Origin of the sequence: Bradyrhizobium sp. CCGE-LA001 (genome assembly GCF_000296215.2) — a bacterium.
In the GTDB taxonomy this organism is placed as follows: Bacteria; Pseudomonadota; Alphaproteobacteria; order Rhizobiales; family Xanthobacteraceae; genus Bradyrhizobium.
Genome location: NZ_CP013949.1, coordinates 1,936,137 through 1,993,807, shown reverse-complemented (window position 1 = coordinate 1,993,807; position 57,671 = coordinate 1,936,137). Strand labels below are relative to the sequence as shown.

Genomic DNA, 57,671 nt, shown 5'->3' with positions numbered 1-57,671 from the left:
ACCGGACGTTGTAAGATCTCGACCTCATCGGCGGCACGGAGCTTCCATGCGCCTCCTCATTCTCGGCGGCAGCCAGTTTCTCGGCCGGGCGATCGCAAGCCATGCCTGCGCTGCCGGTCACGACGTGACCTGTGCAGCCCGCGGGCTTGCCGGGCCAATTGCGGCAGGCGCGCGCTTCGTGCGAATCGATCGCGACGTCGCGGACGGTCTCACGCCACTGACCGGCGAGACGTTCGATGCCGTGGTCGACGTCTCGCGTCACCCCGGCCAGGTCCGCCGCGCGGTCGCAGCGCTGAAGCGGCCGGGTGTGCATTGGACTTTCGTGTCAACCGTCAGCGTCTATGCCGACAATCGCATACCGGGACAACGCGCCGACACGGCGCCGCTGCGCGAGCCCGCTTCGGCGGACATCGCGCACAGCACCGATGCCATCTATGGCGCGGCCAAGGTCGCCTGCGAACAGGCCGTCGGCGGCGATGCCTTCATATGCCGTGCCGGCCTGATCGCCGGGCCGGAGGACCCGACCGGGCGCTTTGCTTACTGGCCAGCGCGGCTCGCGCGCGGCGGCGAGGTGCTGGCGCCGGGATCACCGGAGGACGCCGTCCAGCTCATCGATGTGCGTGACCTCGCGCAATGGATCGTGCATGCCGCAGAGGTTCGTCTCACCGGCATCTTTGACGGGATCGGACCGGTGCGCAGGCGCGGTGAGTTCCTGGCCGAGTGCGCCTCGGCGCTGGACGCATCCTGCACGTTCACCTGGGTCGATCGCACTTTCCTGGAAGCGCATGACGTGCGGCGATGGGCGGGTCCGCGATCACTGCCGCTCTGGCTGCCGCTGCCCGACTTCGCCGGCTTTATGACACGAGATACCTCGCCGGCGCGCGAGGCCGGATTGACTGCTCGGCCGTTCGCAGCCACGGCGCGGGATACGCTTCATTGGCTCCGCGCCAGCAACGGGCCGGTGGTCGGTCTCAGCGCCGATGAGGAAGGCGCGGTGCTTTCCGCGTGGCACGCGCGCGGCGTGACTGCCACCGCAATCTAGCCGGCCCGTAAGCTACTCCGTCCGGATCGGAGAATCCTTCAAGCCGTTATTGTCATAAGCCTTGCGCAGCGTGCCGTTCGCCGTTGCGTCCGTCATGAATTTGGTGACGAAGGCCAAGGCCCGGCTGTGGCCGAGCGGGACGGCGACGGCGGTCACCGTTTTCTTGAAGGTTTCGTCCAGCACCTTCGTGCCCGGAATCTTCTGCGCCATCTTGTTGAGCTGGTCGCGCGACAGCGCGAAGGCATCGATGTCGCCGCTCTTCAGCAGGCCGAAAATTTCATCATAGGTCTGATAGCCGGTCACCTTTGCATGCTTCAGATGTGCGATGGCGCCGCGCATGGTGGTGGTGGCATTGACGGCCGCGACCTTCATGCCGGGCTGATCGAGCGCGGCGAAACTGGTGATGCTCGACCCCGGCTTGACGATGTAAGTGGCATCGGCGACCTCGTAGATCGGGCCGAACGACATCTTGGTCTCGCGCTCGGGGTCCTTCGGGAGCCAGGTGACGTCCCACGTCCCTTTTGACGCGGCATCTGTGATCTGCCCGGAATTCTGGTGCACGACATATTCGACGGGCACGCCGAGTTGCGCCGCCATATCCTTGCCGAGGTCGACCGGAACGCCGGCATAGCCGGCGTCGGTCCTGGTCGACCAGAACGCTCCGCCCGCCGGGCTGATCGCGATCGCGACACGCAACTTGCCGGTCGGCGCGATCTCGTCTTTCAGGCCATCGGCTAGCGCGGGCATGGCGACCGCCGCTGCGAGAACGAGGCCGGCGAGGGCCGACCGGAATGGGGTTGGCATGTCATGCTCTCCGCACCTTTTCTTCTTTTGACCCATCACGTCGATCACACGGCCTTTGACACAATTCTGGTCGATCGTGCGCCCAGTGAAAAGCCCTTTGTCCTGACGAATCCGTCAAAGGGCACACCACCGTTTGCAGTGCAAGGCCCGTGACTGCCATGGCTATGGTGTTCCACGGCCGGGCATTTGTTGGTAGCCTGCCGCACCGACAGAGAGCAATCGGGGGCCACCGAATGACGCGCGCGAATCTCGCATCTTCCGCACGACGCAAGAAAGCGTGGAGCCATGTCGGGCGGGGCTTGGCGGCGGCATCCATCGTCGTTGCGCTCGCCGGCTGCGAGGACAAGAACACATTCGTGGCTCCGCCGCCGCCCAAGGTGGACGTTGCAACGCCGGTGCAGCGTGCGGTGACGCGCTATATCGAGGCGACCGGCAACACCGCGCCGATCAAGAGCGTCGATCTCGTCGCGCGCGTGCAAGGATTTCTGCAATCGATCGACTACCAGGACGGCACCTTCGTCAAGCAGGGCACCCAGCTCTTCACGATCGAGCCCGAGACCTACAAGCTCAAGCTTGAGCAGGCGCAGGCCGCCGAGGCCGGCGCGCAGGCCTCGCTCAAGCAGGCCGAAGCCGATTTCAAACGGCAGGTAGAGCTGGTGCAGCGCCAAGCGGTCTCGCAGGCGACGCTCGACACCTCGACGTCGACCCGCGACAACGCTCAAGCCAGTCTTCAGCAGGCCCAGGTCAATACCAGGCTCGCCGCAGTCAACTACGGCTACACCAAGGTGACGGCGCCGTTCGACGGCGTCGTCAGCGCCCACCTGGTCTCGATCGGCGAGCTCGTCGGCGTCTCCTCCCCGACCCAGCTCGCAACCATCGTCGCGTTGGATCCGATCTATGTGAACTTCACCGTCAACGAGCAGGACGTGCTGCGCATCCGCGCCGAGGCGGCACGCAGGGGACTGACGCCCGCTGACATGAAGCAATTTCCAATTCAGATCGGCCTGCAGACCGACACCGGCTATCCGCATGAGGGGCATCTCGACTACGTCTCGCCGACCCTCAATCAATCGACCGGCACGCTGGCGGTGCGCGGACTCGTCCCCAACGACAAGCGGGTTCTGCTCCCCGGCTATTTCGTCCGCGTTCGCGTGCCTTTCGACCAGGAGAAGAGCGCGCTCCTCGTCCCCGACACCGCGCTCGGCAGCGACCAGGGCGGCCGCTACCTCCTCGTCGTGAACGCCGACAACACGGTCGAGCAGCGCAAGGTGCAGATCGGCCCCGTCGACAACGGCCTGCGCGTGATCGAGAGCGGCCTGAAGCCGGAGGACCGCGTGGTCATCGCCGGGCTGCTGCGGGTGATCCCGGGCCAGAAGATCGACCCGCAGGTGACGAAGATCGAGCAGCCCCAGGCGTCTGCCAAGTAGGAGCGCCAGCCATGATCTCAAAATTCTTCATCGAGCGGCCGGTCCTCTCGAACGTCATCGCGCTGCTGATGATCCTGATCGGCGGCGTCGCGCTGTTCAATCTCGCGATCGCGCAGTATCCCGACGTGGTGCCGCCGACCGTGCAGGTGACGACGCGCTATCCCGGCGCCAGCGCCAAGACCGTGATTGACACTGTGGCGCTGCCGATCGAGCAGCAGGTCAACGGCGTCGAGGACATGCTCTACATGCAGTCCTACAGCGCCTCCGATGGTACCTACACGCTGACGGTGACCTTCAAGATCGGCACCGACCTCAACTTCGCACAAGTGCTGGTGCAGAACCGCGTCTCCAGCGCGCTGTCGCAATTGCCGCAAGCCGTGCAGAACCAGGGCGTCACCGTGCAGAAGCGGTCGACCTCGATTCTGTTGTTCGTGACCCTGACCTCGCCGGACTCCAGATACGACAGTCTGTATCTGAGCAACTACGCCACCATCAACATCCGCGACGAGCTCTCGCGCCTGCCCGGTGTCGGCAACGTCACCGTGTTCGGCGCCGGCCAGTATTCGATGCGGGTGTGGCTCGATCCGAATAAGCTGCAGGCGCGGGGCCTGGTGCCGCAGGACGTCATCAACGCAATCCAGCAGCAGAGCCAGCAGGTCTCCGCCGGCCAGGTCGGCGCGCCGCCGACGCCACCGGGCCAGGCCTTCCAGTACACGCTCAACGTCAACGGACGGCTCGACGACACCAGCCAGTTCGAGAACATCATCGTCAAATCGGGCAGCAGCGGCGACGTCACGCGCGTGCGCGACGTCGGCTGGGTCGAACTGGGCGCGCAGACCTACAGCCAGATCTTCTCCCTCAACAAGCAGCCGGCGGTCGGCATCGGCGTGTTCCAGTCGCCCGGCGCCAACGCGCTCCAGGTCGAGCAGGCCGTCGAGAGGAAGATGGCGGAGCTCGCCAAGCGCTTCCCCGAGGGCGTCAAATACGACACCCCGTTCGACACCACCAAGTTCGTGGAGGCCTCGGTGCACGAGGTCTACATGACGCTGATCGAGGCCGGCCTGCTCGTGTTGGTCGTGATCCTAGTGTTCCTGCAGGATTGGCGCGCGATGCTGGTGCCGGCAACGACGGTGCCTGTGACGATCATCGGCGCGTTCGCCGCGATGGCAGCGCTCGGCTTCACCATCAACATGTCGACGCTGTTCGCGATCGTGCTCGCGATCGGCATCGTGGTCGACGACGCCATCGTCGTGGTCGAAGGCGCCGCCCACAACATCGAGCAGGGCATGAATGGCCACGACGCCGCGATCAAGGCGATGGACCAGCTGTTCGCGCCGATCGTCGGCATCACGCTGGTGCTGATCTCGGTGTTCCTGCCGGCTTCGTTCCTCGCTGGACTGACCGGGCGTATCTATTCGCAATTCGCGCTGGTGATCGCCGCGACCGCGCTTCTGTCCGCGATCAACGCGGCGACGCTGAAGCCGACGCAATGCGCGCTGTGGCTGCGGCCGGCGGTGCCGCCGGAGCAGCGCAATTTCTTCTACCGCGGCTTCAACGCCGTCTATAACCGCGTCGAGCGCGGCTACACGCGGTTGATCACCTTTCTCGTCAAGCACGCCACTGTCTCCGTCGCGTTTGCGCTGCTGATCATCGCAGCCAGTGGCTATGGCCTGTCGCGGGTGCCGACCGGCTTCCTGCCGATCGAGGACCAGGGCTATCTGATCGCCGCCGTGCAGCTGCCCGACGGCGCCGCGCTGGAGCGGACGCAAGCCGTGCTCGACCGAGCGAGCGCGCTGATCAAGGACACGCCCGGCGTGGCGCAGGTCATCACCATCGCCGGCATCTCCGCGCTCGACAACAGCGCCAGCCTTGCCAATGCCGGCGTCGCCTACATCATCCTGAAGGACTGGGACGCGCGCAAAGGGCCCGGCGAGGATCTGCGCTCGCTGGTCTTCGGGCTCAACGACAAGCTCGCGACCATCATGGAGGCCCGCACCATCGTGCTGCCGCCGCCGCCGATCCAGGGCATCGGCAACGCCGCGGGCTTCTCGATGCAGGTCGAGCTGCGCGACGGCAACAGCGATTTCGCCAAGCTGCAGGCGATCACGAGCGCGATGGTCAGCAACGCCGGGAGCCAGAGCGCGCTCCAGCGCGTGCAATCCTCGTTCCGCTCGTCGGTGCCGCAGTTCAACGTCGAGATCGACCGCGTCAAGACCCAGACCCTGCACGTCACCACCGACCAGGTGTTCTCGGCGCTGTCGACCTATCTCGGCTCGTCCTACGTCAACCAGTTCAACAAGTTCGGCCGCGTGTTCCAGGTCTACACCCAAGCCGATCCGGCCTTCCGCGTCACCGAGCGCGACATCGCCAACATGCAGGTGCGCAACTCGAACGGCGACATGATCCCGATCGGCACTATCGCCAAGATCACGCCGGCGACCGGACCGTCGCTGATCAGCCTCTACAACCTCTATCCGTCCTCGACCGTGATCGGCCTGCCGGCGCAGGGCTATTCATCGGGCCAGTCGCTGAAGCTGATGGAGGACATCGCGGACAAGACTCTGCCGCCGGGTACCGGCTATGAATGGACCGCGATGTCCTATCAGGAGAAGGCGGTCTCCAATCAGATCTATTGGGTGTTCGGCCTTGCCATGCTGCTGGTCTATCTCGTACTCGCCGGCCAGTACGAGAGCTGGTACGCGCCGATCTCGGTGATCCTCGCGGTGCCGCTGTCGCTGCTCGGGCCGATGCTGATCCTCAGCGCGCTCAAGATCGACAACAACCTCTATTGCCAGATCGGCCTGATCCTCTTGATCGCGCTGTCGGCGAAGAACGCGATCCTGATCGTCGAGGTCGGGCTCGAGCTGCACGGCCGCGACGGCAAGCCGGTCATCGAATCGGCGATCGAAGCAGCGCGTGCCCGCTTCCGGCCGATCCTGATGACCTCGTTTGCCTTCATTCTCGGCGTGGTGCCGCTGGTGCTCGCGACCGGCGCCGGCGCCAGCGCGCGCAAGTCGATCGGCATCACCGTGTTCTCGGGCATGCTGGCCTCCACCTGCCTCGCAGTGCTGTTCGTGCCGGCCTTCTTCGTGGTGGTGCAGCGTTTCGAGAACTGGCGCGCGAGCAGCAAGGCCCCGAAGGCGCAGCCGATGGCGGAGGTGAAGCCGTAATTATTCCGCAGCCTCAAAACAAGATGCGAAAACAACCCCATGCACAGTAGGGATGATGTTGAAATCGCTCGGAAACTTTCGGATTAGCCGAACCGGTTGCTTCGTCGGGCAAAACAGAGGCAGAATGGCATGATCAGCGATATGCGTGACTTGCCGCCGCAGCAACGCCTACACGTTGCAGCTTGTGCGGGACACGAGACCGGCGTCCTCACGCCGCCTGCGGCGTCCTGATCTCGCGGGGCAGGATCAGAGCGGCGGCGATGGCGAGCAGGCAGAGGGCGGCGAAGGCGTGCAGCATGGTGACGAAGCCGCCCTGCTCGTAGAGCCAGGCGACCAGGCCGACCGAAGCGCCGGCCGCGGTGAAGCCGACGAAATAGCGCACCGCATAGGCGCGCGAACGCCACTCTTCGGTGGTGTATTTGCCGACCATGGCGTCGTTGACCGTGACCTGCCCGAACGCCCCCATGACGATGCCGATCGAAACCACGATCAGCGGCAGGTTGGACAGACTCGCGGCCAGATACAGGAACGGCGCCAGCATGAAGGACAGCGGCAGCGCCACCGTCTTCAGCGAATAGCGGTCGAGCAGCCGGCCGATCGTGTATTGCGTCATCGCGCCGAACACGTAGACGCCGGCCGCGATGACGCCTAACAGCGCCGGGCTCCTGGTGAGGTCCGCGAGCCGCTCCGCGAACAGCTTTGGCAGCGCCACGGTGACGGCGTTGAACGTGGTCGAGATCGCGATCACGACGATCAGCAGCGATAGAATCACGCGCCACATGTCTTGCTTCGCCACCCGCGCCTGCGCCGCCGCCTGCTTGGAGCCCTTGCGGTCCTCGTGCACGACCATCATCGCGAAGGCGATGCCGATCAGGATGGTGACGACGCCGGGGACGATGAAGGCGGCGCGCCAGCCGAAATATTGGCCGATCACCCCGGTGACGAGCGCGGACGAAGCGACGCCGAGATTGCCCCAGACGCCGTTGATGCCCATCTCGCGGCCGAGCCTGTCGGCGTAGGACACGATCATGGCTGTGCCGACCGGATGATAGATCGAGGCGAAGATGCCGATCGCCAGCAGCGCGGCGCCCAGCTGCGCCGGGGTCTGCACGAAGCCGACCGCGATCATGGAGGCCCCGATGCCGAGGAAGAAGATCAGCATCATGTGGCGGCGGCTCCAGCGGTCGCCGAGCCAGCCGGTCAGCAGCGAGCCTGCGCCGAAGGCGACGAAGCCCGGCGTCGCGTAAGGCAGGAGTTCCGAATAGGCCATGCCGAGGGCCGGCCCCATGATGATGACCGCGGCTGCAAAGATCAGCATCGAATAATGGTCGATGAAATGGCCGGCATTGACGAAACTGATGACCCGGCTGGGGCTGTTCATACGAATCCTCTCCTGCTCCGAAATGAGTTATATGTCTTGCCCATGACGGGGTGCCGCCAATGACTGTCTTGGAAACGCCAATTCTGCGGGAGGTCCGGAGCAACCACCGCTCGCCCGCAGGCGTGCACCTGGTCGCGCGCGATTACCCCAAAGGCATGCGGATCGACCCGCATCTGCACCGCGAGGCGCAGCTCATCTATGCGGCGAAGGGCACGATGCAGGTGACGACACCAGGGGGACGCTGGCTGGTGCCGCCGGACCGCGCGGTCTGGGTACCCGCCGGGCTCGAGCATGCCATTGACCTGCTCGCCGACATCGAGATGCGGACGCTGTATTTCGACCTGGCCTGGCTCAAGCGCGAAAAGCGCTATGAGGGATTGACCAGGGAGTTCGTGGTGCGGGTGTCGCCGCTGCTCAATCAGGCGATCCTCGCGCTGTTCGACGCGCGCAATACCGAGGAGCGCACCGAGCTCCTGGTGCGCCTGGTGATGCTGGAACTGCACCAGGCCGAGGATTCCGCGACCTTCGTGCCGCTGCCGCGTGAAGCGCGCTGCCGCCGTGCCGCGATGATCGTGCTCGACGATCCCACCGGCCTGCACGACATCGACACGCTGGCGCGTGAGGTCGGAACGTCCGCGCGGACCTTGTCGCGGCTGTTCTCGACCGAGACGCAGCTGAGCTTCAAGAGCTGGTGCCAGCGCGCGAGGATTGCGGCCGCGATCCAGCTGATATCGACGGATGCAACCGTGTCGGTGAAGCAGCTTGCGACATCGCTCGGCTATGCCAGCGTGCCGGCGTTTTCGGCCGCGTTCCGCCAGGTGACGGGGCGCACGCCGACGGAGTTTGCAACACACTCGGTGTCATCGCCCGACTTGATCGGGCGATCCAGTACTCCGAGGCGGCGCGGCTAACCCCGAGAAGCCGCGGCGTACTGGATGGCCCGGTCAAGCCGGGGCATGACAGCGCACCGTCGGATGCATGGCGCCACTAAAGATACAAAGTTCACCTGCTTGATTGTGATCGGCTTCCCCCTAAATCCCGTGTAAGCTTCCCGCATCGCACAAACCTGATACGAAAGCCCAGATGGCCAATGCCTTCTTCTCCGACCTGCTCGCCACCATCTCCGAGCGCGGCCGCACGCTGCTGCGTCGCGGAGATTCCGCCGATACCAGGCGGGATGCCGACGGACTGATTGAGCTCTGCGATGCGCTGCTGTCAGGCCGGGGCGAAGCCTCCGGCACGGCGATGGCGCGTGAGGTGCTCGACATCTACCGGGAGCTCGACCCGGCCGGACGCCGCGCCTTCTTCGAAGGGCTGGTGCGCGATTTCGGCCCCGACCGGGAACGGCTGTCGAGGGCGATCGAGAAATGGCGCGCCAGGCCGACCGACGAGGACGCGAGCTCGTTGCACTTCGCCTCTGAGCCGCGGCGGCAGGAGCTGATCCGTCGCCTCAACCGCGCGCCCGGCGGCACCGGCGATCTCGTCAACATGCGCGCCGACCTGCTCGGCATGATGAACGGGCATACCGATCTCGCCGCGCTCGATCGCGACGTCTCGCATCTTCTCTCTTCGTGGTTCAACAGGGGGTTTCTCGTGCTGCGCAGGATCGACTGGTCGACCCCGGCCAACATCCTCGAAAAGATCATCCGTTACGAAGCCGTGCACGAGATCTCCGACTGGGACGATCTGCGCCGCCGCATCGATCCGGTCGATCGCCGCTGCTACGCCTTCTTCCACCCCGCAATGGTCGACGAGCCCCTGATCTTCGTCGAAGTGGCGTTGACCGAGACCATCCCCGGCGCGATCCAGCCCCTGCTCGCGGTCGACCGCCAGCATCTGCCGATCGAGCGCGCACGCACCGCCGTATTCTATTCGATCTCCAACACCCAGCGCGGCCTTGGCGGCATCTCCTTCGGCAGCTTCCTGATCAAGCAGGTGGTGGAAGAGCTGCGCCGCGAAACGCCGAAGCTCGACACCTTCGTGACGCTGTCACCGGTGCCCGGCTTCATGGCCTGGGTGAAGCAGGACAAGGATTTGCCGCTCTCGGACGAGGACCGCGAGACGCTGAAGCGTCTCGACGATCCCAAATGGTTCGAGAGCCCCGAGACGACCGCGCTGCTGCGCGGCGTGATCGAGCCGCTGGCAGCGCATTATTTCCTCAAGGCGCGCACGCCGAAGGGCAAGCTGATCGACTCCGTCGCCCGCTTCCATCTCGGCAACGGCGCGCGGCTGGAGCGCATCAACTGGCTGGGCGATCTCTCGCCCAAGGGCGTGCGCGAATCCGCCGGCGTGATGGTCAACTATCTCTACCGGCTCGACGACATCGAGAAGAACCACGAAGCCTACGCCAATGACGGCGAGGTCGTGGCGTCGAGCGCGGTGAAGAAGCTGCTCAAGGGCGAAGGACGGCGGTTGCTGGATATGCGGTTATCGTAGAAGGCAGCGCTAGTGGCCTGCGCTGATCCATAGCCACAACCTCAGTCGTCGTCCCGGACAAGCGAAGCGCAGATCCGGGACCGTAACCACAGGGAGACGTGGTTACGGGGACTCGGAGCTTCCAGTTCGCGCCACGACTCCTCCCTGGGGTTATGGGTCCCCGCCTTCGCGGGCACGACAGTGGAGAGTTGGGGACGCCGTCGCGTCCCACTGCCAGCCCGCCCTACTCCGCCAGCGCCTTCATCTCCTTGTAGAGATCGGACTTGCCTTCGAAGCCGATGCCGGGGAGATCGGGCATGGTGATGTGGCCGTTCTCGACGCGCACGCCGTCGGGGAAACCGCCATAGGGCTGGAACAGGTCGGGATAGCTTTCGTTACCGCCTAAGCCGAGACCGGCAGCGATGTTGAGCGACATCTGGTGGCCGCCGTGCGGGATGCAGCGGCTGGGCGACCAGCCGTGAGTCTTCAGCACCTGAAGCGTGCGCTGGTATTCGCACAGGCCATAGGACAGCGCGCAGTCGAATTGCAGCCAGTCGCGATCGGGGCGCATGCCGCCGTAGCGGATCAGATTGCGGGCGTCCTGGTGGCTGAACAGGTTTTCGCCCGTTGCCATCGGGCCCGGATAGAACTCGGCGAGCGCAGCCTGCAGTGCGTAGTCGAGGGGATCGCCGACCTCCTCGTACCAGAACAAGGGATAGTCGCGCAGCATCTTGGCATAGGCGATGCCGGTCTCGAGATCGAAGCGGCCGTTGGCGTCCACCGCGAGCTGCGCATCCTTGCCGATCTCCTTCAGCACCGCCTCGATGCGCGTGCGGTCCTCCTCGATTCCCGCGCCGCCGATCTTCATCTTCACGACGTTGTAGCCGCGGTCGAGATAGCCGCGCATCTCGCCGCGCAGCATCGAGAGATCCTTGCCGGGATAATAATAGCCGCCGGCGGCGTAGACGAAGACGCGCGGATTGGCGGTGACGCCGTGGCGCTCCGCGAGCAGACGGAACAGCGGCTTGCCGGCGATCTTCGCCACCGCATCCCACACCGCCATGTCGATGGTGCCGACCGCGACCGAGCGCTCGCCATGGCCGCCCGGCTTCTCGTTGGTCATCATCGCGGCCCAGACCTTGTCGGGATCGAGATTGTCGCCGGCAGCATTCAGCAGCGACTTCGGATCGGCTTCCGTGATGCGCGCGGCGAAGCGCTCGCGGATCAGGCCGCCCTGACCGTAGCGGCCGTTGGAGTTGAAGCCGTAGCCGACGACGCGCTTACCGTCGCGCACGACGTCGGTGACGACCGCGACGAGGCTGGTCGTCATCTTGGTGAAGTCGATATAGGCGTTGCGGATCGGGGACGAGATCGGCTTGGTGATCTCGCGGACGTCGACGATGCGGACGGACATGGGATTTGGCTTTCTGGTTGACCCTCTCCACTCGTCATGGCCGGGCTTGACCCGGCCATCCACGCCTTTGCTACGGAGCGAGTTCGGAGACGTGGATGCCCGGGTCAAGCCCGGGCATGACGACGGAGGGTGTGGTGCGTCCCGAAGCGGAATAGCTACTTCTTATCCCTGAAATACGGCTCGACCGGGCCGTGCACCTTGATGGTCAGCGGGTTGCCGTGGCGGTCCTTGGCGTTACCGGCGGTGACGCGGACCCAGCCTTCGCTGATGCAGTATTCCTCGACATTGGTCTTCTCGATACCCTTGAAACGGATGCCGACGTCGCGCGAGAGGATGTCCGCGTTGTAATAGGGGCTGTTCGGATCGACCGACAGTCGATCAGGGAATTCGTCGCTCATGATTGTCTCGCTCACAACAGTGTTTCGATCTGGTTGCGCAAGCCTTCCGGCCGCGCGGTCGGCGCGTAGCGCGCGATCACCTTGCCGGCACGGTCCACCAGGAATTTGGTGAAATTCCATTTGATGGCGGCGCCGAGAAGCCCGGATTGCTGGCGTTTCAGGTACTCATATAACGGGTGCGCATTGGCGCCGTTGACGTCGATCTTCGCGAATAGCGGGAAGGTGACGTCGTAGTTGGTCGAGCAGAAGGCCTGGATCTCGCCCGCCTGCCCCGGCTCCTGCGCGCCGAACTGGTTGCAGGGAAAGCCGAGCACCGAGAAGCCGCGCGGGGACAGATCGCGATAGAGATCCTCAAGGCCGCGATATTGCGGCGTGAAGCCGCATTTGCTCGCGGTGTTGACGATCAGGAGCACCTGCCCTTCGAACCTGCGCATGGCGACCTCCTCGCCGGCAAGCGAGTTGGCCTTGAAATCGTAGATGGCGGTCATCGCTAGCCCACGGGATCGATCGGCGACGGCGGCACGCCGCCGGCCTCGATCGCTTCGCCCGCGAGCAGGCACAGATCCTCGCGATAGCGGCCAGAGACGATGTGCACGCCGACCGGCGCCTTGCCCACGAGGCCGGTGGAGACCACGAGGCCCGGCAGTCCCATGAAGGGAATGGCGATCTGCGGCAGCTGCGCTTCCCAGACACGTTTGAAGGATTCGTCGTCCTTGCGGTCGAGATGATCTGGGAACGGCAATTCGCCGGAGACCGGCGTCAGCAGCACCGCGTATTTCTCGAAGAACAGCATCCACTCGCGGGTGAGCGTGGCGCGTCGCGTCAGCGCCTTGGCGTAATTGGCCTGGTCCATCGGCGTGACCCTGCCGCGGTTGCCGCGCACGCACGCCAGCGCGCCGGGATCGCCCTCGCGTTCGGCAGCTTCCAGCTGCGCCTCATAGCCGTCGCCGAGCCAGAGCTTGATCTGCCACTCGACCGCCTCGCGCATCGGCGGCGTGTCCTCGATGATATCGACGGTCCAGCCGGCGCGCTCCAGCCGCTTGCCGGCATCGCTCACCGCCGCCTTCACCTCCGGCGTGGTGGCAAGACCACCCGGATTGAGGCAGAGCGCGGCGCGCTTGTCCCTGTCAGGGCCTTGCAGCGGCACCGGCACGAACCAGGGATCGCGGATGTCGCGGGCCGACATGGCTTCGAGCGAGATGCGCAAATCGTTGACCGTGCGCGCCAGGGGCCCCGACACGGCCATGATCTGCGGTCCGATCGGGCGCTCCGGCAGCGCCGGATTGAAGGCGGGGATGCGTCCCAGGGTCGGGCGCAGTCCGTGCACGCCGCAGGCATAGGCGGGATAGCGGACCGAGCCGGCGATATCGGTGCCATGGGCGATGTGGCCGATGCCGGCCGCGACCGCCGAGCCGGCGCCGCCGGAGGAACCGCCCGGCGTCAGCGAGGCATCCCGGGGGTTCTTGGTGTCGCCGTGGATCAGATTGGTGGTGAACCAGCGATACGAGAAGGCCGGGCAATTGGTGCGGCCGAGCAGGATCGCGCCCGATTTCCGGAAATTGGCGACGACGGGATTGTCCTCGCGCGCGATGACGTCGCGCTGAAGCTTGAGGCCGTTGGTGGTGGCAAAGCCTTCCTGGTCGACATTGGCCTTGATGGTGACGGGCACGCCCGCGAGCACGCCGGGATCCTCGCCCCGCGCGATGGCGGCATCGACGGCGTCGGCCTGCTTGAGCACGTCGTCGGGCCGGTGGTCGATTACCGCATTCAGCCGGGGATTGACGGCATCCAGGCGGGCGAGACCGGCCTTGGCGGCTTCCCTGGCAGACACTTTTTTGGATTTCACGAGGGTGGCGAGGTCGGCAGCCGACAGGCGCCAGAGATCTTGCATGGCTTGCTCCGTATGACCGGCGTGTTTTAGCGCCGGGAACGCGGCAAAGCCATGCGGATTTCGCGTGGGTGGACCGCGGGTGCGGCGCCGGTGGCGCTCATGCCCCGTCATTGCGAGGAGCCCCTTGCGACGAAGCAATCCAGACCGCCTCCGAGGAGGGATTCTGGATTGCTTCGTCGCTTCGCTCCTCGCAATGACGGGGAGAGAGCTGGGGCAGGTCTCACCAATCCCGCCGGCAGCCTCTAATGCCGGGTCGCGGACGGGTCCGGCATGTCCAGCAGGGCCTCGGTGAAGGGGAACTCCAGCACGATCTCGCCGTCGGCATCGGTCACCTCGATCACCGCTTCCAGCAGGGCCCGTTGCGTGCCTTCCGATTTCACGACTTCAAGGATCATCTGGCGGGCGACCTCCCAGGCGCGGTCGGGATTGCGCAGGTCCTCGCCGTCAGGATCTACGATCAATTCGTCGCCGATACGGGTGTTGAAGAAATATCTGGGCATCACGTGATCCAGTTTGGGTCGCTGTATCGGATTGGAAGCTGCACTGCACTCACAACCGCTTTATCAGGACAGGGTTCGCGACCGAATGCGCCATGCGCAAGGCAGCGTCCTCAGAAGTACAGTTCCAGCGTCATTTCGCGCCGCAGCATGCCCATTCTCGGGAAAATTTCACTGGCGAACTTCTGCGCCCGCATTAATTTACCCCGTGGGCGGATACGTCCGAATTCGCGAAAATGGAGAGCCAAATGGCCTGGAAAGCCCCGAAGATCGTCGAAGTGCCCTGCGGCATGGAAATCAACATGTATGTGAGCGCCACCCGCAAGTAAGCGGCGGCGACTGCATTCAGCGCAGGTGGATCTCTCGGTCACGATCGATTGCCGGAAGACATGATCTTTGTCGGCAACGATGTCGGCCCGAGATCCACCTCGCAGCGTTCCCTCCAGGAGACGGATCATGCTTCGCGTCGTCGTCCTGGGCGCCGCAGCCGGCGGCGGAGTGCCGCAATGGAATTGCGGTTGCGAGGGCTGCCGGGCGGCCCGTGCCAGCGGACATGACCTCGTGAGAACCCAGGCGTCGGTCGCCTTCAGCGGCGACGGCGAACATTGGTTCCTGATCAACGCCTCCCCCGACCTTCGCCAGCAATTGAACGCCACGCCGCAGCTGCATCCGAAGCTGGGCGCGCTGCGCCATACGCCCATTGCGGGCGTGATCCTGACCAATGGCGAGGTGGATGCGGTCGCGGGCCTGTTGTCGATGCGCGAAGGCTCGCCCTTCACGATCTACGCGCATGAGAAGGTGCTGGCGATCCTGAAGAGCAACAGCATCTTCAACGTGCTGAACGAGAAGAACGTGCAGCGTCAGCCGACCGAAATCAACGAGCCGTTCGAGCCGCGGCTGCCGGATGGCGCGCGCTCAGGCATCGAGGTGCTGCCGTTCGCAGTGCCGGGCAAGTCGGCCTGGTATCTGGAGGGCAAGGCGCATCCCGGCGGTGAGACCGGTGACGGCGACACGCTGGGCCTCAAGATCACCGACAAATCGACCGGCAAGTGTTTCTATTTCATCGCCGCCTGCGCCGAGGTGACCGATGCGCTCAAGGCCAAGCTCGACGGCGCGGCGCTGGTGTTCTTCGACGGCACGGTGTGGCGCGACGACGAGATGATCAAGGCCGGCCTCGGCCACAAGACCGGCAAGAGCATGGGCCATGTCGCGATGTCGGGCGAGGACGGCGCGATCGCGCGGCTGGCCGATCTCGATACCGACACGAAGATATTTCTGCATATCAATAACTCGAATCCGGCGCTGCTGCCCACGTCACCCGAGCGGAAAGCCACGGAAGCGGCGGGCTGGCAGATACCCGCCGACGGAACGGAGATCGTGCTGTGAATGCCGCGTCACTGACAGGAATGACCGCGCTCTCGATCGGCAAGGACATCAAGCTCAACTCCGCCGAGGAGCTCGAGGCGACGCTGCGCCATATCGGCGCCACGCGCTATCACAGCCTGCATCCGTTCCATAAGCTGCTGCATGGCGGCAAGCTGAACAAGGGCCAGGTGCAGGCCTGGGCGCTGAACCGCTACTATTACCAGAGCACGATCCCGATCAAGGACGCGGTGGTGATCTCGCGCTTCCGCGACCGCGCCACGCGGCTGGAATGGCGCCACCGCATCGAGGACCATGATGGCGATGTCGGCAGCGAGGGCGGCATCGAGCGCTGGCTGAAGCTGACCGAGGGCCTCGGCCTCGACACAGCCTATGTGGAATCGACCGAAGGCATTTTGCCGGCGACGCGTTTTGCCGTGGAAGCCTACGTGCACTATTGCCGCGAAAAAAGCCCGCTGGAGGCGATCGCCTCCTCGCTCACCGAGCTGTTCGCGCCGAACCTGCATGAGGAGCGCATCTCCGGCATGCTGGAGCATTACGACTTCGTCAACCCCGACATCATGAGCTATTTCAAGCGCCGCCTGGCGCAAGCGCCGCGCGATGCCGGCTTTGCGCTCGACTATGTCAAGGCGCATGCCACGACACCGGAGCAGCGCGCGCTTGTGTGCAACGCGCTGATCTTCAAGACCAACGTGCTGTGGGTGCAGCTCGATGCGCTCCAGCACGCCTATGTCGAGGGCCACATTCCGCCGGGCGCATTCGTGCCCAAAACGAGCTGAGGGACAAGAGCAATGGCCGGGCCGCGTCACATCAGCGTCAGCGAGGCAAGCCGCCCCGTGCTGCCGCGGCATGCCAAGCTGAAATACGACGAGACGCGCAAAGTCTGGGTGATCCTGGCGCCGGAACGGGTGCTGGCGCCGGACGAGATCGCGGTCGAGGTCTTGCAGCTCTGCAATGGCGAACGCAATGTCGGTGACGTCGCCGATCAGCTCGCCGCGAAATATGCCGCGCCGCGCGAGGCGATCCTCACCGATGTCATCGCCATGCTGCAGGATCTCGCCGACAAGGGCTTCCTCACGGAGATCAGGGAGAAGACGCCATGAGCGACGTGCTCGGCAATCCCACGATCACGCCGGAGACAAGCGACAGTCTCGCGGTGCTGGAGAAGCAGCGCTCGACGGCGGAGACGTTCGGCATTCCGCTCGCGGTGCTGCTCGAAATCACTCACCGCTGCCCGCTGCAATGCCCCTATTGCTCCAACCCGGTCGAGCTCGATCGCTCGGGCAAGGAGCTGACGACAGACGAATGGAAAAAGGTGCTGAGCGAGCTCGCCGAGATCGGCGTGCTCCAGGTGCACTTCTCCGGTGGTGAGCCGACCGCGCGCAAGGACCTGGTCGAACTGGTCAAGCACGCCAGCGACGTCGGGCTCTACACCAACCTCATCACCTCGGCCGTGCTGCTGACGCGCGACAAGCTCAGCGATCTCGCCGATGCCGGACTCTGCCACGTGCAGATCTCTTTCCAGGGCATCGAGGAAGGCCTCGCCGATCGCGTCGCCGGTTACAAGGGCGGCCACCGCAAGAAGCTCGAAGTCGCCAAATGGACGCGCGAGCTCGATCTGCCGCTCACCGTGAACGCGGTGATGCACCGGCAGAATTTGCACCAGCTCCCCGACATCATCCAGATGTCGCTCGATCTCGACGCCGACCGGCTCGAAGTCGCCAATGTGCAATATTACGGCTGGGCGCTGAAGAACCGCGCCGCGCTGATGCCGACGGTGGCGCAGCTCGACGAATGCACCCGCATCGTCGAGGAGGCGCGCGAGCAGCTGAAGGGCCGGCTGACCATCGACTATGTCGTGCCTGATTATTACGCGCTGCGGCCGAAGAAATGCATGGGCGGCTGGGGCCGGCAGTTCTTCAACATCTCGCCCGCCGGCAAGGTGCTGCCCTGCCACGCCGCCGAGAGCATCACCGGGCTCGATTTCGAATCGGTGCGCTCCAACCATTCGATCGCCTGGATCTGGCAGAACTCCGACGCCTTCAGCCGCTATCGCGGCACCGGCTGGATGAAGGAGCCGTGCAAGAGCTGCGAATTCCGCGAGATCGATTTCGGCGGCTGCCGCTGCCAGGCCTTTGCGCTGACGGGCGATGCCGCCAACACCGACCCGGCCTGCGCGCTGTCGCCGCTGCACGAGACCATCTTCAAGCAGGCGGAAGCCGAAGCCGAAGGCGAGACCAGCCGCTTCCTTTACCGCAACTTCGCCGGCGGTACTCTGGAATCCGAGAATGGCACCTGACGCCGACGCGGCCGCTTCCGTTAGACGTGCCGACCCCTTCGCTCCGCTGACCTCCGACATGCTCGACGTCGGCGACGGCCATGAGCTCTATGTCGAGAGCGTCGGGCGCAGCGATGGCATTCCCGCAATCTATCTGCATGGCGGGCCCGGCAGCGGCTGCCAGCCCGACCATCGCCGGCTGTTTGATCCGGACCGCTTCTGCGCCGTGCTGTTCGACCAGCGCGGCTGCGGCCGCAGCCGTCCCAAGGGGTCGCGCGCGCACAACACCACCGCGCATCTGATCGCGGACATGGAAAAGATCCGCGAGAAATTCGGCTTCGACCGCTGGATGGTGGTCGGCGGCTCCTGGGGCGCGACGCTGGCGCTGGCCTATGCGGAGGCGCATCCCGAGCGCGTGTCCGGCATCGCGTTGCGCGCGACGTTCCTCGGCACGCGGACGGAGGTCGAGACGGCCTTCACCTCGCGCCTGGCGCAATTCTATCCCGCACTGTACGAGGATTTTCTGAGTGTGCTGCCGCCGGAAGAGCGGGCGCGGCCGGTCGAGGCCTATTGGCGCCGCATTCTCGATGCCGATCCGGCCGTGCACGGTCCAGCCGTACGGGCCTGGCACGATACCGAGCGCGTCTTGTCCGAGCACAAGCCTGCCAAGACCCGGCTGGACCTCGCCTCGCTGAACGTCTGGCGCACGCTGCCGGCGACGCCGTTCATGGAGGCGCATTATTTCGTCAACGACAGCTTCATGAGTGACAGCCAGCTGCTGCGGAATGCGGCTCGGCTCGAAGGCATCCCGGGCATCATCGTCCAAGGCCGCTATGACCTGTTGTGTCCGCCCGAGACGTCGCAGGCCCTGACGAAAGTATGGCCCGGTTCCGAGCTTCGCGTCGTGGAAGGCGCAGGACATTCGCTCTATGATACCGGCGTGAGGGACGCCGTGATGAAGTCGATCGCGGACCTCGCATCGAAGATCGGGCGATGAGAGGACAAGAAGAATGCCGCTCGCCGGGAAAGGCATGCTGCTGACGTCGATGAACATCGACGCAGCGGACGAGGCCGATTTCAACCGCTGGTACGATCGCGAACATCTGGAAGAGCGCGTCGCAATCGAGGGATTCCTGGAGGCGCGGCGCTATGTCGCGCATGCCGCCAATCCCAAATATCTCTCGCTGTACTCGACCACGACGCTCGATGTGCTCGACAGCCCCGCCTATCGGGCGCGGCTGGCCAACCAGACCGACTGGTCGCGGAAGAGCATGGCGCGCTTCAAGGACATGCTGCGCGTCGTCGCGCGTATCACCATCAGCAACGGCACCGGACGCGGCGCTGCGCTCGGCCTGGTGCGGCTGCGGCCGACGCCCGACAATGCGGCGTCCTGGCGTGATGCCCTGCAGGAAAAGCTGAGGCCCGAAACGCACGACGGCATCATCTCGATGCATCTGCTCGAAAGCGAGCCGGAATTGTCGGGCGCAACGGCCGGCATTCCGGCGGTGCGCAACGAAGGCGCGCACGACTGGTTCGTGCTGATCGACGGCACGCAAGTCGGCGCGGTCTCGGCCGTAATCGCCGAGCGCTTCACGGGTCCTGCCGCATCGCCGCTGCCGCCTCCCGTGTCCGTCGGTACCTACTGCCTGATGTGGGACCTCGCGAAGAGCGACATCGCGCGCGCCTGACGCGCTCACATCCATCGCAACATGCTGCACTGCCGCATGGCCGATGCGGCGGCGTCAATGCTGCTGGCGCGCAGCTCCTATGAAAGGCGGTGATCTCGAAACTTTGCCGTTGTACTTCGGAACGGTTCTAATAAGCTAACCCAATGACGTCATTCAGAAACCAGATTGAAGCGCGTTAAGCGCTCGCCAAGCTCAAACAAAAAAGGCCGCGGGGTCTTTGGGCCTGCGCGGACAGGGTAGGAATGAAACCGACCGATATTGCGGCCCCCGACTACTTTCACAAAGTGGTCGATTGCCAATGGGCCTGTCCTGCGCACACTCCCGTTCCCGAATACATCCGACTGATCGCCCAAGGCCGCTACAGCGACGCCTACATGATCAATTGGAAGTCGAACGTGTTTCCCGGAATCCTGGGACGCACCTGCGATCGTCCATGCGAGCCGGCGTGCCGGCGCGGTCGCGTCGAGGAAACCCCCGTCGCGATCTGCCGCCTCAAGCGCGTTGCGGCCGACTTCAAAGACGACATCAAGCAGCGCCTGCCGAAGCCGGCGGCGAAGAACGGCAAGCGCGTCGCGCTGGTCGGCGGCGGTCCCGCCTCGCTGACGGTGGCGCGCGATCTGGCGCCGCTCGGCTATCACTGCACCGTGTTCGATGCCGATCCGGAAGCCGGCGGCATGATGCGCACGCAGATCCCGAAATTCCGTCTGCCCAATTCGGTCATCGACGAGGAGACCGGCTACATCCTGGGTCTCGGCGTTGAATACAAAGGCGGTCACCGCATCGAGAGCATGAAGGCGCTGCTCGCGGAGAAGTATGACGCGGTCTTCGTCGGCTCCGGCGCGCCGCGCGGCCGCGAGCTCGACATTCCCGGCCGCAAGGAGGCAGCTAGCAACATCCATATCGGCATCGAGTGGTTGGCTAACGTGTCTTTCGGCCATGTCGACAAGATCGGCAAGCGCGTCATCGTGCTCGGCGGCGGCAACACCGCGATGGATTGCTGCCGCACCGCGCGTCGCCTCGGCGGCGAGAAAGTCACGGTGATCGTGCGCTCCGGCTTCGAGGAGATGAAGGCCTCGCCCTGGGAGAAGGAGGACGCGCTCCACGAGGACATTCCGATCCTCAACTACATGGTGCCGGTGGCCTTCAAGCATGTCAGCGGCAAGCTCATCGGCGTCACCTTCCAGCACGTCAAAGCCGAATACGACGACAAGGGCCGCCGTAACCTCGTGCCTTCGGGCGACCCCGATCAGACCATTCCCTGCGACGACGTGCTGGTCGCGGTCGGCCAGGAAAACGCCTTCCCGTGGATCGAGCAGGATTGCGGCATCGCGTTCGACAAACGGCACATGCCGGAGGTCGATCCCAAGACCTTCGTCTCGACCAATCCGAAAGTCTTCTTCGGCGGCGACGCCGCGTTCGGCCCGAAGAACATCATCTGGGCGGTCGCCCACGGCCATGACGCCGCGCTGTCGATCCACAAGATGCTCTCCGGCGAGGACGTCACCGAACGCCCGCTGCCGGAGGTGCAAATTTCCTCGCAGAAGATGGGCATCCACGAATGGAGCTATGACAACGACATCTCCATCGACAAACGCTACAAGGTGCCGCATCGCGACAAGGTGATCGCGCTCAAGGACATCCGCGCCGAGGTCGAACTCGGCTACGACGTCAAGCTCGCGCTCGGCGAGGCGCATCGCTGCCTGAACTGCGACGTGCAGACCGTGTTCTCGACATCGCTCTGCATCGAGTGCGATGCCTGCGTCGACATCTGCCCGATGGACTGCATCACCTTCACGGCCAACGGCGAGGAAGACGATCTGCGCCATCGCCTGAAGGCGCCCTCGCTGCATCCGGACCAGGACCTCTACGTCTCCTCGGATCTGAAGACCGGGCGCGTGATGGTGAAGGACGAGGACGTCTGCCTGCATTGCGGGCTGTGCGCCGAGCGTTGTCCCACCGGCGCCTGGGACATGCAGAAATATTTCATCGAGATGACCCACGCAGGTTCGACATGTCCGACAAAAAGCCGCTCAGCAGCGTAAACGACTTCGTCGTCCGCTTCGCCAACGTCAACGGCTCGGGTTCGGCCAGCGCCAACGAGATGTTCGCGCGCGCGATCCTGCGCCACGGCGTTCCCGTATCCCCGCGCAACATCTTTCCCTCCAACATCCAGGGCCTGCCGACCTGGTACGAGGTGCGGGTGACGGAGGACGGTCATCTCGGCGCCCGCGGCGGGGTCGACATGATGGTGGCGATGAATCCGCAGACCTGGGACAAGGACGTCGCCGGCATCGAGCCGGGTGGCTATCTGTTCTATGACTCCACCAAACCGATGCCGTCGACAAAATTCCGCGACGACATCACCGTGATCGGCGTTCCCCTCACCGCGATCACCAACTCGACCTATACCGATCCGCGCCAGCGCCAGCTGTTCAAGAACATCATCTATCTCGGCGCGCTCAGCGCGCTGCTCGACATGGATCCGAAGGTGATCGAGCAGCTGATCGGCGAGCAGTACAAGGGCAAGGAGAAGCTGCTCTCCTCCAACGTCCACGCGCTGCATCTCGGCCGCGACTGGGCGCTGCAGAACCTGAAATGCCCGATCGGGCTGCGGGTGAAGAAGTCCGACAAGGTCGGCGACCGCATCTTCATCGAGGGCAACAGCGCGGCCGCGCTCGGCGCGGTCTATGGCGGCGCCACGGTGTGCGCGTGGTATCCGATCACGCCGTCCTCCTCGGTGGCTGAGGCCTTCACCGCTCATTGCAAGAAGTATCGGCACGATCCTGAGACGGGCAAGGCGAAATACGCGATCGTGCAGGGCGAGGACGAATTGGCCTCGATCGGCATCGTCATCGGCGCATCCTGGAACGGCGCCCGCGCCTTCACCGCGACATCCGGCCCGGGCATCTCGCTGATGACAGAGTTCATCGGCCTCTCATATTTTGCCGAGATTCCCGCCGTGATCATGAACATCCAGCGCGCCGGCCCCTCGACGGGCATGCCGACGCGCACCCAGCAATGCGACATCATCGCCTGTGCCTATGCCTCGCATGGCGACACCAAGCACGTGCTGCTGTTCCCGGAAGATCCGGCGGAGGCGTTCGAGTTCGCGGCGGCCGCGTTCGACCTCGCCGAGCGGCTGCAGACCACGATCTTCCTGATGCTCGACCTCGACATCGGCATGAACCATCGGCTCTGCCGACCGCTGAAATGGGACGACGCGCGCCAATACGACCGCGGCAAGGTGATGACCACGGAGATGCTGGAGGAAGGCCGCGACTTCGGCCGCTATCTCGACGTCGACGGTGACGGCATCCCCTACCGCACCTATCCCGGCACGCATCCGACCAAGGGCTCCTACTTCACCCGCGGCACCTCCCGTGATCGCTATGCGCGCTATTCCGAGGAAGGTTCGGTCTACGCCGACAACATGCAGCGCCTGGTGCGCAAGTTCGAGACGGCGCAGGACCTCGTGCCGCGGCCGCTGCAGGCCAATGCGGAGCGGCCGACCAAATATGGCGTGATCTATTTCGGCTCGACCTCGCCGGCGATGGACGAGGCGATCGGGCTGCTCGAGGCGCGCGGACATCAGCTCGACCGCCTGCGCATTCGCGCCTTCCCCTTCCACTCGAGCGTCGCGAGCTTCCTCGCCGAGCACGATTTCGTCTACGTGGTCGAGCAGAACCGCGACAGCCAGCTGCGCCAGCTCATCGTCAACGAGAACGGCATCGACCCCGTCCGGCTCGTGCCGATCGTGCATTACGACGGCACGCCCATCACCGCCCGCTTCATCGCAAAAGCCATCGGCGACCATCAGGATCACCTCAAGGTGACCCCGCTCCGCAAGGCCGTGTCATGATTTGCCCGTCACTCTCTACGTCGTCATGCCCGGGCTTGACCCGGGCATCCACGCCTTTCTTTTTCCTGGCCAAGACGTGGATGGCCGGGTCAAGCCCGGCCATGACGGCCTTGGGATCGCAGGTGCTGTCATGACCTATATTGCCAAGCCGAAATTCCATCATCCGGGCCTGAAAAAGAACGAGCTCGGCTACACCCACCGCGACTACGAGGGCAAGATCTCGACGCTGTGCGCCGGCTGCGGCCACGATTCGATCACAGCCTCGATCATCGAGGCCTGCTATGAACTCTCGATCGAGCCACACCGGGTGGCGAAGATCTCCGGCATCGGCTGCTCGTCGAAAACGCCAGACTATTTCCTCGGCAATTCCCACGGCTTCAACTCAGTGCACGGCCGCATGCCGAGCGTGCTGACGGGCGCCAACCTCGCCAACCGCGATCTGATCTATCTCGGCGTTTCCGGCGACGGCGATTCCGCCTCGATCGGCTTCGGCCAGTTCGCGCATTCGATCCGGCGCGGCGTCAACATGACCTATATCGTCGAGAACAACGGCGTCTACGGCCTGACCAAGGGCCAGTTCTCCGCGACCGCCGACCGCGGCTCGAAGAGCAAGAAGGGCGTCACCAACACCGACAACGCGATCGATCTCGTCGCCATCGCGCTGCAGTTGGGGGCCACCTTCGTCGCGCGCTCCTTCTCCGGCGACAAGACCCAGCTGGTGCCGCTGATCGCGGCGGCCATACGGCACAAGGGCGCGTCCTTCATCGACGTCATCAGCCCCTGCATCGCCTTCAACAACCATGCCGGCTCGACCAAGAGCTTCGACTATGTCCGCGAGCACAACGACGCCGTGAACCGGCTCGACGTGCTGGTCGGCCGCGATCCCATCGCGGTGGACTATGCGCCGGGCACCGTGCAGGTGGTCGAGCAGCACGACGGCAACAAGATCGCACTTCGCAAGATCGATGCCGATTACGATCCGCACGACCGTCTGGGGGCCCAGACCTTCCTCGCTCGGCACGCGGCCAAGGGCCAGATCGTCACCGGCCTGCTCTATGTCGATCCCGAGGCGGAAGATTTGCACGAGCACCTCAACACGGTCGAGACGCCGCTCAACGCGCTGGAAGCGGATACGCTGTGCCCGGGCTCCGCGGTGCTGGACAAGATCAACGCCAGCTTGCGGTGATCATCTTCGCGCCGACGCCGCCGGCCTGACGCGTATCGTGATCTTCTCCGACACGACGGGTGGTTCGAACGGATAGTGCTTGGCGTCGCCAAGCACCAGCTGCAGCGTGTGCGTGCCCGGCGGAAGCTCGAGGAACGTCTCGGTCTGTCCTGCTCCGAAATGCAGATGGGACTTGTCCTGCGGAATCGGCTCCTTGGCGTCGATGGGGTCTTTCACATCGATCAACAGATGATGATGGCCGGCATTGTGGTAGTCGTCACCGGCATGCGTCACGCCCATGTTGCGCAGGCCGAACCGGACCCAAAATCCACCACGGATCTTCTGGCCATTATACGGCGAGATGAAATAGAGCTTGGCGTCCTTTGGCGCAGTTTTGCCTTGTGGATAGGCCGCGCCGGGGAGCAATGCAATTGCAGCCGCCAGCGCGATACAGGAAACGATCTTCATCAAATTGACTCCAGTGCCTAAGGACTGAGCGCGATCCGAAATCCATGCGTGGGGTAACGGACACCGGTATCGTATCCACCGCGGTTTGACGGCCGCACATATCCCGAATCGTTCTTCCAGGAGCCCGAGCGCAGGACGTGAGCACTGCAGTCAGCGGTAGTCCATGCCGAGCCGTCGCTGGGCGCGCCCTGATACGTCCGGCGCCAGCAGTCCGCGACCCACTGATCGATGCCGCCGCCCATGTCGTAGAGCCCGAATGGATTTGCCTTGAAGCTGCCGACCTTGGCCGGCTGCTCGGCCGCAAGTTCACCGCAATCCTTGCAGCCGGCCATGCCCGGCTGGAGCTTGTCGCCCCACCAATATTTGGTCTGCGTCCCACCGCGCGCCGCATACTCCCATTCGGCTTCGCTCGGAAGCCGGTAGGGCTTCTTCGTGGCCTGCGCGAGCCAGGCGGCATATTGCTGGGCATCGGTCCAACTCACATTGCTGACCGGGGCATCGTCCTTGCCGGTGGCCGTGAATCCGCACGCCTTGGCGGCAGCGCATTCATTCCACTCCTGCACTGTCACCGGATATTTTCCGATCGAGAACGGCTTGATCGTGACCTGGTGGACGGGCCGTTCGGTCGGATCATCATTGCTTCCCATCGCGAAGCTGCCGCCGCGAATGGCGATCATCTCGGGCTCGCGAAGCGGCGTCGCCGATGGGCTGGGGGCCGGAGTTGGAGTCGGGGTCGAAGGCGACGAAGCCAATGACGGAGAGGGTTGCGGCGTCTGGGTCGCCGCCTCGCTCGGCGACGCTTGAGGACTCGGTGATGCGGCCGGCGCTGCGGGCGGCGCGGCGGCCTGCTCGCCCCTCCTGCCGGGCTGCGCCAGCAAATACCAGAGCGCGCCGGTGGCTATTATCAGCACTGTAATGGCCAGCAAAAAGATCAGCGCGTTCTCGCGCCGGCTTCTTGTCTTGCCGACGGCATCCGCGTCCGGCAGCACACGATAGACGCGCACCGGATCGGTGATGTTCTTGACCTTGCGGTCGCCGAGCGACTCATAGCCGCATACCACCTTGTGCTTGATCTGCTCGTAGATCGCGCCCGAGATATAGACCTGACCGGGCTCGGCAATGCCCTCGATGCGTGTGGCGATGTTGACGCCGTCGCCGTAGACATCGTCCGACTCCACGATGACGTCGCCAAGATTGACGCCGATCCGGTATTCGAGCCGCGAATGCTTGGGGAGCGAAGCATTGCGGCCGATGAGGTTCTGCTGGATGACGATGCTGCATCGAACGGCCTCGACAGGGCTGTCGAAAATGGCGATGAAGCCATCGCCCGTCGTCTTCACCAGCGTTCCATGGTGCTCGACGATGCTGGGATAGATGAGGTCACGCTCGATCCGCTTGACGCGGACATGCGTCCCCTCCTCATCGGCCTGCATCATGCGGCTGTACGAAGCGATGTCGCCGACTATGATCGCCGCGAGGCGACGAGGCATGGAGCCGTGCGGAGGCGGCTCATCATTGCCGGATCTGAAGTTGCGAATTTCGCCCATTGCGGGGGACTCCACACACTGACAAGGCAGCCCCAGCTTACGACCGCCGAAGGCGGTCGTCTGTGAAGGCTATCACATTGACGAACCGAGACAATGTCCCAGCGATCGCAGGCGTCGAGTTCCGAGGGACCGCCCGCTTCACCGCTTGAACCTTCTTGATCCAATCAGTGACTAAGGCACGGTGTGAAGCCACTGGTCCGATTCCTCACCACGATGGCGGCACGAGCGACTTGCGAGGGTTGAACGCGAGGCATCACGTCTGCGTCTAACAGACAGCAGCTCTGTCCTGCTGCGGCAAAGCTTGTCATGCGCGCGAGGCCCTCATGAAGCTCGTCATCCTTGCTGTCCTCACTTTGGCTGCGCTGACCAGCGTCGGCCGCGCCGAGGACGTCGACGACATCCGCGAAGCCGGCAAGGCCGAAACCGAGACCTTCAACGCACGCATGTATGCGGGCCCGCCGGGCGAGAAGGCCTATGCCTGCTTCGTCCGCCGCTACGATGCCGACCATCTGGCACGGCACCCGAAGCAGAAGGTCGCCGCGATGAAGCTGCTGATCTCGGCGGAAGTCGACAAGGAGGACAAGGAGCTGCACCACTCCTTCCGCCTCGGCTTCAGATACCGCCACCGCAGCGGCGATTTCGACTCCAGCGGCTCCTGCAACCACGCCGTATTCACCAGGAGCGGCGACGAAGTGCGCCTCGGCTGCGGCGTCGACTGCGACGGCGGCGGCATCGGCGTTGCGCTCTCCAAGGACGACAAGTCCGCGATCGTGCGGCTCGAACGTGTCAGGGTCTGGCAGAACAACAAGCCGGACGACGAGGCCGAGCATTCGCTGACCGCCGGCGCCGACGACAAGATCTTCCGCCTCGATCGCACTGACAACAGCGAGTGCGCCTCGCTGGTGACGGACCGCAAGGAACTCGCCGCGCTGCGCTCCAAGTGATATGTGTCCGGCGAAGTCAGGCCGGGAGATCGCCATGAACCGCCGGAACATCTTGTGGAGCGCCGTCTCGGCGCTGGGCGCAGCCTTTGGCGCCTCGCGTGCACAAGCCGCGACCGAAACGAGCGGCGGTAACAAGCTCAAGGTCGTCTATCACCTCAGCGACGCCGAGAAGGTCCATTTCGTGCTCGGCAACATCCAGAACCACATCGACGGCGTCGGCGGCCCCGAGCACGTCACGATCGCGCTCGTCATCCACGGGCCTGCGCTGAAGGCGTTTCATGGGGCGCAGGCCAATCCCGACGTCAGCAAGCGCGTCGGCGATTTTTCCAGGGGCGGCGTCGAACTGGCGGCCTGCGGCAACACGATGAAGGCGCAGAACGTCACGCTGACGGATCTGCTGCCGGGCTTCGTCAACGCGGAGAAAGGCGGCGTGGTGCGCATCGCGGAGCTGCAATCGCAGGGGTATTTGTATCTGCGGCCATAGGTAGTGCGCGAGCTGCAACCACGTTCTCCGTCATTGCGAGGAGCTCTTGCGACGACGCAATCCAGGCTGTTTCCGCGGAGGGATTCTGGATTGCTTCGCTTCGCTCGCAATGACGGAGCGCGGAGCACGAGCGAAAACAATATCGCCTAATCCGGCTTGACTTACCCATAACCCTGCGGTTATGAGTTATCCATAACTTACCGGTTATGGATTCCGTATGCCCACCGCCCCCGACCTCTTGTTCAGGACGCTCGCCGACCCGACCCGGCGGGCGATCTTCGAGCGGCTGTGCCGCGAGGGCGAGCAAACGGTCGGGGCCCTGACGCTGCGATCGGGTGTTTCCCAGCCAGCGGTCTCGAAACATCTCGGCGCCCTAAAGCAGGCCGGCCTCGTGCGCGACCGCCACGAGGGACGCCAGACCCATTACAGCGCGCAGCCCGGCGCGCTCGATCCGCTGGTCGACTGGACCAGCCGGATGGCCGGGTTCTGGCAAAAGCGCCTCGACGCGCTCGACGATCTCCTGAAGAGGATGGACCAATGACAGAAGCCTCGACCGAGACGCGCTCCGTCGTGATCGAGCGTGAATTCAGCTTTCCGGCCGAGCGGATCTGGCGCGCGCTGACACAGCCGCATCTGATCGAGGAATGGCTGATGAAGAACGACTTCAAGCCGGTCGTCGGCCACCGCTTCAATCTTCGCGGCGAATGGGGCGGCGTGCTGGACTGCGAGGTGCTCACCATCGAGCCGCAGAAGAGTCTCGCCTACACCTGGAATTTCTCGCACGAGGATGCGGCGTTCGACCTGAAAAGCGTCGTCACCTTCACGCTGACGCCGACCGGCACGGGCACGCATCTGCGCGTCGAACAGGCGGGCTTCAGCCCGACGCAGAAGCAAGCCTTTGGCGGCGCGCATGCCGGCTGGAAGCAGTTCTTGGCCAAGCTGGACGAAGTCCTGGCGCGGGCCAGTTAGCTCCGTCGCGATCCATTTCGATCATTCTCAAAGGAGGTCCCAATGAGCACGCCTATGTGGATTCGGCAAGTTCATCGCTGGCTGTCGATGGCTTTCACCCTCGCCGTCATCGCCAACATCGTGGCGATGACCATGCAGGTCCAGGCGGTGTGGATCGGTTTCCTGGCGCTCGTCCCGCTCATTCCGTTGCTCGCGACCGGGCTCTATCTGTTCGCGCTGCCCTATCTCAATCGCAACAACGCGTGAACGAGGCGAGATGATGAAGACGGCTGTGACGGCGAAGAAGGCTGGCGCGAAGGACACGAAGCAGGCCTCCCCCGCAAAGCTGATCGACGGCAGGATCAAGGAGCTCGGCGACTGGCGCGGCGAGATGCTGGCGCGGGTCCGCGGCCTGATCAAAGAGGCCGATCCCGAAATCGTCGAAGAGTGGAAATGGCGCGGCGTTCCCGTGTGGGAGCACGACGGCATCATCTGCACCGGCGAGACCTACAAGGAGGTGGTGAAGCTGACCTTTGCTAAGGGCGCGGCACTTGCGGATCCGGCGGGCCTGTTCAACTCCAGCCTCGATGGCAATGTGCGGCGGGCGATTGATATTCGCGAAGGCGAGAAGATCAACGAGAAAGCGTTGAAGGCTCTGATCCGCGCGGCGGTGGAGTTGAATGCGTCGAAGAAGAAGCCGGCGAAGCGGTCGCCTTAGTGCAACACGCCAACTCGAAGTAATTCTTGGCGGCGACCGGAGCAAGCGCCTCGCCCTTCGAGACGACCGCTGCGCGGTCTCCTCAGGATGAGGCTAAGCAGCATCTTGGTCCGTCGAAAGTGCGGCCGCACACTCCGTCCTCATCCTGAGGGCCCGCCAGAGGCGGGCGTCTCGAAGGATGGGCCGCGGGCCGAGCCAGCCGCCCAATCAGTCGGCTCCGACCGCCTCAGGCCACCGCGGCCGGGATCGGGCGCGGGCTCACGACGTATTCGCGCAGGACTTTGTCGTTGGCATCGACCTCGATCAGCGCGACGTCGTAGGTCCAGAGGTCGGCGAGATGTTGCAGCACGCGCTTGGCGTCGGTCTCGTTGAGCTGCGAGCCCTTGATGACATGGTGATGCAGGATCAGCCGGCGGTCGCCGGAAAGGTCGACGTCGACCACCTCGATATTGGCATCGATGTAGCCGACATCGTGCTGCCGCGCCAGCTCGCGCCGGACCCGACGGAAGCCGCGCTCGTCGTGGATGGCATCGACCCGGATGCCGGCGCGCTCCTCGGGATCGTCGTGCAGATGAAACATGCGGAAGTGCCGCATCAGCTTCGGACTGAGGAACTGACCGATGAAGCTCTCGTCGCGGTAATTGGCCCAGACGTCGCGCAGCACGCCCATCACGTCGTTCTTGCCGGCAATATCCGGGAACCACTCGCGGTCCTCGTCCTCCGGACTGGTGACGATGCGCTCGATGTCCTGCATCACGGCAAAGCCGAGCGCGTAGGGATTGAAGCCGGAGAAGCGCGGATCGTCGAATTCGGGCTGGAACACCACGTTGGTGTGCGATCCCAGGAATTCGAGGAAGTTGCCGTCGGTGATGCGGCCCTGCTGATGCAGCTGGGTCATGATGCGGTAATGGACGTAGGTCGCCGTCCCCTCGTTCATGACCTTGGTCTGGCTCTGCGGGTAGAAATATTGCGCGATGTGGCGGACGATGCGCAACAGCTCGCGCTGCCAGGGCGCCAGCCGCGGCGCGCTCTTCTCCAGGAAATAGAGCAGATTCTCCTGCGGCAGGCCGAGCAGCTTGCGGCGGCGCTCGATGCTGAGCGCGGACCGGCTCTTGGCGGCGCCCTTCGGCACGGTGCGCCAGAGATCGTTGAAGACCTCCTCCTCGTGCTGGCGGCGGCGCCCCGCCCGCTTCTCCTCGGCGCGCAGATCGAGCTTCTTCTTGCCGGGATAGCGGTCGATGCCGTGGGACATCAGCGCATGCGCGGCGTCGAGCGTGCGCTCGACCTCGATGCGGCCGTAGCGCTCCTCGCAGGTCGCGACATAGTTTTTCGCGAAATCGAGATAATCCAGGATGCCGTCGGCGTCGGTCCACTGCTTGAACAGATAGTTGTTCTTGAAGAAGTGGTTGTGGCCGAAGGCGGCGTGCGCGATCACCAGCGTCTGCATCGTCGCCGTGTTCTCCTCCATCAGGTAGGAGATGCAGGGCGAGGAATTGATCACGATCTCATAGGCGAGGCCCATCAGGCCCTTGCGGTAGGACGCCTCGTGAAACGCGAAATGCTTGCCGAACGACCAGTGCTTGTAGAACAAGGGCATGCCGACCGACGAGTACGCGTCCAGCATCTGCTCGGCGGTGATCACCTCTATCTGGTTCGGATAGACGTCGAGACCGAGCTCCTTCAGCGCCACCTCCTCGCAGGCATCGGTGATGCGCTGCAGGGTGTGGAAGTCCCAATCCGCGCCTTCGAACAAGCGTTCCGTCATGGAGCGGCCTTCTCCTGAGTGGTTTCGCGGCGCTGGAACAGGTCGTGGAACACCGGGAAGATCTCGCTGCGCTCGGAGACCTTGCGCATCGACAGCGGCGCGCCGCTGTTGCGCAGGCGGTCGTACAGGCTCCAGAGCGAGGAATCGGAGAGATCGAAAGCGCTGCCGCCGGATTCCCCAACCTCGAGATAGGCAAAGAACTGGCAGACCGGCAGGATCTTGTCGGTCAGCAGCATGCCGGTGAGCTCGCCGTCGGAATAGGAATTGTCGCCGTCCGAGGCTTGCGCAGCGTAGATGTTCCAGTCCGAGGGATTGAAGCGCTCGCGCACGATCTCGTGCATCGCCTGGAGCGCGCTGGAGACCAGCGTGCCGCCGGAGGCCGGACCGTAGAAGAAGGTCTGCTCGTCCACCTCCTCGGCGCGGTCGGTATGGCGGATGAAGACGATCTCGACATGCTTGTAGCGCCGCTTCAGGAACACATAGAGCAGCATGTAGAAGCGCTTGGCCAGATCCTTCATGTGCTCGGACATCGAACCGGAGACGTCCATCAGACAGAACATCACGGCTTGCGCCACGGGCCGCGGCACCTTCTCGTAGCGACGGTAGCGGATATCGAGCGGGTCGATGAAGGGAATGCGCTTGGACTTCGCCTTCAGCTTCGCGAGCTTGTCCAGCAGCTCGATGCGAACATCCTCGTCGGTGCACGCGGCGATCTCGGCCTCGAGCTCCTCGATCTCGCTCTTGCGGGGACGGCGGAGCGCGATGCGGCGAGCCAGTGCGAGCTGCACCGTCCGGCTCACCGAGATGTTGGCGGGCGAGCCCGAGGTGGTGTAGCCGGCGCGCTGGATGCCCTCGCTCTCGGTCTGCGCGATCTTGCGCTTGGCGAGATCCGGCAGTTCGAGGTCGTCGAGGAAGAGGTCGACGAATTCGTCGCGGCTCAGCACGAAACGGAAGGCATCCTCGCTGTCGCCTTCGCCCGGACCTGAATCCTTGGCACTGCCCTGGCCGGAGCGCTGGAGATAGTCGCCCTCGATGAACTTCTTGTTTCCGGGCAGCACCATGTCGCGCGTGCCGCCCTCGCGGCGGAAGCGCGGCTCGTGCATGCCGTCGAGCGGGATCGTGACCTCACCACCCTCCAGGACGTCCTTGATGTCGCGTTCCTGCGAGGTCTTCTTGACGGCGCCCTGCACCAGGGACTTGGCCCGACGCAAGAACCGCTGCCGGTTCTCAAGACTCTTGCCGCCTGGATTCAGGCGCCTGTCAATGATGTGAATGGGCACTTGACCATTCGCCTCCCATCCCGCCTCAACCGGCCTGCTTCACGCGCATGTACCATTCGACGAGCCGGCGAACCTGACGCTCGGTGTAGCCGCGCTCCACCATGCGTGCAACGAACTCACCGTGCTTCTTCTCCGTCTCGCCGTCCTTCTTCGACCCGAAGGAGATGACCGGAAGCAGGTCCTCGACTTGGGAGAATATCCTCTTTTCGATCACGTCGCGAATCTTCTCGTAGGACGTCCAGGTCGGATTCTTGCCGCCGTTCTGGGCCCGGGAGCGTAACGAGAATTTGACGACCTCGTTGCGGAAGTCCTTGGGGTTGGCGATGCCCGCCGGCTTCTCGATTTTCGTCAATTCCTGGTTCAAAAGCTCGCGATCCAGCAGCTGGCCGGTGTCGGGATCCTTGAAATCCTGATCCTCGATCCAGGCGTCGGCATAATCGACGTAGCGGTCGAACAGGTTCTGGCCGTAGTCCGAGTAGGATTCGAGATAAGCCTTCTGGATCTCGTTGCCGATGAACTCGGCATAGCGCGGCGCGAGCTCTGCCTTGATGAATTCGAGATAACGTTTCTCGGTTTCCTCCGGCAGCTGCTCGCGGCGGATCGCCTGCTCCAGCGCGTACATCAGGTGCACGGCGTCGGCGGCGACCTCCTGCGGATCGTGGTTGAAGGTCGCAGCCAGTATCTTGAAGGCGAAACGGGTGGAGACGCCGTCCATGCCCTCGTCGACGCCGGCGGCGTCGCGATATTCCTGGACGCTGCGCGCCTTCGGATCGGATTCCTTCAGGCTCTCGCCGTCATAGACCCGCATCTTGCCGAACAGCGTGGAATTCTCGTGCTTGCGCAGACGCGACATCACCGAGAACCGAGCCAGCGTCTCCAGCGTCGAGGGCGCGCAAGGCGCGGCCGCGAGCTCGGAGCCCTGGATCAGCTTCTCGTAGATCTTCTGCTCCTCGGTGACGCGCAGGCAGTACGGCACCTTGATCACGCAGATGCGGTCGATGAAGGCTTCGTTGTTCTTGTTGGCCTTGAAGCTCGCCCACTCGGCCTCGTTGGAGTGCGCGAGGATGACGCCGGTGAAGGGAATCGCGCCGATGTTCTCGGTGCCGATGTAGTTGCCTTCCTGCGTCGCCGTGAGCAGCGGATGCAGCATCTTGATCGGCGCCTTGAACATCTCGACGAACTCGAGCACGCCCTGATTGGCGCGATTGAGGCCGCCGGAATAGCTGTAGGCGTCGGGATCGTTCTGCGCGTAGGTCTCGAGCTTGCGGATGTCGACCTTGCCCACCAGCGAGGAGATGTCCTGGTTGTTCTCGTCACCCGGCTCGGTCTTGGAGATCGCGATCTGGCGTAGCCGCGACGGCTGGATTTTTGCGACCCGGAACTGGGAAATATCGCCGCCGAAGGCTTCGAGCCGCTTGTAGCACCACGGACTCATCAGGCCGGTGAGGCGGCGGCGCGGAATGCCGTACTTCTCTTCCAGCATCGGGCCGAGATGATCGGGATCGAACAGGCTGAGCGGGCTCTCGAACACGGGCGATAGTTCGTCGCCGGCCTTCAGCACGTAGATCGGATGCACTTCCATCAGCGACTTCAACCGCTCGGCGAGCGAGGATTTGCCGCCGCCGACCGGGCCGAGCAGATAGAGGATCTGCTTGCGCTCTTCGAGGCCTTGCGCGGCGTGGCGGAAGAAACCGACGATGCGCTCGATGGTTTCTTCCATGCCGTAGAAGCCCGCGAAGGCCGGATAGGTACGGATCGTGCGGTTCAAAAAAATACGGCCAAGGCGGGTATCCTTGGCCGTGTCGATCGTCTGGGGGTCACCGATGGCAGCTAGCAGTCGTTCGGCCGCGTTCGCGTATTTCATGGGATCGCTTCGACACGATTCCAGATATTCCGCCATCGACATGTCGTGCTGGCTTCTCGCCTCGAACGACCGAGCGAAAGCGTTGAATAGAGAATCGTTGTACATGATCCCTCTCCGCGTGAAGTTCCGCTACAAGCTGAAACGAAAGCAGTTACCGGACCGTTCCTCAGGCCGTTTCGAATCAGCGTGAGCACATGACGATCATTGGACACCTTGGTGCCGGCTCGACGCAACGCACAACGTAGGCACTCGTTGAGTTACGAACAGGCACATGCCTGTAATTTGAGCGAATCTACATCCATATTGGCTCATTTCCAGAAAATGTCACTCGCTCGCAACATCCGGGCATTACCGGGGATGCGTTCATCCGGCGCTGCAGCATAGCGATCTGCCAGCGGCGATCTTATGACGCTTGTACGGCGAAGCCTTGAGCGGTCGTTCATCTTCCTGCTGCAATGCAGTGCACAGACCGCCGACGGTGCGACGATCATGGCAAGCGCAGCGATGTATCGAAATCAGTCGCCGAGTCCTGCGACAAACGAACCATGCGAACGCCTCGCGCACAAAGCGACGCGCTCGGCTCTGCCGCCGCAGGACTGCGTCAGCAGGATCATCCTGCGACTTGCGTCACGCCTCGGTCAAAACTTCCGCCACTAAAGTCGTACAGCAGTCATTCGTTGCCGTCGCGACCGTTGCCGCTGCGACGATCGCGAATGCCAACAGAATGACGAACACCACCCTCCCAGTTCGGCAGGGCCGCCTGGATCGCCATGATCGCGACGGAGTTACCGCGCAGGGTATGACGCCCATGCCCTTGATTGGTTCCCACAAGGAAGCATGTAGGCTACAGGATAGCGCGTCAGGACCGGCGCGGAAACCCCTCGCCCGCAGGCTTGGAGACAATAAACATCATGAATTCCGTCAAAGAACTGGAAAAGCACGGACAAGCCGTCTGGCTGGACTTCCTCGCCCGCGGCTTCATCGCCAATGGCGATTTGAAGCGGCTGATCGACACCGACGGCGTCAAGGGCGTCACCTCCAATCCTTCGATCTTCGAGAAGGCGATCGGCAGCTCGGACGAGTACGACGCCCCGATCGGCAAGGCGCTGAAGCGCGGCGACCGGACCGTGGCAGAGTTGTTCGAGGCGGTCGCGATCGAGGACATCCAGAGTGCCGCCGACGTGCTGCGCCCGGTCTATGACCGCCTCAAGGGCGGCGACGGCTATGTCAGCCTGGAAGTGTCGCCTTACCTCGCGATGGACACGTCGGGCACGGTCGCCGAAGCGCGGCGGCTCTGGAAGGACGTTGGTCGCAAGAACCTGATGGTGAAGGTGCCGGCGACGCCCGAGGGCCTGCCGGCGATCGAGCAGCTGATCGGCGACGGCATCAGCATCAACATCACGCTGCTGTTTTCCAAGGAGGTCTATCTCCAGGTCGCCGAGGCCTACATCGCCGGGCTCGAAAAATACGTCGCCGGGGGCGGCGATCCCTCGCATGTGGCGAGCGTCGCGAGCTTCTTCGTCAGCCGCATCGACTCGGTCGTCGACAAGCAGCTCGACGAGAAGATCGCCCGCGCCAACGACCCCTCCGAAAAGGAGCGGCTCGCCGCGCTCAAGGGCAAGGTCGCGATCGCCAATGCCAAGCTCGCCTATCAGGACTACAAGCGCCTGTTCTCAGGGCCGCGCTGGGAGAAGCTCGCTGCCAAGGGCGCCCAGCCGCAGCGCATGCTGTGGGCATCCACCGGCACCAAGAACAAGGACTACAGCGACGTCCTCTATGTCGAGGAGCTGATCGGCCCCGACACCGTCAACACCGTGCCGCCGGCGACGCTCGACGCCTTCCGCGACCACGGCAAGCCGCGCGACAGTCTGGAAGAGAATATCGAGGATGCGCAGCGCGTGCTGGAGGAGCTGGAGCGCTCGGGCATCTCGCTCGATGCGATCACCGAGGAGCTGGTCAAGGACGGCGTCAAGCTGTTCGCCGACGCCGCCGACAAGCTCTATGGCGCCGTCGCCCACAAGCGCGTCACCGTGCTGGGCCCCGCGCTCGACCGCCAATCTCTCTCGCTCGGCGACGGGCTCGGCAAGGCGGTGGTGGAGAGCACCGAGGAATGGCGGGCGTCAGCCAAGATCCGCAGGCTGTGGCAGCGCGACAAATCGGTCTGGACCGGCGCGGATGAGGACAAATGGCTGGGCTGGCTCGACAGCGCGGCCAAGGCCGATATCGCCGACTACGAGGATTATGCGGGCCGGGTGAAGGGCCAAAAGTTCTCCGACGCCGTCGTGCTCGGCATGGGCGGATCGAGCCTCGGGCCGGAGGTGCTCGCCGAAACCTTCGGCAAGAAGCCCGGCTTCCCGAAACTGCATGTGCTTGATTCCACCGATCCGGCGCAGGTGCGGGCGATGGAGGCCCGGATCGACATCGCCAACACCGTCTTCATCGTCTCCAGCAAATCCGGCGGCACGACCGAGCCGAATGCGATGAAGGACTATTTCCATGCGCAGGTGGCCAAGGCGGTCGGGACCAAGGTGAAGACCGGCCATCGCTTCATCGCCGTGACCGATCCCGGCTCGTCGCTGGAGAAGGCAGCGAAGAAGCTGAACTATGCCCGCATCTTCCACGGCGAGCCCTCGATCGGCGGACGCTACTCCGTGCTGTCGCCGTTCGGCCTCGTGCCCGCGGCGACCGCGGGCATCGACGTCAAGACCTTCATCAAGCATGCACTGGCGATGGCCCGCTCCTGCGGGCCGGACGTGCCGCCGTCCGAAAACCCCGGCGTGCAGCTCGGACTTGCCATGGGCCTCGCCGGCCTGGAAGGCCGAGACAAGGTGACGATCCTGGCCTCGAAGAAGATCGCCGATTTCGGCGCCTGGGCCGAGCAGCTCATCGCGGAATCCACCGGCAAGGAAGGCAAGGGCCTGATCCCGATCGAGGGCGAGCCGCTGGGTGATCCTTCCGTCTACGGCAGCGATCGCTTCTTCATCGATATCCGTATCGAGGGCGAGGCGGATGCGGCCCACGACTCCCAGCTTGCCGCCATCGAGGCGGCCGGCCATCCCGTGGTCCGTATCGTCATGAAGTCGATCGAGCATCTCGGTCAGGAGTTCTTCCGCTTCGAGATGGCGACGGCCGTGGCCGGCAGCATCCTCGGCATCAACCCGTTCGACCAACCGGACGTGGAGGCGGCCAAGATCAAGACGCGCGAGCTCACGTCCGCCTTCGAGAAGACCGGCGCGCTGCCGGAAGAGCAGCCGGTGGTCAGCACCACGGACGCCGATCTCTACACCGACGAAGCCAACGCCACGGCGCTCCGCGCCGCCGGCGCCAATGGCGACCTCACCTCCTGGCTGAAGGCGCATCTGTCGCGCTCGGGCGATGGCGACTATGTCGCCCTGCTCGGCTACGTCGAGCGCGACAAGGCCACGATGGACGCGCTCCAGGCCATGCGGCTCGAGGTGCGCGAGAAGCGGCATGTCGCCACCTGCGCCGAGTTCGGCCCGCGCTTCCTGCACTCGACCGGACAAGCCTACAAGGGCGGACCCGACAGCGGCGTGTTCCTCCAGATCACGGCCGACGACGCCAAGGATCTCGCGGTGCCGGGCCAGAAGGCCAGCTTCGGCGTGATCAAGGCGGCGCAGGCGCGCGGCGATTTCGACGTGCTCACCGAGCGCGGCCGGCGTGCGCTGCGCGTGCATTTGAAAGGCGGAGTCAAGAAAGGTCTCGCCGCGCTCAATGCGGCGCTCAACGACGCGCTGAACTAAGGGAATCTCTCACATGCAGCTCGGCATGATCGGCCTCGGCCGGATGGGCGGCAACATCGTTCGCCGCCTGATGCGTCACGGACATTCGACCGTGGTCTATGACAAGGATCCCAAGGCCGTCGCGGGCCTTGCGGCAGACGGCGCGGTGGGCGCGGCGACGCTCGAGGAGTTCATCTCGAAGCTCGAGCGGCCGCGCACCGCCTGGGTGATGCTGCCGGCGGGGCGCATCACCGAAACCACGATCGAGACGATCGCGGGCGTGATGCAGGCTGGCGACGTCATCATCGACGGCGGCAACACCTTCTGGCAGGACGACGTCCGCCGCGGCAAGGCGTTGAAGGAGCGCGGCATCCATTACGTCGACGTCGGCACGTCCGGCGGCGTCTGGGGGCTCGAGCGCGGCTATTGCATGATGATCGGCGGCGAGAAGCAGGTGGTGGACCGGCTCGATCCGATCTTTGCGGCACTCGCGCCCGGCGCCGGCGACATTCCGCGCACCGAGGGACGCGAGGGCCGCGATCCCCGCATCGAGCAGGGGTACATCCATGCCGGTCCGGTCGGCGCCGGCCATTTCGTCAAGATGATCCATAACGGCATCGAATACGGCCTGATGCAGGCCTATGCCGAAGGTTTCGACATCCTCAAGAATGCGAACATCGACGCCCTGCCGGCGGACCACCGCTACGATTTCGATCTGGCCGACATCGCGGAAGTGTGGCGGCGTGGCAGCGTGATCCCGTCCTGGCTGCTCGACCTTACCTCGACCGCGCTCGCCGACAGCCCGCAGCTCGCGGAATATTCCGGCTTCGTGGAGGATTCCGGCGAAGGGCGCTGGACCGTGAATGCGGCGATCGACGAGGCCGTACCGGCCGAAGTGCTGACGGCCGCGCTCTACACACGTTTCCGTTCCCGTCGGGAACACACCTTCGCGGAGAAAATTCTCTCCGCGATGCGCGCAGGGTTCGGCGGCCACAAGGAGCCGAAGCAGCCGGGCGCTTCGAAGCCCAAATGAGCTCGCAAAGCTAAGCGTAATAAAGCGAAGGCAAATCGTTCGTGACAAAAGACCCGCAATCAAAGCGCAAGCCGGAAAATTGCGCGTTCGTCATTTTCGGTGTCACCGGGGACCTCACTCACCGCCTGGTGATGCCTTCGCTCTACAATCTGGCGGCCGAACACCTGTTGCCGGAAAAGTTCTGCGTCGTCGGCGTCGCGCGCAGGGGCCAGTCGGACGACGAGCTGCGCGACAGCCTGTTGAAGGGCCTGCGTCAGTTTGCGACCCGCCCCGTCGACGACGACATTGCCAGGAAGCTGCTGGAATGCGTCACCTTCGTCGAGGCGGACGCAAAGGATCCGCCCTCCTTTGATCGCCTGCGCGAGCATCTGGATTCGCTGGAATGCGCGCAGGACACCGGCGGCAACCGGCTGTTCTACCTGGCCACGCCGCCCGCCGCCTTCGCGCCGACCGCGCGCGAGCTCGGCCGCACCGGCATGATGAAGGAGAACCGCGCCTGGCGTCGTCTCGTGATCGAGAAACCGTTCGGCACCGATCTCGCCTCGGCGCGCGCGCTGAATGCCGAGCTGCTGAAGATCATGGAGGAGCACCAGATCTACCGGATCGATCATTATCTCGGCAAGGAAACGGTGCAGAACATCCTGGTGCTGCGCTTTGCCAACGGCATGTTCGAGCCGATCTGGAATCGCAACCACATCGACCACATCCAGATCACGGTTGAGGAGAAGCTCGGCGTCGGCCATCGCGGCGGCTTCTACGACGCTACCGGTGCGTTGCGCGACATGGTGCCGAACCATCTGTTCCAGCTGATGTCGCTGGTCGCGATGGAGCCGCCGGCGCGGTTCGACGCGCATTCGGTGCGCTCCGAAAAGGCCGACGTGCTCACCGCGATCCAGCGGCCAAGCCGGGAAGAGGCGCTGAGAAATTCGGTCCGAGCGCAGTATCTGGCAGGCCGTGTCGGCGACGAGGAGATCCCGGATTATCGCAAGACCGAAGAGGTCAAGCCCGGCAGCACGACCGAGACTTTTGTCGCGCTCAAGCTGATGATCGACAACTGGCGCTGGGCCGGCGTTCCCTTTTATCTGCGTACCGGCAAGGCGCTCGGGCACAAGCGGACGGAAGTGGCGATCAAGTTCAAGCAGGCGCCGCTGTCGATGTTTTCAGGCACCGACATCGACCGCCTGTCGCAGAACTTCTTGACCATCGGCATCGCACCGACCGAGACGATCGAACTTCAGTTCAACGCAAAAATCCCGGGGCCGAGCATCACCATCGACGGCGTCGAGATGAAATTCAAGTACGGCGATTATTTCCGCGCTGATCCCTCGACCGGCTACGAAACGCTAATCTATGACTGCATGATCGGCGACAACATCCTTTTCCAGCGCGCCGACGGTATCGAGGCAGGCTGGCAGGCGGTGCAGCCGTTCCTGGACGCCTGGAAAGGCGCAGGCACCAACGGCGTCGAAACCTATGAAGCCGGCAGCGATGGGCCGGCCTGCGCCGACGAATTGCTTCGGCGCGACGGACGAAGCTGGCGGAAATACTCGTGATGACGGCCGCCGACCAGCCGAAGCTAATCGTCGCGGCGGATGTAGAGGCCCTGGCTCAGGCCGCGGCCGAACGGGTGATGGCGCGGATCGCCGCCAACTCCTCGCGCATCGCGATCTGCCTGACCGGCGGCTCCAGCCCGAAGAAGCTCTATCAATTGCTGGGCAGCGACGCCTGGCGCGGCAGGATTCCGTGGGATCGCGTGCATTGGTTCATCGGCGACGAGCGCTTCGTCCCCGAAAGCGATCCCCTCAACAACATGGCGGTCGCGCGCGCGATCTTCCTCGATCGCGACGCACCTGCCGGCCATATCCACCCGATTCCGACGGCGGCCGACAATCCGGATGCCAGCGCCGAGGCCTATGCGCGCGAGCTGCAGGAGTTCTATGGCGCTGAAAGCCTCGATCCATCCCGGCCGCTGTTCGATCTCGTCCTGATGGGCGCGGGTCCGGATGGCCACACCGCCTCGCTCTTCCCGGGCTATCCCGAGATCGAGGAGACCACGCGCTGGGTTGTCGGCGTCCCCAAGGCCAATGTCGCGCCGTTCGTACCGCGGGTCTCGCTCACTTTGCCCGTCCTGGCATCCTGCCGCGAAATGCTGTTCGAGATTTCCGGGCACGACAAGCAGCCGATCTTGACGCGCCTCCTCAATGGCGAGACTCTGCCGGCATCACGCGCGCGCTCGAATGGTGAGACCGTCTGGCTGGTCGACCAGGCCGCGCTTCCGGAGGGAATTCGTGGGCCGCGTTGAAGCACCTTGTGCATTGATCGTGATGGGCGTGTCGGGCTCGGGCAAGAGCACGATCGCCGAAGCGCTCGGCCAGCGCCTCGGCTGGCGGTTCGAGGACGGCGACAGCTTTCATCCCGCCAGCAATGTCGAGAAGATGCGGGCGGGCCAGCCGCTCACCGACGAGGACCGCTGGCCCTGGCTCAACGCCATCGCCGACGAGATCGCGCGGGTCTGCGACAAGGGCGAGCACGTCATCATCGCCTGCTCGGCGCTGAAACACGCCTATCGCGACGTGCTGCTGCGTGGACGCGACGACGTCCGCTTCGTCTTCCTGAAGGGCACGAAGGAACTCATCGCGGAGCGCCTCGCACACCGCAAAGGCCATTTCATGCCGCCCGGGCTGTTGAAGAGTCAGTTCGACACCCTGGAGCCGCCGGAGGCGGGGGAGCACGTCATCACCGTGTCGATCGACGAATCCGTCGAGGCGATCGTGGACGGCGTGGTGCGGCAGCTGAAGCTGAGCGGGGCGAAGCGCTGAGCAAGAAACTGAAATCTTCAAGAAAACTGAGCCTTGAGGTCCTGCCATGACGAAGATCTCGCTGGTTGTCTCCGACGTCGACGGCACGCTGCTGACCAAGGACAAGACACTGACGGAGCGCGCGAGGTCCGCCGTGCAGCGGTTGCATCAGGCCGGCATCGGCTTCACCATTACCTCCAGCCGCCCCGCGATCGGGATGCGCTTTTTGATCGAGCCGCTGGCGCTCTGGCTCCCGGTCGGTCCGTTCAACGGCTCCTCGATCGTCGATCCCGAGATGAGGGCGGTCGAGCAGCAGCTGATCCCGGCGAGCGCGGCCGAGCGGTCCCTGCAAATCTTGCGCGAGTTCGGCGCCGACGTCTGGCTCTTCACCACCGACAAATGGCTGATCGACAACCCCGAGGGACAATACGTCGCGCATGAGCGGCACACGATCCGTTCCGATCCGACCATCGTGACGGACTTTTCGCCGTATCTCGCCAGCGCCTGCAAGATCGTCGGCGCCAGTGCCGATGCCGCGCGCCTGGAGGCTTGCGAGAAGGTCATGCAGGACGCGCTCGGCAGCGCGGCGACCGCAGTGCGCTCGCAGACCTATTATCTCGACATCACTCCGCCGGGCTTCAACAAGGGCACCTTCGTGCTGGCCATGGCCAAGCGCCTCGGCATTGCCACCGATGCAGTCGCCACCATCGGCGACATGCAGAACGACCTCGCGATGTTCCGCGTCAGCGGCATGTCGATCGCCATGGGCAATGCCGCCGACAACGTCAAGGACCAGGCGACGCATGTCACTGCAAGCAACGAGCAGGACGGCTTTGCCGAGGCGATGGAGATGATCTTGAAGCGGAATGGGGTGGGCTGAGCGATCGATTCCCTCCGCGTTGTGGGTAGAGCAATCGGATGTGAGCTTGGCGCGGTCTGAGCAAGCGCCTCGTCCTTCGAGACGACCGCTTCGCGGTCTCCTCAGGGTGAGGCTAAGCGGCACCGGCGATCTCATCCTGAGGGTCCGCCAACGGCGGGCGTCTCGAAGGATGACCGCAGCACCTTCTCGCAGATGTAGTGATAGCCATGGCTACTTCGACCGCTGCACTGCCGGCTTCTCGCTCTCCTGCCTTGCCGCGGAGAGATTGTGCGCGGTGTTGATCAGCGCGATATGGGTCAGCGCCTGCGGGAAGTTGCCCGTCTGGCGCCGTGCGACGGAATCATATTCCTCCGCCAATAGCCCGACATCGTTCGCAACGCTCACCACGCGATCGAGCAGGACTTGTGCCTTGTCGAGATCGCCGGCCAGCACATGGGCGTCGGCGAGCCAGAGCGTGCAGGCCAGGAAGGCGCCTTCGAGCGGCGGCTGGCCGGGAGGCAGCTCGCGCGGATCGTGCCGCAGCACGAAGCCGTCGCGCATCAAGCATGTCTCGACGGCCGCGATGGTGCCGCGGATGCGCGGATCATCAGGCGGCAGGAAGCCCACGGCCGGCAGCAGCAGCACACTGGCATCGAGCATCTTCGAACCGTAGGACTCGACGAAGGCATTTTCCTGGGCGTCAAATCCCCGGTTGCAGACGTCGCGATGAATGGCCTCGCGCAGCGCGCGCCAGTGCAACAGCGGCGCCTTCAAGCCAAACGTCTCTGCGCTCTTGATGCCGCGATCGAAGGCGACCCAAGTCATCACCTTGGAAAAGACGTAGTGCTTGGGCTGGCCGCGGCGCTCCCAGATGCCGTGGTCCGGGTGATCCCAGACCTCGGCGAGATGCTGGAGCACCGCGCATTCCAGCGCCCATGTCGCCTCATCATCGAGCTTGAGCTTGGCCATCCGCGACTGGTGGAAGGCGTCGATCAGTTCGCCATAGACGTCGAGCTGGAGCTGCGCGTGCGCGGCATTGCCGACGCGCACGGGCTTCGCGCCCTCATAGCCGTCTAGCCAACCCGCCTCCCATTCCAGCAGGCGGCGCTGGCCCCAGATGCCGTACATGATCTGCATGTTCGCAGGCGAGCCGGCGGCGGCGCGCAGCAGCCAATTGTGCCAGGCCAGGGCTTCCTCGGTGTAGCCCGAGTTCATCAGCGCCAGCAATGTGAAGGTAGCGTCGCGCAGCCAGCAGAAGCGATAGTCCCAGTTCCTGCTCCCGCCGAGCTTCTCGGGCAGCGACGTTGTCGGCGCCGCGACAATGCCGCCGGTCGGGGCAAAGGTCAGCGCCTTCAGCGTGATCAGCGAGCGCATCACGAGATCCTGATAGTCACCGTCGCGGGTGCAATGACCGCACCACTCCTGCCAGAATTTTTCGGTCTCTTGGAGGGCGACCTCATGGTCTATCGGAGCGGGTGGCTCGATATGCGAGGGGCCGTAGGTGAGCACGAAGGGTACGGTCTCGCCGGCACTCACCTCGAAGTCGGCAACCGTGGTCAGATCCTCGCCACGGGTCTCGACAGGCGTGCGCAGCACGGTCATGTCTTGGCCGGCTATCGCCATGAGCGAATGATCAATCCGCCGCACCCAGGGGATATCGATGCCGAAGCCAAAGCGGATGACGAGCTCCATCCGCATGTTGACCTTGCCGCTGACGCCACGAACCAGGCGCACGATGTCGGACGCCTTGCCGCGCGGCGGCATGAAGTCGACCAGCGCTATGGCGCCGCTCTTCGTCTCGAAGCGGGTCTCGAGGATGAGGGTATTGCCGAGATAGCGGCGCGAGATGCGGATGACATCCTCGCGCGGCGCGATCAGCCAGCGGCCATTCTTGGGGTTACCGAGGATCGCGGCAAAGCAGGCATCGGAATCGAAGGCCGGCCAGCACAGCCAGTCGATGGAGCCGTTGCGCCCAACAAGCGCAGCGGTCTCGCAGTCGCCGATCAGCGCATAGTCTTCGATCTTCTGCGACAATGCTTTGCCAGCCTGAAAAACCCCGGTCGATCAACTCCCGCCGTTTAACGAGCGCTCCCGCGTCGCTGCTCTCAAGGCCGTGAGATCGACCTTCGAGGCAATCTCGTCGAGCGCGACAGGCAGCCGCTGACGCCAGTTCGGATGTTCGTCGATCGTACCGGGAATATTGGGCTGGTCAATCACGCCGAGCAGATCCTCCATCGACACCGCGAGCAGCCGCGACGGCGTGCGCGACAGGAAGGCGAGCACGGAATAAAGGTCGTTGGCGGTGATGCCGTTCTGGCGCAGGATCTGGTCCAGCATGCCGAGCGCGTCCCAGCGCGCTTGCTCGCTCTCGCCGGGATCAATCCCGAGTGAAAGCTTCATCTTGAGGTCGCTGAAGGAGCGCCAGCCGGCATAGGTCGACAGATCATGGGTGTTCAGCGTGACCAGCGCGTTGGGCCGGTAGTGATCGCCGTTGCGGAAACGACCGGCATCGTCGCGCTCGAACATCATGACGAGGTAGGACCAGATGCCGAAATCCTGCATGGTCTCGCGGAAACCTTCCGGCACGGTGCCGAGATCCTCGCCGATCACGATGCACTTATGCCTGGCACTCTCGCTTGCCACCGCGGCCAGCAACGCCTCGAACGGCATCTGGACGTAGGCGCCGTTGTCGGGCTTGAAGCCGCGCGGTACCAGATAAAGCCGCTTCAAGCCGAGCACGTGATCGAGCCTGATGGCGCCGGCATGGCGCATAGACGCCGCGAGCATGTCGGCGAACGGCACGAAGGATTGGGCTTCCAGGCCGCCCGCGTTGAAGCCGGCGAGGCCCCAATCCTGGCCAACGGTGTTGAGCACGTCGGGCGGCGCGCCGACGGCGAGATGACGGGAGATCGCCATCTGCTCGTTCCAGGCATCGAAGCCGTTGGACTGCACGCCGACAGCGACGTCGAGATAGAGCCCGACCCGCATCCCGAGCTGGCCGGCCAGCTCCTTGGCGGCATGCAACTGGCTGTCGGCCGTCCATTGCACGAACTCGACGAACTCGACCTCGCGCTTGTCGGGCCCCTTGCGCAGATCGGCGCATTTTGCATCGTCTGGCCGTTGCCATTCCACCGGCCATTCCCACCACGGCGCGTTGAAACGATGGCGCAGCACTTCAAAGCAGGCAAAGCGCGACAACAGCGGCGCGCGGGCGGCGCGGAAGGCGTCGAACTCGCGCCGGCGTGCCTCGCTCGCGTTCGTCACGAAACTGTTGAAGGCGGCACGCAGGCCCAGCCATTTCAACGCCGCCATATCCGTATAGGGTACGCGATCGCCCTCGCGCAGGCGCGCCGCGGTCGCGGCGGCATCCGGCACGAGGTCGGCGGAAAATTCCGGGATCGCCTCGACGTCGATATAGAGCGGGTTGAGAAACAGCCGGCTGTTCGGCGAATAGGGGCTGCAATCGGCCGGGTAATCGTCGAACAGCACATGCAACGGATTGAGGCCGACGCCGTCAGCCCCCAATTGCTTGGCGAGCCGGACCAGATCGGCGAGATCGGTGAAATCGCCGATGCCCCAATTGCGGTTGGAGCGGACGCTGTAGAGCTGCACGGCGAGCAGCCAGCCGCGATCGAAATCGCCGCCGAAGGCGCGTTCGGGCGCCACGATCATCGGCACGTCTTCGCTCACGCCTTCGGCATCGGTGAGCGTCAACCGGTGATAGCCGAGCGGCAGGCCGGCAGGCCAGGCGATCACGGGCTCGCGCGTCTCGCCTTGCGCGACCGATTTGCCGTTTGCGCTCAATGTCCATCGCAGCGGCGGCGCGCCGATGGCCGCCAATTCCGTACGCGGATGCCCGAGGGCGCGCACCACGACCGGCCCCCCGACGAAGCGGTAGACCCGCTTTTCCGGCAGGGCGTCCAGGATGGATTTGAGGGCCACGGGGTCAGTGACCCGCAGCTTTCCCAAGGCATCGACGAATTCGGATTGAACGCCCTTGATCCGGGCTTGAGCTAAAAGATCCATTCGGCACGCAGCTTGCAGGCCACCCACTTGCCGGGGGCATCGATTTTCACGAGGCGGCGGAAGACGTTAGTCGGGCCTAACTCACCAACGGCGCCAGCCGTTCCCAAGGGAACTAATGACACAGAACCGGCTTTCTATATAGGTACCAAGCGTGGGTTCCCGCCAAGGGAAACGGGCTCCTGCTTTCTTGTCAATGGCATCACCGTGAACAAGACAATTCAAACTGTCGAAAGTGCCGCAGCCGGCAGCGCTTTCCTCATCGAGGACGTCTATCCCTTGATCGATGGCGGCCGCTTTGCCGTGAAGCGGATCGCGGGCGACCGGATCGAGGTTTGGGCCGACATCTACCGCGACGGCGAGGCCGTGATCGGCGCCGCGCTGCTGTGGCGCCGGGAGCAGGACCGCGAATGGCAGCGAGAGCCGATGGCCCATCATGGCAATGACCGCTGGTCGGGGACATTCACGCCCATGGAGGCGGGCCAATATTTTTATGCGATCGAAGCCTGGACCGATGAATTCGCCACCTGGTCGCACGGCGTCGCGCGCAAGCAGCGCTCCGGCGCCGACGTCAGCCTCGATGCGATCGAAGGCGCCGGCCTCTTGACCAAGGCGCATGGCACGCAGCAAGACGCAGCAGCGATCATCATCAGGCAGTGCGAGGATTATCTTCAGAGCGGCGACGTCGGCCCCCTGCTCGCGACCGAGCTCGGGCAAGCCATGGCCGAGAGCCAACAGCGCCCCGACCTCACCCGCTCGCCCTTATTCCCGCTGATCGCCGATCGCGACAAGGCGCGCTTCGGCGCCTGGTACCAGATGATGCCGCGTAGCCAGAGCCGGATTCCCGGCCAGCACGGCACGCTGAGGGACTGCATCGCCCGCGTGCCCGACATCGCCGCGATGGGCTTCGATGTGCTCTATTTCACGCCGATCCATCCGATCGGCAAAACCCGCCGCAAGGGCCGCAACAATGTACCGGTGGCCAGCGAAAGCGATCCCGGCTCGCCCTATGCGATCGGCACGGCGGACGGCGGGCACGATGCGCTGCATCCCGAGCTGGGCACGATCGAGGATTTTCGCGCGCTGGTCGCAACCTGTCTCGAATATGGCCTCGAGCTGGCGCTCGACTTCGCCGTGCAATGCTCGCCGGATCATCCCTGGCTGACGCAGCATCCGGAATGGTTCAAATGGCGGCCGAATCGCTCGGTGCGGACGGCGGACGGCCCCTATTCCGACATCGTCATTCCCGATTTCAACTCCGTCGACCGGGCCGGGCTGTGGAACGCGTTTCGCGATGCCATGCTGTTCTGGATCGATCATGGCGTGACCATCTTCGCCATCGACAATCACGACACCGCGCCGCTTCCGTTCTGGGAGTGGCTGATCCGCGACATCCGCCGCCGACATCCGGAGGTGATCCTGTTCTCCAAGACTTTTGCGCGACCAAAACTGATGAAGGGCCTAGCCAAGCTCGGCTTTGCGCAGTCCTTCAGTTATTTCCCCTGGCGCACCGACAGGTGGGAGCTGGAGCAGTATCTCGGCGAGCTGACGCGCTATCCCGAACGCGAGTTCTATCGGCCGAACCTGTTCGTCAACACGGCCGACCTGCTGCCCTACCATCTCCAGGGTGGTGAAGAATGGATGTTCAAGTCGCGCCTCGCACTGGCCGCGACGCTGTCAGGGAATTACGGCATTTATGGCGGATTCGAGCTCCTGGAGCACGAGGCGGTCCCGGGGCGTGAGGAATATCTCGATTCCGAGAAGTACCAGATCAAGCAGCGCGACTGGGACAAGCCCGGCAACATCAAGCCGTACATCACCGCCCTCAATCGCATCCGCAGCGAAAATGCGGCACTTCAGCAGACGGCCAATCTGCGCTTCCTCGGCGCCGAGGACGGCGAGACCATCGCCTTCGTCAAGCACGCCGCCGATCCCGCCAACACGGTCATCGTCGTGATCGCCCTGTCGCGCCATGTGCGCGAATTCTGGCTGCCCCTCGGCGACGTCACCGTTGACGCCGGCAGCCGGCGACACCATGTGACCGCCCTCGAAAACCTTCTCACCGGCGAACAGTCCCGCATCGAATGGGGCGGGATCAGGTTGCGTATCGATCCCGCGCGCGATCCGGCGCTGCTGTTCCGCGCCCTGGCGTAAGGGGTCACGCCATGAATGTTCTGTCTTCCGTCGACACCAAGAAAGCCGAGGCTGCCGAGATCGTGGACGAGCTCTGGTACAAGGACGCCATCATCTACCAGCTCCACGTCAAGGCATTTGCCGACAGCAACAATGACGGCATCGGCGACTTTGCCGGCCTGACCGAGAAGCTGCCCTATCTCCAGGAGCTCGGCGTCACCGCGCTGTGGCTGCTGCCGTTCTACCCCTCACCGGGCCGCGACGACGGCTACGACATCGGCGATTACGGCGCGGTCAATCCCGATTTCGGGACGATGAAGGACTTCAAGCGCTTCATCCAGGAGGCACAGAAGCGCGGCCTGCGCGTCATCACCGAGTTGGTGGTCAACCACACCTCGGACCAGCACAAATGGTTCAAGCGCGCGCGCCGCAGTCATCCGGGTTCGAGCGCCCGCAACTGGTACGTCTGGAGCGATACCGACCAGAAATACCAGGGCACGCGCATCATCTTCACCGACACGGAGAAGTCGAACTGGACCTGGGATCCCGAGGCCGGCGCCTTCTACTGGCACCGCTTCTTCTCGCACCAGCCGGATCTGAACTTCGACAATCCGCGCGTGGTGAGCGCCATCATCCAGGTGATGAAGCGCTGGCTGGATGCCGGCGTCGACGGCTTCCGTCTCGACGCCATTCCCTATCTGTGCGAGCGCGAGGGCACCTCGAACGAGAACCTGCCCGAGACGCATACGATCATCAAGCGGCTGCGCCAGGAGCTCGACGCCTATTCCAAGGGCAAGCTGCTGCTGGCCGAGGCCAATCAATGGCCGGAGGACGTGCAGGAATATTTCGGCCGTGGCGACGAGTGCCACATGGCCTATCATTTCCCGCTGATGCCGCGGATCTACATGGCGATCGCGCAGGAGGATCGCTTCCCGATCACCGACATCCTGCGCCAGACGCCGGACATTCCGGCGAGCTGCCAATGGGCGCTGTTCCTGCGCAACCATGACGAGCTCACGCTGGAGATGGTCACCGACGTCGAGCGCGACTATCTCTGGACCACCTACGCCAACGACCCGCGCGCGCGCATCAATGTCGGCATCCGCAGACGCCTCGCGCCGCTGATGGACAACGACCGGCGCAAGATCGAGTTGATGAACTCGCTGCTGCTGTCCTTCCCCGGTACGCCGATCATCTATTACGGCGACGAGATCGGGATGGGCGACAACATCTATCTCGGCGACCGCAACGGCGTGCGCACGCCGATGCAATGGAGCCCGGACCGCAACGGCGGCTTCTCGCGCTGCGACCCGGCCCGGCTCTACGCGCCGCTGATCATGGACCCGGTCTACGGCTACGAGTCGGTGAACGTGGAGGCGCAATCGCGCAGCCTGTCCTCGCTGCTCAGCGCCACCAAGCGGCTGATCTCGGTGCGCAAATCGACGCTCGCCTTCGGCCGCGGCACCATGACCTTCATCCGCCCGGCCAACCGCGCCGTACTGGCCTATGTCCGGCAATACCGCGACGAGGTGATCCTCTGCGTCGCGAATCTGTCGCGCGCCGCGCAGGCGACCGAGCTCGATCTGTCGCCATGGAAGGACCGCATCCCACAGGAAATGCTCGGCCGCACCCGTTTCCCACCGATCGGCGAGCTGCCCTACATGATCACGCTGGGGCCGTATGGCTTCTACTGGTTCCAGCTGCAGGAGCGCGACAAGTCCGAGCCGGTGATCCCGCGTGCGGTGCCGGAATTCGAGACGCTGGTGGTGCCGGTGAATTCGGACTGGGTGTCGCTCGCCCGCGAGCGCGGCGTGTTCGAGCGCGACGTGCTGCCGGGATTCCTGTCGCGGACGCGATGGTATCCTGAGCACAATCCCAAGCACATCAAGACCGCGCTGACCTCGGCGGTGCCGTTCTGCGACATCGGCGACAACCGCCCCTGGATCGCATTCTTCGAGACCAGGCAGGGCGACCAGGCGACACGTTACGTGATGCCGCTGCAGATCGAGTGGGTGCGCTTCGATCGCGAACGCTTCAATCCGAAGGCGCTCGCCGCCGTGCGTCAGGGCGCGCGCGAAGGCACGCTGCTCGATGTCGCAACCGAGCAGATCTTCATCGGCCTGTTCCTGCGCAACTTGTCGCAGAACCTGGCGGTGGAGGAGAACAATCTGCGGCTGGAATTCAAGGCGACGAGCCGCTTCGCCGATTACCTCGTCAAGGAACCCCAACGCATCCGCGCGATCGAGCAGTCGAACAGCACCGCGCTGGTCGACAATCAGTACGTTGCCAAGATCTATCGTCGGCTCGAAAGCGGCATCAGTCCCGAGATCGAGATCGGCCACTATCTCACGGAAGTTGCCCGCTTTGCCAATACGCCGGCGCTGCTGGGCAGCGTCGAGCTGGTCGAGGGCGAGCAACGCAGCGCGCTCGGCGTGCTGCATGCCTATGTCGAGAACCAGGGCGACGGCTGGACGGTGACGACGGGCTATCTCGACCGCTATATCGACGAGCAGCGTGTCTTGCCGGCGGGCGAAACGCTGCGCGAGACCCAGGAGCAGGCGCCATACCTGCACTTCATCGCGCAGATCGGCCGGCGGCTTGGCGAGCTGCATGTCGCGCTGGCCGCGGCAAAGCCGGACGATCTCGCGCCGGAGCCGATCGGAGCGGCATACGTCAAACGGCTCGTGTCCGACCTCAAGGCGCGCGCCGAGCGGATTTTCGAGCGGCTGGCCGACATCCGCGACGGCCTGCGGGAGACGGACCGGACGCTGATCGATCAGCTCATGGACGCCCGCGCCACCTTGCCCGACCACCTGAATGCGCTATTGCCTTCCAGTATTGGTGGGTCGATCATCCGTCATCATGGCGACTTCCGGCTCGGGCAAACTCTGATTGTGAAGGATGACATCTTCATCATCGACTTCGACGGGAATCCGCATGTGCCGCTGGCCGACAAACGGCGCAAGGCGCCGGCCGCGCGCGACGTCGCCGGCCTGATTCACTCGATCGATGCTTCGGTCCATGCAGCGCTCGGTCGCGCACTCACCGGCGCACCCGACGAACAGGGCCGGCTCGAGGCCGCGCTCGACGAGTGGCGCGAGCGCGCGACCTCGACCTTCCTGTCCGCCTATCGCGAAGCCATGACCGACCGGCAGCTGTGGCCGGACGATTCGCAATCCGCCGAAGGCCTGATGAGGTTCTTCCTGATCGATCAAGCGTTCAACGACGTAGAGTACGAGCTGTCCTACCGGCCTGAGGGGCTGCACGCGCCGCTGACCGGACTGCTTCGCATTCTGTCCAGTGCCGGGAGCGAAGCCAATGCCTAAATTGCCCGCCGAAGCCTACGCGATCATCGAGGGCCGCCACTCCGATCCCTTCCACTATCTCGGGCTGCATCCCGAGGGGGGCAAAAGCGTCGTGCGCGCTTTTCTCCCGGAAGCCACCAATGTCGAGGCGGTCGGCGAGCATGGCGAGGTCGCCCCGCTAGACCGGGTGCACGATTCCGGCCTGTTCATCGGGGCTCTGCCCAATGGCTCGAAGCATTATCAGCTGCGCGCCAAATTCGGCGGCAACGTCGTCGAGTTCGAGGACGCCTACCGCTTTCCGCCGATCCTGACCGACTTCGATCTTTATTTGCTCGGCGAGGGCACCGATCAGCGCCTCTATGACAAGCTCGGGGCGCATCCGATGCGACTCGAAGGTGTCGACGGCATCGCCTTCGTGGTGCTGGCGCCGAATGCGCGGCGCGTCTCCGTGGTCGGCGATTTCAATTTCTGGGACGGGCGACGCCATCCCATGCGGGTGCGCGGCAACGGCTATTGGGAGCTGTTCATCCCGCACGCAAAGGTCGGCGATCACTACAAGTTCGAGATCATCGGCCCGCACGGCCATCTGCTGCCGCTGAAATCTGATCCGATGGCCTTTGCGAGCGAGGTGCGGCCGAAGACCGCGTCGATCGTGCTCGACGAGGCGCGACTGCCGCGGCCGCGGCCGGCGCCGGATGGCATCAACGCGCTGTCCGCGCCGATGTCGATCTACGAGGTCCATCTCGGCTCGTGGCGACGCAAGAACGGCAATGAGTGGCTGACTTATCGCGAGCTGGCCGAGCAACTGCCGGCCTATGCCCGCGACATGGGCTTCACCCATCTCGAATTCCTGCCCGTGAGCGAGCATCCCTTCGATGGCTCCTGGGGCTATCAGCCGACCGGCCTCTATGCGCCGACCAGCCGCTTCGGAAGCCCCGAGGATTTTGCCGCGCTGGTCGATGCCTGCCATCGCGAGGGCATCGGCGTGCTGCTCGACTGGGTGCCCGGCCATTTCCCGGACGATCCGCATGGCCTTGGCCATTTCGACGGCACCGCGCTCTTCGAGCACGCCAACCCGCTGCAGGGCCGCCACCTCGACTGGGGCACGCTGATCTACAATTACGGTCGCACCGAAGTGACGAACTTCCTGGTATCGAACGCGCTGTTCTGGCTCGAGCGCTACGCGATCGACGGGCTGCGCGTCGATGCGGTCGCGTCGATGCTCTACCTCGACTACAGCCGCCCGCCAGGCGCCTGGGTTCCGAACCAGTATGGCGGCCGCGAGAACATTGAGGCCATCAACTTCCTGCGTCGCTTCAACACCGAGCTGTTTGCCCGCTTCCCGCAAGCGACCACGGCCGCCGAGGAGTCCACCGCCTGGCCACAGGTCTCTCGCCCGGTCGAGTTCGGCGGCCTCGGCTTCGGCTACAAGTGGAACATGGGCTGGATGCACGACACGCTGAATTACATCAGCAAGGATCCGATTCACCGCAAACACCACCACGGCGACATCCTGTTCGGCCTGCACTACGCCTTCTCGGAAAATTTCATCCTGCCGCTATCGCATGACGAGGTCGTGCACGGAAAGCGCTCGATCCTCGGCCGCATGCCCGGCGACGAGTGGCAACGTTTTGCGAATTTGCGCGCCTATTACAGCTTCATGTTCGGCCATCCCGGCAAGAAGCTGTTGTTTATGGGCGGCGAGATTGCGCAGAGCCGCGAATGGAACCACGACCAGTCGCTCGACTGGCACCTGCTCGAATACAAGTACCATTCCGGCGTCCAGGCGCTGATCCGCGATCTCAACCGGCTCTATCGTGCGGTGCCGGCGCTGCACCAGATGGATTGCGACCAGGCCGGCTTCGAATGGCTGATCACCGACGATGCCAATCGCAACGTGTTCGCCTGGCTGCGCAAGGGCTTCGACGAGCACGCGCGGTGCCTGGTGATCGTCAACTTCTCGCCGAACGTGTACCAGAACTATCGCGTTCGCGTGCCGATCGGCCTCAAGTGGAAGGAAGTGCTCAACTCGGATTCCGCCCATTATGGCGGCAGCAATGTCGGAAATATCGGCGAAGTCCACGCCGAGGGCGGTGAGCTTCGCCTCACCATTCCACCTCTTGCCGCGATCTTCCTCGTTCCGGAAAGTTGACCGATGCGCCTGACTGCTGGATCGCCCGCACGCCTCGGCGCAAGCTGGGACGGACGCGGCACCAATTTCGCGCTGTTCTCCGCCAACGCGCAGAAGGTCGAGCTGTGCCTGTTCGACACGCAAGGCCGGCGCGAGCTCGAGCGCATCGAGCTGCCTGAGAAAACCGAGGACGTCTGGCACGGCTATCTCAACGACGTCTCGCCCGGCCAGCTCTACGGCTATCGCGTGCACGGTCCCTACGAGCCCGAGCACGGCCACCGCTTCAACGCCAACAAGCTGGTGCTCGACCCCTATGCCAAGCGGCTGGCCGGACGGCTGGTGTGGAGCGACGCGCATTTCGCCTACCGCACCGGCTCGCCGCGCGAGGACCTGTCGTTCGACCGGCGCGACAATGCGCGCGGCATGCCCAAGGCCGTCGTCGTCGACGAGACCTTCAACTGGGGCCGGCGCGAGATCCGTCCCAACATCCCCTGGGAAGACACCATCATCTACGAGGCCCACGTCAAGGGCCTGACGCAGAAGCGGGACGACGTTCCGCCGAATCTGCGCGGCACCTATGGCGGCCTGTCATCACCGGCGATGATCGAGCACCTGAAGAAGCTCGGCGTCACCACGGTCGAGCTTCTGCCGGTCCACAGCTTCGTCGACGACCGCATTCTGGTCGAGAAGAAGCTCGCCAATTACTGGGGCTACAACACGCTGTCCTTCTTCGCGCCCGAGCCGCGCTACGCCCAGGACAACGCGCTCGATTCCTTCCGCACCACGGTCGCCCGGCTGCACGACGCCGGCATCGAGGTGATGCTCGACGTCGTCTACAACCACACCGCCGAGGGCAATCACCTCGGCCCGACGCTGTGCTATCGCGGCATCGACAACGCCTCCTATTACTGGCTGAACCGCGAGAACCCGCGCTATTACGACGACTTCACCGGCTGCGGCTCGTCGGTGAACCTCACCCATCCGCGGGTGCTCCAGATGGTGATGGATTCGCTGCGCTATTGGGTCGAGGTCTGTCATGTCGACGGCTTCCGCTTCGACCTCGCCACCACGCTGGCGCGCGGCCCGAATGGTTTTGATCGCGGCATCTCTTTCCTGACCGCGGTCCGGCAGGATCCGGTGCTGGCGACCGTCAAGCTCGTCGCCGAACCATGGGATCTCGGGCTCGGCGGCTACCAGGTCGGCGCGTTCCCCTCGCAATGGTCGGAATGGAACGACCGCTATCGCAGCGCCATGCGGCGCTATTGGAGCGGCGAAGGCAGCCTGATCGGCGACATCTCCAGCCGCATGACGGCGTCATCAGACCTCTTCAACCACGACGGACGGCGGCCGCGCGCCAGCATCAACCACATCACCGTCCACGACGGCTTCACGCTCGCCGACCTCTTCAGCTACAACGAGAAGCACAACGAGGCCAATGGCGAGGACAATCGCGACGGCTCCAACGACAACCACAGCAACAATTGCGGCGTCGAAGGTCCGACCGACGATCCCAATATCCTCGGCCTGCGCCGGCAGCTTCGCAAGAACGTGCTGGCTTGCCTGATGCTGGCGCAAGGCGTTCCGCTGCTCCTCGCCGGCGACGAGGTCGGCAATTCGCAATCCGGCAACAACAACGCCTATTGCCAGGACAACGAGATCGGCTGGGTCGGCTGGGACAATCTCGGCAAGGAAGGCGACGACATGGTCGATTTCGTCGCCCATCTCGCCGACATCCGCCGCCGCTTCTCGCAGCTGCGCAGCCATCGCTGGCTCGATGGCCGTCCCAAGGACGGGATTTCTTACGGTGCGCTGTGGCTGACGCCTGCCGGTGACGAGATGACGGAGAACGATTGGAAATTCCCCGAAGGGCGCTTTCTCTCCTATGTGATGGGGCCGATGGAACCGGGCAGCGCCGCGATCTTTATCGTTCTGAACGCCGCGCCCGAAGAGATCGCATTCAAATTGCCCAAGATGACCGAATACAAGAGCTGGCAACAGATCCTCAACACGACCGAGGCCAGGCTGAACTCGATCGACTTCCTGCCCGGAAGCGACAGCAAAGCGCCGCCGCGCTCCGTGCTCGCCTTCGCGGGTGCGCTATGAGGCCATCCTTCGGAGCGAAGCCGACCAAGGACGGCGTGTCGTTCCGGCTGTGGGCGCCCGGCGCACGTCGTGTCGATCTCCTGCTCGAGCGAAGGCACGCGATGCAGCGCCGGCAGGATGGCTGGTACGTCGCCGAGATTGCCGGCCTGTCCGCCGGCAGCGAATACAAATTCCGCATCGACGACGAGATCGACGTGCCGGATCCGGCCTCGGCCTTCCAGGGCGAGGATGTGTTCGGCCCCAGCGAGGTGATCGATCACGACGCCTTCGTCTGGCAGGCGCGTGATTGGCGCGGCCGTCCCTGGGAAGAGACCGTGCTGATCGAGACCCATGTCGGCACCTTCACGCCGCAAGGCACCTACCGCGCCATGATCGACAAGCTCGATCATCTCGTAGACACCGGCATCACCGCGCTGGAATTGATGCCGCTGGCCGATTTCGCCGGGCGCCGCGGCTGGGGTTATGACGGCGTGCTCTGGTATGCGCCCGACAGCGCCTATGGCCGGCCCGAGGACCTGAAGGCGCTGATCGACGAGGCGCATCGGCGCGGGCTGATGGTGTTCCTCGACGTCGTCTACAATCATTTCGGCCCGGAAGGAAACTATCTCGGCCGTTATGCGCCGACCTTCTTCACCGACGCGCATACGCCCTGGGGCAGCGCGATCGACTATCGCGTGCCGCAGGTGCGCGCCTTCGCGGTCGAGAACGCGCTGTCC

Annotated in this window: 46 protein-coding genes (1 of these 46 only partly in view); 32 read left to right on the top strand and 14 right to left on the bottom strand. The window is 64.2% G+C overall.

The annotated features are described in order from the left end of the window. The first annotated feature begins 46 nt into the window (after positions 1–46). The gene (locus BCCGELA001_RS09495; RefSeq protein WP_060735140.1) at positions 47–1,042 is read left to right on the top strand and encodes an NAD-dependent epimerase/dehydratase family protein; all 996 of its coding nucleotides are present in this window, start codon (positions 47–49) and stop codon (positions 1,040–1,042) included. 12 nt (positions 1,043–1,054) lie between these two features. Here BCCGELA001_RS09495 and BCCGELA001_RS09490 read toward each other — a convergent pair whose 3' ends face one another. Continuing rightward, entirely contained in the window at positions 1,055–1,846 is a 792-nt protein-coding gene (locus BCCGELA001_RS09490) for an ABC transporter substrate-binding protein (RefSeq protein WP_060737572.1), read from the bottom strand. 233 nt (positions 1,847–2,079) lie between these two features. On the opposite strand from BCCGELA001_RS09490, the gene BCCGELA001_RS09485 reads away from it, so the two are divergent. Together BCCGELA001_RS09485 and BCCGELA001_RS09480 are read left to right on the top strand one after the other, a co-directional pair. Further along, positions 2,080–3,273 carry an efflux RND transporter periplasmic adaptor subunit gene (locus BCCGELA001_RS09485; RefSeq protein ID WP_008559774.1) on the top strand — a complete coding sequence of 398 codons (1,194 nt, stop codon included), beginning with the start codon at positions 2,080–2,082 and terminating at the stop codon, positions 3,271–3,273. 11 nt (positions 3,274–3,284) lie between these two features. Beyond that, positions 3,285–6,443, top strand: a complete 3,159-nt coding sequence (locus BCCGELA001_RS09480; protein WP_060735139.1) for an efflux RND transporter permease subunit — start codon at positions 3,285–3,287, stop codon at positions 6,441–6,443. 208 nt (positions 6,444–6,651) lie between these two features. On the opposite strand, the gene BCCGELA001_RS09475 is transcribed toward BCCGELA001_RS09480, so the two are convergent. Continuing rightward, positions 6,652–7,824, bottom strand: coding sequence for an MFS transporter (locus tag BCCGELA001_RS09475; RefSeq protein ID WP_008559784.1), 1,173 nt, complete (start codon positions 7,822–7,824; stop codon positions 6,652–6,654). A 59-nt stretch (positions 7,825–7,883) separates the two neighbouring features. On the opposite strand from BCCGELA001_RS09475, the gene BCCGELA001_RS09470 reads away from it, so the two are divergent. After that, positions 7,884–8,735 (top strand): AraC family transcriptional regulator, encoded by an 852-nt coding sequence (locus tag BCCGELA001_RS09470; RefSeq protein ID WP_060735138.1) that lies wholly within the window; start codon positions 7,884–7,886, stop codon positions 8,733–8,735. Positions 8,736–8,907: 172 nt separating this feature from the next. Beyond that, positions 8,908–10,260 carry a malonyl-CoA decarboxylase gene (locus tag BCCGELA001_RS09465; RefSeq protein ID WP_008559800.1) on the top strand — a complete coding sequence of 451 codons (1,353 nt, stop codon included), beginning with the start codon at positions 8,908–8,910 and terminating at the stop codon, positions 10,258–10,260. A gap of 223 nt (positions 10,261–10,483) precedes the next feature. Here BCCGELA001_RS09465 and tarD read toward each other — a convergent pair whose 3' ends face one another. From tarD to BCCGELA001_RS09440, 5 genes are all read right to left on the bottom strand, one after another. Further along, positions 10,484–11,653 (bottom strand): D(-)-tartrate dehydratase, encoded by a 1,170-nt coding sequence (gene tarD / locus BCCGELA001_RS09460; protein ID WP_008559802.1) that lies wholly within the window; start codon positions 11,651–11,653, stop codon positions 10,484–10,486. Between the two features lie 155 nt (positions 11,654–11,808). Beyond that, on the bottom strand, positions 11,809–12,051 hold the full coding sequence (locus BCCGELA001_RS09455) for a DUF3297 family protein (protein WP_008559805.1): 243 nt from the start codon (positions 12,049–12,051) through the stop codon (positions 11,809–11,811). Positions 12,052–12,062: 11 nt separating this feature from the next. Continuing rightward, positions 12,063–12,539: a glutathione peroxidase gene (locus tag BCCGELA001_RS09450; RefSeq protein ID WP_008559806.1), complete on the bottom strand. Its 477-nt coding sequence runs from the start codon at positions 12,537–12,539 to the stop codon at positions 12,063–12,065. 2 nt (positions 12,540–12,541) lie between these two features. Continuing rightward, entirely contained in the window at positions 12,542–13,942 is a 1,401-nt protein-coding gene (locus BCCGELA001_RS09445) for an amidase family protein (RefSeq protein WP_008559808.1), read from the bottom strand. Positions 13,943–14,184: 242 nt separating this feature from the next. Continuing rightward, complete coding sequence (locus tag BCCGELA001_RS09440; RefSeq protein ID WP_008559811.1) at positions 14,185–14,442, bottom strand: DUF6894 family protein; 258 nt, start codon at positions 14,440–14,442, stop codon at positions 14,185–14,187. Between the two features lie 245 nt (positions 14,443–14,687). Here BCCGELA001_RS09440 and pqqA point away from each other — a divergent pair, with 245 nt between their 5' ends. The 10 genes from pqqA to BCCGELA001_RS09390 all read left to right on the top strand — a co-directional run bounded on the left by pqqA (position 14,688) and on the right by BCCGELA001_RS09390 (position 24,833). Then, entirely contained in the window at positions 14,688–14,768 is an 81-nt protein-coding gene (pqqA, locus tag BCCGELA001_RS09435) for a pyrroloquinoline quinone precursor peptide PqqA (RefSeq protein ID WP_007595659.1), read from the top strand. 127 nt (positions 14,769–14,895) lie between these two features. Continuing rightward, positions 14,896–15,825 (top strand): pyrroloquinoline quinone biosynthesis protein PqqB, encoded by a 930-nt coding sequence (gene pqqB, locus BCCGELA001_RS09430; RefSeq protein ID WP_060735137.1) that lies wholly within the window; start codon positions 14,896–14,898, stop codon positions 15,823–15,825. Next, complete coding sequence (pqqC, locus tag BCCGELA001_RS09425; RefSeq protein WP_060735136.1) at positions 15,822–16,601, top strand: pyrroloquinoline-quinone synthase PqqC; 780 nt, start codon at positions 15,822–15,824, stop codon at positions 16,599–16,601. Before pqqB ends, pqqC begins: the two co-directional genes overlap by 4 nt. A 12-nt stretch (positions 16,602–16,613) precedes the next feature. Then, a complete protein-coding gene (gene pqqD, locus BCCGELA001_RS09420; RefSeq protein ID WP_060735135.1) occupies positions 16,614–16,925 on the top strand; it encodes a pyrroloquinoline quinone biosynthesis peptide chaperone PqqD in 312 nt (103 codons plus the stop codon). Continuing rightward, positions 16,922–18,121 (top strand): pyrroloquinoline quinone biosynthesis protein PqqE, encoded by a 1,200-nt coding sequence (gene pqqE, locus BCCGELA001_RS09415; RefSeq protein ID WP_008559829.1) that lies wholly within the window; start codon positions 16,922–16,924, stop codon positions 18,119–18,121. The genes pqqD and pqqE overlap by 4 nt, the downstream gene beginning before the upstream one ends. Next, entirely contained in the window at positions 18,111–19,097 is a 987-nt protein-coding gene (gene pip, locus BCCGELA001_RS09410; protein ID WP_008559831.1) for a prolyl aminopeptidase, read from the top strand. The genes pqqE and pip overlap by 11 nt, the downstream gene beginning before the upstream one ends. A gap of 13 nt (positions 19,098–19,110) precedes the next feature. After that, positions 19,111–19,788, top strand: coding sequence for a DUF4286 family protein (locus BCCGELA001_RS09405; RefSeq protein ID WP_008559833.1), 678 nt, complete (start codon positions 19,111–19,113; stop codon positions 19,786–19,788). 242 nt (positions 19,789–20,030) lie between these two features. Then, entirely contained in the window at positions 20,031–21,830 is a 1,800-nt protein-coding gene (locus tag BCCGELA001_RS09400; RefSeq protein WP_060735134.1) for an FAD-dependent oxidoreductase, read from the top strand. Beyond that, positions 21,800–23,647, top strand: coding sequence for a 2-oxoacid:acceptor oxidoreductase subunit alpha (locus tag BCCGELA001_RS09395; protein ID WP_060735133.1), 1,848 nt, complete (start codon positions 21,800–21,802; stop codon positions 23,645–23,647). The genes BCCGELA001_RS09400 and BCCGELA001_RS09395 overlap by 31 nt, the downstream gene beginning before the upstream one ends. Before the next feature lie 130 nt (positions 23,648–23,777). Next, on the top strand, positions 23,778–24,833 hold the full coding sequence (locus tag BCCGELA001_RS09390; protein ID WP_008559854.1) for a 2-oxoacid:ferredoxin oxidoreductase subunit beta: 1,056 nt from the start codon (positions 23,778–23,780) through the stop codon (positions 24,831–24,833). Here BCCGELA001_RS09390 and BCCGELA001_RS09385 read toward each other — a convergent pair whose 3' ends face one another. Then, positions 24,834–25,280, bottom strand: a complete 447-nt coding sequence (locus tag BCCGELA001_RS09385; RefSeq protein WP_008559856.1) for a DUF4399 domain-containing protein — start codon at positions 25,278–25,280, stop codon at positions 24,834–24,836. It lies immediately after the preceding gene. Between the two features lie 17 nt (positions 25,281–25,297). Beyond that, entirely contained in the window at positions 25,298–26,827 is a 1,530-nt protein-coding gene (locus BCCGELA001_RS09380; protein WP_060735132.1) for an SUMF1/EgtB/PvdO family nonheme iron enzyme, read from the bottom strand. 323 nt (positions 26,828–27,150) lie between these two features. On the opposite strand from BCCGELA001_RS09380, the gene BCCGELA001_RS09375 reads away from it, so the two are divergent. From BCCGELA001_RS09375 to BCCGELA001_RS09350, 6 genes are all read left to right on the top strand, one after another. Next, positions 27,151–27,771 (top strand): hypothetical protein, encoded by a 621-nt coding sequence (locus BCCGELA001_RS09375; protein ID WP_008559872.1) that lies wholly within the window; start codon positions 27,151–27,153, stop codon positions 27,769–27,771. A 34-nt stretch (positions 27,772–27,805) separates the two neighbouring features. Continuing rightward, positions 27,806–28,255 (top strand): DsrE family protein, encoded by a 450-nt coding sequence (locus BCCGELA001_RS09370; RefSeq protein ID WP_060735131.1) that lies wholly within the window; start codon positions 27,806–27,808, stop codon positions 28,253–28,255. A 217-nt stretch (positions 28,256–28,472) separates the two neighbouring features. Further along, a complete protein-coding gene (locus BCCGELA001_RS09365; protein ID WP_008559878.1) occupies positions 28,473–28,796 on the top strand; it encodes an ArsR/SmtB family transcription factor in 324 nt (107 codons plus the stop codon). Continuing rightward, complete coding sequence (locus tag BCCGELA001_RS09360; RefSeq protein ID WP_008559880.1) at positions 28,793–29,224, top strand: SRPBCC family protein; 432 nt, start codon at positions 28,793–28,795, stop codon at positions 29,222–29,224. Before BCCGELA001_RS09365 ends, BCCGELA001_RS09360 begins: the two co-directional genes overlap by 4 nt. Before the next feature lie 42 nt (positions 29,225–29,266). Next, positions 29,267–29,470, top strand: a complete 204-nt coding sequence (locus BCCGELA001_RS09355) for a hypothetical protein (protein ID WP_060735130.1) — start codon at positions 29,267–29,269, stop codon at positions 29,468–29,470. A gap of 13 nt (positions 29,471–29,483) precedes the next feature. Next, complete coding sequence (locus BCCGELA001_RS09350) at positions 29,484–29,921, top strand: DUF1801 domain-containing protein (protein ID WP_060735129.1); 438 nt, start codon at positions 29,484–29,486, stop codon at positions 29,919–29,921. 226 nt (positions 29,922–30,147) lie between these two features. Here BCCGELA001_RS09350 and BCCGELA001_RS09345 read toward each other — a convergent pair whose 3' ends face one another. Genes BCCGELA001_RS09345 through BCCGELA001_RS09335 form a run of 3 tightly spaced genes read right to left on the bottom strand, consistent with a single transcriptional unit; the run spans position 30,148 to position 34,935 of the window. Continuing rightward, on the bottom strand, positions 30,148–31,686 hold the full coding sequence (locus tag BCCGELA001_RS09345; protein ID WP_060735128.1) for a SpoVR family protein: 1,539 nt from the start codon (positions 31,684–31,686) through the stop codon (positions 30,148–30,150). Beyond that, entirely contained in the window at positions 31,683–32,960 is a 1,278-nt protein-coding gene (locus BCCGELA001_RS09340; protein ID WP_193409783.1) for a YeaH/YhbH family protein, read from the bottom strand. The genes BCCGELA001_RS09345 and BCCGELA001_RS09340 overlap by 4 nt, the downstream gene beginning before the upstream one ends. 31 nt (positions 32,961–32,991) lie before the next feature. Continuing rightward, positions 32,992–34,935 carry a PrkA family serine protein kinase gene (locus tag BCCGELA001_RS09335; protein WP_060735126.1) on the bottom strand — a complete coding sequence of 648 codons (1,944 nt, stop codon included), beginning with the start codon at positions 34,933–34,935 and terminating at the stop codon, positions 32,992–32,994. 806 nt (positions 34,936–35,741) lie between these two features. Here BCCGELA001_RS09335 and BCCGELA001_RS09330 point away from each other — a divergent pair. From BCCGELA001_RS09330 to BCCGELA001_RS09305, 6 genes are read left to right on the top strand one after another with little or no spacing between them, the layout of a single operon-like run. After that, positions 35,742–38,591: a bifunctional transaldolase/phosoglucose isomerase gene (locus BCCGELA001_RS09330; protein WP_060735125.1), complete on the top strand. Its 2,850-nt coding sequence runs from the start codon at positions 35,742–35,744 to the stop codon at positions 38,589–38,591. Positions 38,592–38,604: 13 nt separating this feature from the next. Next, positions 38,605–39,603, top strand: coding sequence for a phosphogluconate dehydrogenase (NAD(+)-dependent, decarboxylating) (gene gnd / locus BCCGELA001_RS09325; RefSeq protein WP_060735124.1), 999 nt, complete (start codon positions 38,605–38,607; stop codon positions 39,601–39,603). A 41-nt stretch (positions 39,604–39,644) separates the two neighbouring features. Next, positions 39,645–41,156 (top strand): glucose-6-phosphate dehydrogenase, encoded by a 1,512-nt coding sequence (zwf, locus tag BCCGELA001_RS09320; RefSeq protein WP_060735123.1) that lies wholly within the window; start codon positions 39,645–39,647, stop codon positions 41,154–41,156. Continuing rightward, complete coding sequence (gene pgl / locus BCCGELA001_RS09315; protein WP_008559962.1) at positions 41,156–41,905, top strand: 6-phosphogluconolactonase; 750 nt, start codon at positions 41,156–41,158, stop codon at positions 41,903–41,905. The genes zwf and pgl overlap by 1 nt, the downstream gene beginning before the upstream one ends. Next, the gene (locus BCCGELA001_RS09310; RefSeq protein ID WP_144441228.1) at positions 41,892–42,422 is read left to right on the top strand and encodes a gluconokinase; all 531 of its coding nucleotides are present in this window, start codon (positions 41,892–41,894) and stop codon (positions 42,420–42,422) included. Before pgl ends, BCCGELA001_RS09310 begins: the two co-directional genes overlap by 14 nt. A 46-nt stretch (positions 42,423–42,468) precedes the next feature. Further along, on the top strand, positions 42,469–43,281 hold the full coding sequence (locus tag BCCGELA001_RS09305; protein ID WP_008559967.1) for a Cof-type HAD-IIB family hydrolase: 813 nt from the start codon (positions 42,469–42,471) through the stop codon (positions 43,279–43,281). 210 nt (positions 43,282–43,491) lie between these two features. On the opposite strand, the gene BCCGELA001_RS09300 is transcribed toward BCCGELA001_RS09305, so the two are convergent. Continuing rightward, the gene (locus BCCGELA001_RS09300) at positions 43,492–45,294 is read right to left on the bottom strand and encodes a glycoside hydrolase family 15 protein (protein ID WP_008559970.1); all 1,803 of its coding nucleotides are present in this window, start codon (positions 45,292–45,294) and stop codon (positions 43,492–43,494) included. A 30-nt stretch (positions 45,295–45,324) separates the two neighbouring features. After that, a complete protein-coding gene (gene malQ, locus BCCGELA001_RS09295) occupies positions 45,325–47,286 on the bottom strand; it encodes a 4-alpha-glucanotransferase (protein WP_008559972.1) in 1,962 nt (653 codons plus the stop codon). Between the two features lie 204 nt (positions 47,287–47,490). On the opposite strand from malQ, the gene BCCGELA001_RS09290 reads away from it, so the two are divergent. The 5 genes in view from BCCGELA001_RS09290 to treZ are tightly spaced (at most 11 nt apart) and all read left to right on the top strand, a layout consistent with a single transcriptional unit that may run on beyond the window. After that, positions 47,491–49,437 carry a maltotransferase domain-containing protein gene (locus tag BCCGELA001_RS09290; RefSeq protein ID WP_060735122.1) on the top strand — a complete coding sequence of 649 codons (1,947 nt, stop codon included), beginning with the start codon at positions 47,491–47,493 and terminating at the stop codon, positions 49,435–49,437. Positions 49,438–49,448: 11 nt separating this feature from the next. Further along, positions 49,449–52,742: a maltose alpha-D-glucosyltransferase gene (gene treS / locus BCCGELA001_RS09285; protein WP_060735121.1), complete on the top strand. Its 3,294-nt coding sequence runs from the start codon at positions 49,449–49,451 to the stop codon at positions 52,740–52,742. Beyond that, positions 52,735–54,873, top strand: a complete 2,139-nt coding sequence (gene glgB, locus BCCGELA001_RS09280; RefSeq protein ID WP_060735120.1) for a 1,4-alpha-glucan branching protein GlgB — start codon at positions 52,735–52,737, stop codon at positions 54,871–54,873. The genes treS and glgB overlap by 8 nt, the downstream gene beginning before the upstream one ends. A 3-nt stretch (positions 54,874–54,876) precedes the next feature. After that, entirely contained in the window at positions 54,877–56,955 is a 2,079-nt protein-coding gene (glgX, locus tag BCCGELA001_RS09275; RefSeq protein WP_060735119.1) for a glycogen debranching protein GlgX, read from the top strand. After that, positions 56,952–57,671, top strand: partial view of a malto-oligosyltrehalose trehalohydrolase gene (gene treZ / locus BCCGELA001_RS09270; RefSeq protein ID WP_008560008.1) — the start only. 1,035 nt of this gene lie beyond the right edge of the window; 720 of the gene's 1,755 nt are visible here — the first part of the coding sequence; the start codon lies at positions 56,952–56,954; its stop codon lies beyond the right edge, outside the window. Before glgX ends, treZ begins: the two co-directional genes overlap by 4 nt.

What these genes read in the sequence shown, in the direction of transcription:
- BCCGELA001_RS09495 (WP_060735140.1), top strand. Translation starts at nt 47, where the DNA reads ATGCGCCTCCTCATTCTCGGCGGCAGCCAGTTTCTCGGCCGGGCGATC.
- BCCGELA001_RS09490 (WP_060737572.1), bottom strand. Translation starts at nt 1,846, where the DNA reads ATGCCAACCCCATTCCGGTCGGCCCTCGCCGGCCTCGTTCTCGCAGCG.
- BCCGELA001_RS09485 (WP_008559774.1), top strand. Translation starts at nt 2,080, where the DNA reads ATGACGCGCGCGAATCTCGCATCTTCCGCACGACGCAAGAAAGCGTGG.
- BCCGELA001_RS09480 (WP_060735139.1), top strand. Translation starts at nt 3,285, where the DNA reads ATGATCTCAAAATTCTTCATCGAGCGGCCGGTCCTCTCGAACGTCATC.
- BCCGELA001_RS09475 (WP_008559784.1), bottom strand. Translation starts at nt 7,824, where the DNA reads ATGAACAGCCCCAGCCGGGTCATCAGTTTCGTCAATGCCGGCCATTTC.
- BCCGELA001_RS09470 (WP_060735138.1), top strand. Translation starts at nt 7,884, where the DNA reads ATGACTGTCTTGGAAACGCCAATTCTGCGGGAGGTCCGGAGCAACCAC.
- BCCGELA001_RS09465 (WP_008559800.1), top strand. Translation starts at nt 8,908, where the DNA reads ATGGCCAATGCCTTCTTCTCCGACCTGCTCGCCACCATCTCCGAGCGC.
- tarD (WP_008559802.1), bottom strand. Translation starts at nt 11,653, where the DNA reads ATGTCCGTCCGCATCGTCGACGTCCGCGAGATCACCAAGCCGATCTCG.
- BCCGELA001_RS09455 (WP_008559805.1), bottom strand. Translation starts at nt 12,051, where the DNA reads ATGAGCGACGAATTCCCTGATCGACTGTCGGTCGATCCGAACAGCCCC.
- BCCGELA001_RS09450 (WP_008559806.1), bottom strand. Translation starts at nt 12,539, where the DNA reads ATGACCGCCATCTACGATTTCAAGGCCAACTCGCTTGCCGGCGAGGAG.
- BCCGELA001_RS09445 (WP_008559808.1), bottom strand. Translation starts at nt 13,942, where the DNA reads ATGCAAGATCTCTGGCGCCTGTCGGCTGCCGACCTCGCCACCCTCGTG.
- BCCGELA001_RS09440 (WP_008559811.1), bottom strand. Translation starts at nt 14,442, where the DNA reads ATGCCCAGATATTTCTTCAACACCCGTATCGGCGACGAATTGATCGTA.
- pqqA (WP_007595659.1), top strand. Translation starts at nt 14,688, where the DNA reads ATGGCCTGGAAAGCCCCGAAGATCGTCGAAGTGCCCTGCGGCATGGAA.
- pqqB (WP_060735137.1), top strand. Translation starts at nt 14,896, where the DNA reads ATGCTTCGCGTCGTCGTCCTGGGCGCCGCAGCCGGCGGCGGAGTGCCG.
- pqqD (WP_060735135.1), top strand. Translation starts at nt 16,614, where the DNA reads ATGGCCGGGCCGCGTCACATCAGCGTCAGCGAGGCAAGCCGCCCCGTG.
- pqqE (WP_008559829.1), top strand. Translation starts at nt 16,922, where the DNA reads ATGAGCGACGTGCTCGGCAATCCCACGATCACGCCGGAGACAAGCGAC.
- pip (WP_008559831.1), top strand. Translation starts at nt 18,111, where the DNA reads ATGGCACCTGACGCCGACGCGGCCGCTTCCGTTAGACGTGCCGACCCC.
- BCCGELA001_RS09405 (WP_008559833.1), top strand. Translation starts at nt 19,111, where the DNA reads ATGCCGCTCGCCGGGAAAGGCATGCTGCTGACGTCGATGAACATCGAC.
- BCCGELA001_RS09400 (WP_060735134.1), top strand. Translation starts at nt 20,031, where the DNA reads ATGAAACCGACCGATATTGCGGCCCCCGACTACTTTCACAAAGTGGTC.
- BCCGELA001_RS09395 (WP_060735133.1), top strand. Translation starts at nt 21,800, where the DNA reads ATGTCCGACAAAAAGCCGCTCAGCAGCGTAAACGACTTCGTCGTCCGC.
- BCCGELA001_RS09390 (WP_008559854.1), top strand. Translation starts at nt 23,778, where the DNA reads ATGACCTATATTGCCAAGCCGAAATTCCATCATCCGGGCCTGAAAAAG.
- BCCGELA001_RS09385 (WP_008559856.1), bottom strand. Translation starts at nt 25,280, where the DNA reads ATGAAGATCGTTTCCTGTATCGCGCTGGCGGCTGCAATTGCATTGCTC.
- BCCGELA001_RS09380 (WP_060735132.1), bottom strand. Translation starts at nt 26,827, where the DNA reads ATGGGCGAAATTCGCAACTTCAGATCCGGCAATGATGAGCCGCCTCCG.
- BCCGELA001_RS09375 (WP_008559872.1), top strand. Translation starts at nt 27,151, where the DNA reads ATGAAGCTCGTCATCCTTGCTGTCCTCACTTTGGCTGCGCTGACCAGC.
- BCCGELA001_RS09370 (WP_060735131.1), top strand. Translation starts at nt 27,806, where the DNA reads ATGAACCGCCGGAACATCTTGTGGAGCGCCGTCTCGGCGCTGGGCGCA.
- BCCGELA001_RS09365 (WP_008559878.1), top strand. Translation starts at nt 28,473, where the DNA reads ATGCCCACCGCCCCCGACCTCTTGTTCAGGACGCTCGCCGACCCGACC.
- BCCGELA001_RS09360 (WP_008559880.1), top strand. Translation starts at nt 28,793, where the DNA reads ATGACAGAAGCCTCGACCGAGACGCGCTCCGTCGTGATCGAGCGTGAA.
- BCCGELA001_RS09355 (WP_060735130.1), top strand. Translation starts at nt 29,267, where the DNA reads ATGAGCACGCCTATGTGGATTCGGCAAGTTCATCGCTGGCTGTCGATG.
- BCCGELA001_RS09350 (WP_060735129.1), top strand. Translation starts at nt 29,484, where the DNA reads ATGAAGACGGCTGTGACGGCGAAGAAGGCTGGCGCGAAGGACACGAAG.
- BCCGELA001_RS09345 (WP_060735128.1), bottom strand. Translation starts at nt 31,686, where the DNA reads ATGACGGAACGCTTGTTCGAAGGCGCGGATTGGGACTTCCACACCCTG.
- BCCGELA001_RS09335 (WP_060735126.1), bottom strand. Translation starts at nt 34,935, where the DNA reads ATGTACAACGATTCTCTATTCAACGCTTTCGCTCGGTCGTTCGAGGCG.
- BCCGELA001_RS09330 (WP_060735125.1), top strand. Translation starts at nt 35,742, where the DNA reads ATGAATTCCGTCAAAGAACTGGAAAAGCACGGACAAGCCGTCTGGCTG.
- gnd (WP_060735124.1), top strand. Translation starts at nt 38,605, where the DNA reads ATGCAGCTCGGCATGATCGGCCTCGGCCGGATGGGCGGCAACATCGTT.
- pgl (WP_008559962.1), top strand. Translation starts at nt 41,156, where the DNA reads ATGACGGCCGCCGACCAGCCGAAGCTAATCGTCGCGGCGGATGTAGAG.
- BCCGELA001_RS09305 (WP_008559967.1), top strand. Translation starts at nt 42,469, where the DNA reads ATGACGAAGATCTCGCTGGTTGTCTCCGACGTCGACGGCACGCTGCTG.
- malQ (WP_008559972.1), bottom strand. Translation starts at nt 47,286, where the DNA reads ATGGATCTTTTAGCTCAAGCCCGGATCAAGGGCGTTCAATCCGAATTC.
- treS (WP_060735121.1), top strand. Translation starts at nt 49,449, where the DNA reads ATGAATGTTCTGTCTTCCGTCGACACCAAGAAAGCCGAGGCTGCCGAG.
- glgB (WP_060735120.1), top strand. Translation starts at nt 52,735, where the DNA reads ATGCCTAAATTGCCCGCCGAAGCCTACGCGATCATCGAGGGCCGCCAC.
- glgX (WP_060735119.1), top strand. Translation starts at nt 54,877, where the DNA reads ATGCGCCTGACTGCTGGATCGCCCGCACGCCTCGGCGCAAGCTGGGAC.